The sequence below is a fragment of the Variovorax sp. OK212 genome (assembly GCF_900112425.1).
Lineage (GTDB): Bacteria > Pseudomonadota > Gammaproteobacteria > Burkholderiales > Burkholderiaceae_C > Variovorax.
On record NZ_FOLP01000002.1, the window covers coordinates 675,411 to 732,957 of the forward strand.

Below are 57,547 nucleotides of genomic sequence, written 5' to 3' on the forward strand. Positions count from 1 at the left end.
TGCTTGCCGCTGGCGCAGTTCTTCAGCACGGCAGGCGCGGCCTTGTCGATGCGCGCGAGCACCTGCAGGTCGTTGAAGCTGGCCTTGCCCACGCCGCCACCACCGCCGCTGACCATGTTGCCGGGCTGCGTGGCACCCCACGAGAACGACTTGATGTCGCTCCAGTCCTTGTGGTTCGCGTCCTTCGATTCGCCGTTTGCGCTTTCGACGCGCATGAACATGTCTACTGCCATTTGCTCTGCTCCCTTGGTTGCGTGTTGGATGACTCTTGCCGGAGAGCCCCGCGTGCCGGTGACACGGCGACATGGGACTTTCTTCTTGCGAAAGCCGTGGAGCCTTCGCCAGAGCTGAACATTAGGGGAAGTACGCAGGCCGTGCCAGTGCCCAAAGGCACGAGAAGAAAGAACTACAAGACCCGATAAGAAGGCCTGCCAGAGCGGAAGAAACGGCTACTCACGCACTTTCGTCGCGCCGCAGGTAGCCCGGCGCCAGCAGCGCGATGCACTCGACGCAGTTGCGCACGGTGTCGCAGTTCACGCGCACGTCCATCTGCGGGAAGGCCCACTTGGCGAAGTTCCACACGGCCATGCCGTCGTCCCACAGCAGGGGCGGCGCCGGTATCTTCTGCCTCAGCACCGCCGGCGTGTCGTCGAAGTGCAGTCCGAAAGGCAGCGTGCCCTTCCATTCGCGGGAGGGGCCGAGCCGGGCGCGCGTGAGGTTGGCGCCGGCGAAGGCAGGCGTGCCGTCGGCGGCGGGCCTGGCCGGGTCGAAGTACAGCTCGAAGCCGAAGGCGCGCCGGCGGTCGAGGTGACCGTCTTCGCTTTCGGCGCGCCAGTTCTCGGTGTCGAAGGACGCAAAGGCCTTCTGGAATTCCGGCGAGTTCATCGACTTGCCGAAGAGCGCGACCAATGCCTGGGAGTCCGGGTAGCTGGCCGGCTGCACCAGTTCGGTGGGCGGGTAGAACAGGCCGAAGCTCAGGTCGAACACGCCCGGGCGCTCGGGCTGCGTGAGCTCGCCGGGCTGGTAGGTCAGGCTCATGTGGCGCTCGCCGAACCACCAGCAGTCGCGCAGGTAGGCATGCAGCTTGCCGTGGTGCTGCGCCATGCGCTCGCGCACCTGCTGGCGCGTGTCGCTCCACGCGATGCCGTAAGGCATCTCACCCGTATAGGGCAGGTATTGGCCCTCGACGCCCGCAGTGACCGTGACGGCGCGCAACTGCAGCGTGCCGTTGCCCCACTGCCGCGGCGGCCGGTTCTCCACATAGGCCAGGTCCTGGAAGGACAGGCAGATACCGTGCTTGCTCAGGCGAAAGAGCAGCTCGTACGGGCTGTTGAAGGGCACGGGCTTTTCAGGCCGCCGGCGCACGCCGAGCTCACCCAGCAGCGCAACGAGCCCTTCGTCGGCGGCATCCGCGCCCAGCAGCGAGACAAAGGCGAACAGGCTCACGGCGTGCCTTGGGGCTTCAGTCCTGCTTCATCCAGTACGAGACCACGCGAATCTGCTGCGCGCTCTTCCACTGGATGGTCAACCTGAAGTCGGGCAGTTCCCAGAAGTGGATGTCGAGGCGGCCGACGCGGGTGGGCGAGCCCAGCTTGGCGACGGCGTCGGCCACCGTGTCGGAAAAGCGCAGGTCCTTCCACAGCGGGCCCTTGTACATCTCGTACTCGTCCTCGTGGCCCCAGAAGCCGCAGTGGGTCATGAGGAAGGGGCCTTCGCCGAGGTCGTGGTGCTCGCGCTCGAACACCAGGCCTTCGTCCTTGAAGGTGTAGCCGATGCCGAGCGGCTGCGCGCTGACGGTGTAGATCTCCAGGCCGCTGTCGAGCTTGGTGGCATCCGACCAGGCGATGCCGAACGGGGCCACGACCTTGCGCCCCGCGTCGCTGTCGAAGGGCTTGGCGATGGCCGAGACGAAGTCCTGGGCCTGCGGGTATTGGCTGGGCGCTTTCATAAGATTCCTTTCCATGGATTTGTGGTTCGCGAGCCCTTGAGTGCATCGTCGATCAGGCCGTTCAGAAACTTCTCGTACTGTTCGTTGGAGATCTTGTCGATGACCTCCGAAGCTTCTTCCAGGGCCTTGGCACAGTCTTTGTGATTGTCACTTTTCTTGATCGCGTCCCTGTGGTTCCTGGTATCGCGACGGGCGGCCTCCGCAAGGTTCTTCGAGTCCTTGTGGTTGTCGCGGTTGCCGGTGGTGGGGCTCGCCCGGTGGACGTCCTTGGGCACGGCGATGGTCTGCGCGTGGGTGTAGATCTTTCCGCCTTCGCGCTGGCCGTTCTTTGCGACCTTGCCGAACAGCGCGTCGCGCTGCGAGGGCGCGAGGTCGATGCCGTCGTCGAGCAGCATTTTCTCGGCCTTGGCCTTGAGCGACGCCACATTGGGAATGTGGTCGCGCTCCATCTCGTTCTCGAGAAAGTCGCCGGCCTGCTTGCCGTAGGTTGCGCGGCCGCCGCACTTGGGCTTCTTGCCCTTGTTCTTGACCTCGGTGTCTTTCTTCTTCGACCCGCCACCGCCCGCCTCGGTCTCCGCGCCCGCCTTTTTTTCGGCAGCCTTCTTGGCGGCGGCTTCCTCGGTCTTCTTGGCGGCCGCCTCCGCAGCCTCCTTCTCGAGCTTTTCTTTCAGCAGCCGCTCGGCAAGCAGTTTTTCGGCCTGCTTGATCCCCACCCGCTCGCCGCCCTTCAACGCCCCCTTGATGGCGATCTTGCCGGCCTTGGCCGCGATGCCGCCGCCGGGCACCAGGTTGGCCGCGGCCGACGCGCCGGAGATGGCGGCGTTGACGTAGTCGCCCTCGGCCGCGTAGATGGCTGCGTTGGCGCCGTCCGAAAAGATGCCCACCACCGGAATGACGCCGCCGACGTCGAGCACGGTGTGCGTGATGGAGCTGCCCCAGCTGCCCCACCAGCTCTCTTCCTTCGGCGTCTCGGGCTGGGCCTCGGGGTTGGCCTGCTTGGCGGAGCCCTGCGTGGAGGGCGTCTCGCCGACGACGGGGCCCACGGTGTTGCCGTTGGCGTTGGTGCCGCCCGCGCGCGGATCGAGAGAGGGCTTGGGCTTCTTGTCGGTCTCGGGGTTGTCCCACCAGTCTCCCGAGTCCGCCTTCTGCAGCGGCTTCAGGTCCGGCGTCCAGTGGCCGGGCTGGCCCTGCGGAAACTGCTCGCTGCCCCACTGAAGGATCTGGTCGTTGCCCGAGAAGTACCCCTGCGCGGTGACGAGCTCGGGCGTCTTGAAATACTGGAACGACCGCGCCCCCTGGGACGGCGTGGCGTACCAGCCTTCACTGAAGGCCATGGCGCCTCCCGCGGACCGGGGCGCCATGCCGGCGGTCGAGCCCCTGCGCCGGCCCGCTCATTGGCCGTTCATCCAGAACAGGTCGTCGTGCCGCACGAAGAGCTTGCCCTCCGCGCGCACGGTGCCGCTGTGTTCCTTGGGGTAGCACTTGCCCTGCACGGTGCCGCTTTTCACGCCCTTGGCGGCGCCGGCCGCGTCGCCGATGGTGGTGGGCACCACGCTCATGTCGTACACGACCACCGGGTGCCCGTTGGCGCGCACGCTGCGCGCCACGGCGGTGGTGCTGTCGAGCTGCGCCGTGACCGGGTAAGGCACGGGCGGAATGGAGCTGCCCATGGGCGTCTTGCAGACATCGGGGGCGAGGCTCACGACCTTCCAGCCTCCTTGCTTGCGCGCAGCGACGTTGGCGCTCATGGCGTGGGCTCCATGGCGGCGGTGCGCCCTTGCCGGGCGCCGCGCACCAGCGGCGCGGCGGGGTCGGTCTCGAAGCGCGCCTCGATGACGCGCACGGGCGCATCGGACGGCACCCACACGCGGTGCACGAGCGACAGCGTCATGCCCTCGCCGTCCACCACCACGGTGTCGGTCACCATGGGCAGCGGCAGCAACGCGCCGTTGTCCAGCCGCAGCAGCACCAGCGCGCGATGCCCCGGCAGCGTGACGCACAGGTGGCCGTCCGGCGTCGAGGCCGGGTCGCTCAGGTTCCACAGCTCGATGCGCGCATCGGGCGGCAGGTACGGAATCTGCTGGTCCGCGGGCGCCGCATTCCAGTAGCCGAAGTCGAAGTCGCGCGGCGGCCAGGGGTGGCGCTGCGCGAGCCAGGTGTCGTCGTAGGTGCCGGCCAATGCCAGCCGCGGCGCCCAGGCGCGGCCCACCACGCCCAGGCCCGCGGGCTCGCGCCCGTAGCCCTTGGCAACCTCGGCCATGGCGCGCGCGTCGAGGTCGACGCCGGCATGCTTCGCGAGCACCGGCTGCTGCATGCGCTCCTGCGCGGGCTCGATCTGCGGCGCGGGCATGCGCTCGATGTCGGGCAGCCCCGCATGGCGCGCCTGCTCGATGGCGCGCCTGTCGACCCAGCCCTGGCCCAGCGGATTGGAGAAACACACTTCGTTCAGCAGCGGCGGCTCGTCGTCGCGCGCATCGGGCCGGCGCAGCAGGCTGCGGCCACCGAACGCGTGCTCCCAGCGCATGGGCAGGCTCGCCACGGGCTCGGACGGCGTGCGCGCCCATTCGCGCCCGTTGCGCAGGTACAGCAGCGACGGCCCGCCGACGCGCAGCCGCTTGTCGAGCACCGTGCGCGGCGCGGCCAGCGCCTCTGCATGGCGCCTGTCTTCGTCCCATGCGGCCTGCTGCTGCAACGTCAGCCGCGCGCCCGGGTGCAAGGGCTTGGGCGGCTCGGGCGACTGCGCCCATTGGCGGCCGGCCGTCACCTTCACGCGCACCTCCCATTCGGGCGAGGGAATGCCGCGCGGCGCATGGGCGGTGGCATTCACGATCAGGTCGCAGCGCGGCTTGTAGGGGGCCAGGTCGCTCTCTTCGCGCGGGCTCGATGCGCCCTCCTCGCCCCAGTAACCGTCGGCCAGCGCCAGGGGCACGGGGTCGTCGTCGTTCACCTCGGCGTGCCACTGCACCGCGTGCGACCCCCGCCGCGCGCGCACGAGCCTGTAGCCCACCTTCATGGCGACGACCCGGTACTCGCGGTCGCCGGGCGTGGCCGCGCGAAAGCACAGGGCGTCGAAGGGCGTGAGATTGCGGAACTCCACGGCGCGGTCTTTCGTGTCCTCAGTTGAGGTCGATGTCCTTGCCGGTCACCTGCACCGGCCCGCTCGCGGAGAAGTCGAACGACGAGCCGTTGATGGTGACCACGCCCTCGGACGTCATGACCAGCGAGCTCTTGCCGCACACCAGCTCGATGCGTTCGCCGGCCTGCAGGGTCAGCGTCTTGCCCACGTTCACGCGCTTGGACTGCCCCACCTGCTCGGTCTGCATCAGCGCCACGGTGGTGTTCATCGCCGCGCCCACGGTGACCTGGTAGCCCAGCCCGATGGTCAGCGCCTTGGCCAGGCCGATGGTCTCGGCCTTGGCCAGCGCGACGGTCTCCATCTTCGCGCCGCCGACGGTCACGCTGCGGTGCTCGCCGATGTGGATGGTCTCGTTCAGCCCCACCCGCTCGGTGCGGTTCATGCCGATGCCGATGGTCTCGTCGAGGTCGACGGTCTCGGTGCGGTTCTTGTGCACCGTGATGGTCTCGTTCAGGTCGACCGTCTCCGTGCGGTTCTTGTGGATGGTGATGGTCTCGTTGCCGTCGACGGTCTCGGTGCGGTCGTTGTGCACCGTGATGGTCTCGTCGTGGTCCACCGTCTCGGTGCGGTCGTGCTTCACGTGCACGGTCTCGTCGTGGTCGACGGTCTTGGTGCGGTCGTGGCCGACCCAATGGGTCTCGTCGTTCTCGACCTCGATGTCCTGGTTACGCTCGGCGTGCAGCCACAGCTGCTCGGCGCCCTTCTTGTCCTCGAAGCGCAGCGCGTTGGCGTTGGCGTCGGTGGCGCCTTCGGAGCTGCGCGTGAGCAGGCCGCTTTGCGTGGCGTTGGCCGGCAGGTCCCACGGCGGCATGTTGTCGGCGTTGTAGACGCGGCCGGTGACGATCGGGCGGTCGGGGTCGCCGTGCTCGAAGTCGACGATCACCTCCTGCCCGATGCGCGGGATCTGGATGCCGCCGAAGTTGGTGCCGGCCCAGGGCGAGGACACGCGCACCCAGCAGGAGCTGCTCTCGTCCTTGCTGCAATAGCGGTTCCAGTGAAAGCTGAGCTTCACGCGGCCGTATTCGTCGGTCCAGATCTCGCGGCCCGCGGGCCCGGTGACGATGGCCGTCTGCGGGCCGGTGGTGCGCGGGCGCGGCACGTCGGGCGCGGGCGCGCGGTAGGTCTTGGCGGTGGGGATCACCTCGAAGTCGACTCGGCATTCGAAGGGCTGCTGTTCGCTGGCGTCGCCGATGTCCTGCAGCCACAGGCGCGCACCGGTCACCAGGTACTGCCGGTTCGACTCGTTCTGCGGATGCCGCTCCAGCGCGAGCAGGCAGCCCGGCACCACCGCGCGCAGGTTGCCCGAGCCGTTGGCGCGCTCGCCCTCGCTGCCGCTTTCTTCCATGCGGGTGCGCGCGAGCTGCTCGCCCTCGGACTCCACCACGTAGTCGCCCGGCCAGCCGTAGCGCTCCAGGCCGCTTTGCGAGGTCTTGCGCGGCATGGCGCTCACCTGCTGCAGGCGCGCCTTGGGGCGCTTGAAGTCGAAGTCGTCGGTCACCCAGCGCCCGCTTTGCAAGGTCTCGCAGGCGTTGAAGCGGTCGCAGTGTTCCTCGCGCACGGTGTCGTCGGCGCCGTGGAACGGCACCTTCTGGTACGCCGCATTGGCAAAGGGCTGGTGCGAGGCCATGTCGTCGACGATCACCAGCTTGTGGCTGCTCTCGGCATGCTCGAAGTGGTAGTACAGGCCCCACTCGTGCAGCAGCCGCGAGACGAAGTCGTAGTCGGACTCGCCGTACTGCACCTGGAACTCGCGCGCGGGGTAGCCGCGGGTGGTCCTGATCTCGTGCGCGAAGTCGTAGTCGGCCAGCACCTCAGCCACGATGTCGGTCACGCTCTTGTTCTGGAAGATCCTGTAGTCGCTGGTGCGCGTGGCCAGCGTGAGCCACGGCTCGATGACGGCCTCGTACAGCGCGCGGCGGTTCTCCAGCCGCAGGAAGCGCACGCGCGTGACCAGCCCGCCGATGTGGCGCCTGTCGCCGTCGGCGCCGAGGCGGCCGTCGAGCAGCACGTGCACGGTGAGCGTCTCGCCCACCAGCTGCTTGATGTTCACGTTGGCGGCCTGGCGCTCGTTGTAGCCGGCCTGCTCGGGCGTGGCGAGTGTGACCGTGTAGCGGTACAGCCGGCCGAGTTGCTCTTCACCCTCGATGCGCACCGGCTCCAGCGCCGGCTGGCCGCCCAGCACGGGCATGGCGGCACAAGACACGCTCAGTACGCGGACGGACCGCGCCGGGCCTGATGGCATGACACTCTCCCTGCATTCGAATTGTTCGATGGAACTGCGGCGCTGCGAGCGGCCGCCTCTTCATCGGTGCTCGCGCGTTTGCGTCGTCATGTTCCGCATCAACCGTGACAGATCGATTGCATTCGGACGTTCGAAGGGTGCTATTGCGTCATTCGCCGCAAATTCGGGCGGTTCGCCGACACGCGGGCCGGGCGAACAAAACCATAAGTTTTAAGTTGCGCCGATCTCGGCGAGCCATCGCGCCGCGAGTGCGGGCACGACTTCGGTCGCGTGGCCCTGCAGGAAGGTGAAACCGCGCGGCACCTCTTGCATGTCGAGCGCCACCAGCACCTTCTGCGCGGCGCGGTCGGCGTACTGCACCAGCGACGCCGCCGGGTAGACGGTGAGCGAGGTGCCCACCACCAGCACGTGCGATGCGGTGGCGACGTGCCGCTCGGCCTCGTCGAAGTGCTGCACCGCTTCGCCGAACCACACGATGTCGGGGCGCAGCTGCGTGCCGTCTTCGCACAACTGGCCCATGGCGATCGGGTCGCCGTCGATGCGGTAGCGCTTCGGGTTCGACTGCGCCGTGCCGCGCGCGTAAGCGAGCTGCCCGTGCAGGTGCACGACCTGGCGCGAGCCGGCGCGCTCGTGCAGCGCGTCGACGTTCTGCGTGACGATGACCACCTCGCAGGCCGGCTCCAGCGATGCGATGGCAAGGTGCGCGGCGTTCGGCTGCGCCTGCCACGCCTTCTGCCGGCGCTCGTTGTAGAAGGCCTGCACCGCCTCGGGATGCCGCTGCCAGCCGTCGGGGCTCGCAAGCTCCTGCCAGGAGTAGGTGTTCCACAGCCCCTTGGCGTCGCGGAACGTGGGCAGGCCGCTCTCGGCGCTGACTCCGGAGCCGGAGAGGACGACGATCTTGCGCGGCTGCGCCTGCGCTTTGCCGGAAAGGCGATCCTGGTTCAGGCTGGAGACGGAGGACATGGCGGGCGACTGTAGGCCAAGCGGTCGGGCTCGGCGGTTGCATGGTCTCTCCAGTCCGACTCGAACGGACACTGCCCGAAGGCTCCAGGGTTTGAGGCTGGCGCGTCTGCCGATTCCGCCATGGAGAGAGAAGAAACTGATGGAGGCGCGGCCCGGAGTCGAACCGGGATGGGCGGATTTGCAATCCGCTGCATGGCCGCTTTGCTACCGCGCCGGAAGTGGGTTGAAGAAATGGTGGATCGTCTTCGAGTCGAACGAAGTATTCCGAAGAGGCGGGGTTACAGCCCGCTGCAGTCGCCAATGCTGCTCACGATCCATGATTGAAAAAAACTGGCAGACCCTCAAGGATTCGAACCTTGGATGCCGGGATCAAAACCCGGTGCCTTGGACCACTAGGCGAAGGGCCGGTAAACACATGAAGAATGGCGCGCGCGGAAGGATTCGAACCTTCAACCGTTGGGTTTGGAGTCCAGTGCTCTGCCAGTTGAGCTACACACGCTTGAATAAAAAAACAATGGTCTGGGTGGCAGGATTTGAACCTGCAGCCTCCTGCTTCCAAGGCAGGCCGTCTACCAGATTGACAGTACACCCAGAGAATAAAAAGTCGCTTGTTGTTTGGTGCCCCAGGGGAGACTCGAACTCCCAGAATTCCGCTTCTAAGGCGGACACGTCTACCAATTGCGTCACCGGGGCTGGATATGAATGAATGGTGTGAAATGAAAAACAAGAAAGGCCCGGAACCTTGCGGTGTCCGGGCCTCTGCTTGAGAGAGCTTGGGAGCTGTGCGCCTACGCGCTTGCTCCACCCGGTTGCACCTGATCCTGAACGTCGCATGCCCACAGGTTGGCCTGCAGTTCGGGCATCGGGCACGGATACTGATCGAGCGGCCACGCCGGCAAGGCGCACGCGAGCACCCGGCCCGATGCGGGGCGGAGGGTGTGGGTGCGGATGACGGCGGTGTTCACTGGATGTCCTGTTGCGTTGCTTGGTTTGCTTGCTTGCTTTGAATCGGGTTGCGGCCTGAACCGCGAATGAGGCGTACTGTAAATAGTCTTTACGCCATCGTCAACAACTTCGGCGAACTTTTTTTCAGCGTGTTTTTTGCCGCAACGAGAATGCGCACATCCGCAGCATCGAACACGTTCACACCATGCCCATGCCGAAGACACGCATCCATTGCATCGCATTCGCCGCGCTTGCCTTCTCGTTGAGCGCGGCCGCCATCGCCGCGACACCGACTGCGCAGCAACAACAACAGCAGGCCACCACGCAAGGCGCGAGCAAGGCCGTGCCCGGTGCGCCCGTGCCTGCAGGCTCGCCGCAGGTCGGCCCGGTCCATTTCCAGTTCGCCATCTACTACGCCAAGCCGCCGGCGACCGACCCGCTGGCCGCGCTGCGCGGCGCGCTGTCGAAACCTGGCGCCGGCCCCAGGCTGCTCACCGCGATGCCGACGCCTGCCATGGCCACCGAGCCCGTGGTCTACGCGAACTGGAACACCACCACCGTGCTGCAGGACTACCGCGCGCCGAGCATGGAGCTGCTGCAGCGCTTCGGCCGCGGCCTCTCGCGCGAGCAGGCGGAAGCATTGCAGAAGGCCGACCGCGCGCTGATCCTCGACTTCGCGCATCCGGCGCAGCAATCGACCGCCGCGATGCTGAAGGCGCTGCGGCTCACGCTGCAGGTGGCGCGCGACACCGGCGGCCTGCTGTGGGACGAGGAAACGCGCGAGGTCTTCACGCCCGACGAATGGCAGAAGCGCCGCATCGATTCATGGGCCGGCAACGTGCCCGACATGTCGCAGCAGACGATCATCCACGCCTACCGCAGCGACAGCCTCGTGCGCGCGATCACGCTGGGCATGTCGAAGTTCGGCCTGCCCGACGTGGTGGTGAGCGACTTCTCGTGGTCGAGCAACCGGCCGATGGGCCACCTGGTGAACATGTTCGCGCAGGCCATGGCCGAAGGCGCCACGCTGGCGCGCGCCGGCCAGTACGACCTGGACCTGCGCGCGCTCAGGCACGCGGCCGCGCGAGATCCGATGCTCGCGAGCCTCAAGCCCAACGCCGCGGCGGTGGCCAGGCTGTCGCTGGTCAACGGCAAGTGGGAAAACGGCGACCCGCGCAACCGGCTGTACGAGATCCGCTTCGATCGCTACGCCGGCCCCGACCGCTATGCGCAGCAGACCGCCATGCTCACCGCGGCCTTCGGCGCCGACGAGGACTCGGTCACGCGGCTCAAGCACAACGACGAGTTGCTGACGGCCAGCAAGGCCGCCAATGCGCAGTTGCCCAGGCTGCGCGACGTCTTCGCCAAGGGGTTGCAGCCTGGCGAGTACATCCTGGTGAAGGCGCCGTTCACCACGCGCGACGGCGGCAACGAATGGATGTGGGTCGAGGTGGCGAAGTGGGACGGCGACACCATCGAAGGCCTGCTGAAGAACGAGCCGGTCGATATGCCCAACCTGCGCGGCGGGCAGATGGTGAAGGTGTCGCAGGCCAAGGTGTTCGACTACATGCGCCGCCACCCCGACGGTCGCGAGGAAGGCAACGAGACCACGAAGATCATCATGCGCATGCAGGGAGGCGCCAAGAAATGAGCACGCCACCGAAGAATCCGTCGCTGCAGCGCGCCTACCTGCTGCTGGTTGCGGTGTTGGTGCTGGTCGGCTGCTGGGTCGCGCCCATCGACGCACCGGCGCGCGAGCAGGTCAACGACGGACTGAAGCGCGCGTTGACCACCTTCGCAGCGGCGCGCGCGCTCGGCGCGGTGGTGTCGGTGGCGCAAGGCACGCAGGTCGATGCCACGCCGGGCGGCGTGGGCGTGAGCTTTGCGCCAGGGCAGGCACTGAAGCCGCTGAACGAACTCATCGAGCAGTTCGCGGCCATCATGCTGGCGGCGAGCGTGTCGTTCGGCATCCAGCTGATGCTGCTGAACATCGGCGCGCACCACCTCATGTCGTACCTGGTGAGCGGCGTGGCGCTGGTGTGGATCGTGTGGCGCTGGCAGCGCGGCCGATCGCCGCGCTGGCTGCAGTCGCTGCTGATCGGGCTGCTGCTGGTGCGCTTCGCGGTGCCGCTCGGCGCGGTGGCGAACGAGGGCCTCTACCGCGCGTTCATGGCCAACGACTACCAGGCGGCGCTGTCAGGCATCGAGAAGTCGCCCACCGCGGTGGTCGATGCCACGCAGGAAGCCCCCGTGGCGCAGGAAGGCTGGCGCGACCGCATCGAACGATGGCTGCCGAAGCTGCCGAACCTGAAGGCGACCTACGACCAGATCCTGAAGTCGGCCTCCGACTGGGCCGAGCGCATCGTGAAGCTCATCGCGCTCTTCGTGCTGCAGACCATCGTGCTGCCGCTGGTGTTCCTGTTCGTCGCGTGGCGGCTGGCGCGCGCGGCGATCCGCGAGCCCGCGGTGCGGCCGGCTGCGGCATAGCGGCCGCACGCCGGCTTCATTCGCAAGCGTTTCTTCCGGCCGGCGACGCGCGCAGCCGGTTCAGGAAGGTCAGCTGCACCTTGGCGGTTTCGCTGCCCTGCGCCGCCGCGCGATGCATCCACTGGCGCGCCTCGCAGCGGTCGGCCTTCACGGCCATGCCGTAGAGCGTGGGCCCGGTCAGCAGCACCATGCCGAGCATCTCCTGTGCCTCGGCGTGGCCTTCGGTGGCGGCCTGCCTGAGCAGCTCGAGCATGGTGCGGTAGTCGCGATCGGCCTGCGCCTCGAGCGCCATCTGGTAGCGCTGCTCGGCCTGCACCTCGGCATCGGCGGGGTGCGCCGCGCACAGCGCGGCCACCAGGCACAGCGTGCCCGACAGGACGATGCGCCAGCGCAGCGACCAACTGGCGATCTGGTTGAGTTCGGATGACATCGGCGTTCTCCACGAGTGACGTGGAAGCGATGGTCCCCCGGCCGCGCGATCGAAGGAAGCTGGAATTGGCGCAGGCCGCCTCAGTTGCCGCCTGAGGCTCGCACAGCAGTGGTCAGTACTTCAGCACTTCAGAACAGCGCCAGCACCGCCGCATTCACCAGGTAGCCGCCCACCGTGAGGAACACGAACAGCAGCGCCCCCAGCTTCAGCGGCTGCACACCGGCGCGGCGCAGGCTGGCGGCGCTGGTGCGCAGCCCCATCGCGGCCATGGCGGTGGCCAGCAGCAGCGTGTCGAACTGCACCAGCCCGGCCACCAGCGAAGCCGGCAGCACGCCCGTCGAATGCACCGCGCTCACCACGATGAACAGCACCGCGAACCATGGCACGCGCACCTGCTTGCAGCAGGCCTTGAAGCTGGTCGCGCCCTTCATCGACGCGGCCGTCTGGAACGACAGCCACATGAGGAACGGCGCGAGCATCATCACGCGCAGCATCTTCTCGACCACGGCCGCATTGGCTGCCGCGGGGCCGACCGCGTCGCCCACCGCCACCACCTGCGCCACCTCGTGGATGGTCGAGCCCGCGAACAGGCCGAAGGCATGTTCCGACAGGCCCAGGTACGGGAACACCAGCGGGTACAGCACCATCGACAGCGTGCCGAACACCACCACCGTGGCCACGGCGATCGACACCTTGTGCTCTTCGCCGCGCACCACGGGTTGCGTGGCCATCACCGCGGCGGCGCCGCAGATGGCGCTGCCGGCACCGATCAGCGCGGCGGTCTGCTTGTCGAGACCCAGCCAGCGCGTGCCCACGTACACGGCGACGCTGAAGGTCAGCGCCAGCATGGCCGCGGCGATCAGCAGCCCGGGCCAGCCGACGGCGCCGATGTCGTGCAGCGAGATGCGAAAGCCGTACAGCACGATGCCCGCGCGCAGCAGCGTGCTGCGCGCGAAGTCGACACCCGCACCGGCGCGCGATGCCACCGAGGCGAACACGGTGTTGCCCGCGACCATGCCGAGCGCGATGGCCAGCGTGAGCGCGCTCAGGCCGAGCTGCGCCATCAGGCTCCACTGCGAGAGCAGCGCGGCCATGCCCGCGAGCAAGGCGGCCAGCAGCACGCCGGGGCCGCGGGTGCGAACGAAGGAGAAGCCGGGGAACGAAACGGAAGCGACTGGAGACTGCATGGGCCCAAGGTTAGAAACTGGCACCACATGAGTCAAAGACATAAACTTCACCGATGCATGAATTGAAGTTATGGCAATGAACCTGCACCTGCTGCGCCTCTTCGTCGCCGTGGCGGAAGCAGGCAGCTTTTCACGCGCGGCCGAGGGGCTGTGGATCAGCCAGCCGGCGGTGTCCAAGGGCATTCGCGAGCTGGAGCACCAGCTCGACCTGACGCTGATCGAGCGCGGCACCGGCAAGGGCTTCAGGCTGACCGAGGCCGGCGCGTCGCTGCTCACGCATGCGCGCGGCATCTTCGCGATGGAGCGCACCGCGCTGGACGACGTGCGTGCGCGCGTGGGCGTGCAGCGCGGCAGCCTCACCGTCGGCGCGAGCACGACGGTGGCGAGCTACTGGCTGCCGCCGTACGTGGCGGGCTTCTGCGCGGCCTACCCGGCGGTGGTGCCGCGCGTGACGGTGGGCAACACGCAGTGGGTGTGCGAACAGCTGCTGGAGTGCCGCATCGACCTGGCGCTGGTGGAAGGCCGCGTCGACGAAGAGCGCATCGAGGTCAGCGAGTGGAAGGCCGACCCGCTCGCCATCGTGGTGGCGGCGAACTCGGCGCTGCCGCGCCGCGCGGTCACGGCGAAGGTGCTGGGCGGGCAGAACTGGATATTGCGCGAGCCCGGCTCCGGCACGCGGCAGGCCACCGAAGCGCTGTGCGAGGCCAACGACATCGCCGCCCTGCCCTGGATGGAGATGGCGAGCAACGAGGCCATTGCGCGCACCGTGGCGAGCGGCGTCGGCCTGTCGATGCTGCCGCGCGTGGTGGTGGCCGACATGCTGGCGCTGGGCACGCTGCGCGAGCTGAAGCTGCCCGGCGCGGTGCTGTCGCGCCCGCTCTACCGGCTGGCGCTGAAGAACCGGCCGCTCGCGCCCGCGGCGCTCAAGATGGTCGAGCTGCTGGAGCGCAAGGGCGCGGCCTCGGCGCGCGCGCCCCGCGCGCCGGGCTGAACCGCCGTTCGGCGTTCAGAACTTGGCGGTGAGCGCCACCTGCAGCTCGCGCCCGGGGCCCGGCATGATCAGGTTGTCCACGCTGCCGTGCGCCGACACGTAGTACTTCCTGTTGGAGATGTTCTTCAGGTTCACCGACACCTCGTAGCGCCCGGTCTTGTAGCTCGCGGCCAGGTCGGCCATGACGTACGAAGGCAGCGTCACCAGGTTGCTCAGCGAGGCGTAGCGCGCGGCCACGTAGTTGACGCCGCCGCCCGCGCTCAGGCCGTTGCCCAGGTCTTTCATGAGCCACACGAAGGCCGAGTGGCGCGGCGTGAGCGGCGCGATCTTGCCCTGCACGGGAAGCGGCGCGCCCACCGGCAGCTGCAGCGAGCTCACGGTGGCCAGCGACTTGACCATGCGCCCGTCGAGGTACGCATAGCCCGCGCTGACGTCCCAGCGGCCCGGCAGCTTGCCGGCCAACGCCAGCTCCATGCCGTTGGTGCGCTGCGTGCCGACGTTGATCTGCCGCGCCGGGTTGGCCGGGTCGGAGTTCTTGATGCCCGAGCGTTCCAGGTTGAACACCGCGGCCGTGAGGTTGAGCGCGCCGTCCAGGAAGTCGAGCTTGGCGCCGATTTCCTTGTTCACGGTGATCTCGGGGTCGTTGGCGGTGTTGCCGGTGGACAGCGCGAAGGTCTCGGCCGACGGCTGGAACGAGCGGCTGTACGACACGTAGTACGACTGCGTGTCGCTCGGCTGCCAGACCACGCCCGCGCGCGGGCTGAACTTGCGGTCGGTGCGCGACAGCGGCGCCAGCGAGCGCTCGAACGAAGTGTCCTGCCCGAACACGTCGTAGCGCCCGCCGATCAGCGCCTTCCACTGCGGTGCCAGCGTGATCTGGTCCTGCGCGTAGAGCGCGGCGGTCTGGAAGCGGGAGTTGCTCGGGATCGCGCTGCTGGCCGTGTAGCTCGCAAGCGGAATCTGCCCCGGCGCGGCCATCGGGTTCAGGATACTCACGCGCTCGAAGCCGGTGGCCGACGACACGGAATACGCCCGCTTGTCCTGCTGGCCGAACTCCGCGCCCACCAGCCACTCCTGCTTGAAGCCGCCGAGCTCGTTGCGCCAGGTGAGGTCGGTCTGGTTGAACCAGCTGCTCTCGTCGCGCAGGATGAAGCCGCGCGTGCGGCCCACGGTCAGGCGCACGGGGTCGGTGGTGCCGCTGGACAGCGTGTTGTAGCGGTCGAGCTTGTAGCTCGCGTAGCGCGTGGTGTTGCGCAGGCTCAGCGTGTCGCTGAAGCGGTGGTTCAGCGTGGCGGTGAACGACTGCACCTTGGTGGTGGTGGTGTCGTCGCGCTTGCCGAAGGCCGAGCCGTAGTAGGTGCCGATGGGCACGTTCACCGGGCGGCCGTTGAGCGCGGGAATGCCGAAGTCGGTGAGCCGCTGGTCGTAGGCGTTGGTGTACTGCAGCAGCAGGTCGGTCTGCGGGCTGAACTTGATGGCCAGCGACGGCGCGATGTTGTAGCGGTCGATGAACTGCTGGTCGCGGTAGCTGCCCGACTTCTCGCGCGCCACGTTGAGGCGCAACGCCATGTTCTCGCCGATGGGGGTGTTCAGGTCGGTGGTGAGCCGCTTGAAGTCGTGCGTGCCCAGGCCGAGCGTGACGTCGCCGAAGGCGCGGTCGAAGACCGGCTTCTTGGTCACGCGGTTGACCAGGCCGCCCGAGGAGCCGCGCCCGTACAGCACGGCGGCCGGGCCCTTCAGCACCTCGATGCGTTCGGTGTCCGAGAGGTCGCGGAAGTACAGCGCGTCGTCGCGCACGCCGTCGACGAACCAGTCGGCGATGGCGGTGAAGCCGCGAATGACCACCTGGTCGCGCTGGCCGTCGCCCGCGTTGAACGACACGCCGGGCGCGTTGCGCAGCGCGTCCTGCATGGAGGTCGCGCCCTGGTCGCGCAGCAGTTGCGCCGGCAGCACGTTGACCGCCTGCGGAATGTCGCGCAGCGGCGCGGAGCCCTTGGTGGCGGTGCTGCCGACGGACGGCGCGTAGCCGATGTCCTGCTCGGAGCTGACGGTGACTTCCTTGAGCGTGCTGGCCTCATTGGGTGCGGCAGCGCCACTTTGCGCTTGCGCCGCGCAATGCAGCACGGCCAGCGTGGCGACGAACAGGGGCTTGTGGCGCAGGCGAAGACGCTGCGCGCGCGAACGGACGGACATGGCTGATTACCCTCCAGGGCGATTTTTTTGGATTTGAAATCGCGAAGCGACACACGGCTCTCCACCGCTCGGATGGAGAAACCGGATGTGCCCTGCCTGGAATTTTCTGGGTTGGGTACCTTCACCGGCCCGCTCCGGCGCATGAGGCCGGGGCGTGTGGTGGCGAAGGGATCGCGTCGCGCGACCGGCGGATTCTAAGTGCGGCGGCCCGCGAAGCGCCTGCTGCAGCGGCTGCGGCGTGGACGCACCGCAACACTCACCACAACACTCACCGCGCCACGGCGCGCGTCAGCAGGTAGTTCTGGTGCATCACGTTGTCGATGTAGTACGGCGCGGCCATGGCGTCGAACTCGGCCCGAAGCGCCGCCAGCTTCGGTGCGTCGGCGGCCAGGCTCTCGACGAGCTTCTGCATCGGGCCGATCGAGCGCTCCATGAACATGCGAAAGTGCTCGATGCTCAGCGCGGGGTAGCGCATGATGCCGCGGTCGAAGAACGGCGCCTCGAAATGCGGCTCCAGGCGATGGGTGACGGTGGCCGGGTTACCCCATTGCGGCGGCGGCGACGCACCGGCGGGCGGCGGCGGCACGTTGCGCCCGACGAAGGCGAACATGCGCCCCACGAAATGCTCGGGCGGCCAGGTGGCGAAGGCCACGCGCCCGCCGGGCTTGAGCACGCGGCGCATCTCGGCAATGGCCACTTCCGCGCGCGGCGCGAACATGTGGCCGAACTGGCTCAGCACCACGTCGAACGAGGCGTCGGGGTACGGCAGCTTCTCGGCGTCGCCTTCGGTCCAGACGATGTCTTCCTGTTTCGAGATGCGGGCGTTGTCGCGCGCCAGTTCGAGCAGCTCGGGCGTGAGGTCGAGCCCCGTCACCCGCGCACCGCTTCGCGCCGCGGTGATGGCCACCACGCCGGTGCCCGTGCCGACGTCGAGCACCACCTCGCCCCTGGCGATCCGAGCGAACCTGACGAGGTGGCCGGCCACGGGCGGCGTGAACATGGCGGTGGGCGCAAAGCTCGCCCACGCCTCGCGCTGGCGCTTCTTGAACTCCGCGAACGGGTCCTGGGTCGTGTCGCGTTCCATGTCGCCCTCCATGCCGACCGCAATGCCGCGGAAGTGAGCGGAACTCTAGACCCGGCGGCCTCGCCGGAACAGCCTCGATCGGAAAGACGTGTAACGCGGCAATGCCGCGCTCAGCAGCAGCGCCCCTTCCCTGCCCCGTAGCGCGCCTCCAGGCGCTCGCGGAAGAAGGCTTCGTAGCTCATGGGCGCCCGGTCGGGGTGCGTGGCCGCCATGTGCGTCAGGTAGACGTCGTAGTCGGGCAGCCCGACCATGAGCCGCAGCGACTGCTTGAGCGAGCGCGCGATGTAGCGCCCGGCTTCCGGCAATGCGAGGGCCATGGCGTCAGTGCGCCGCGTGGGCCGCGCGCGCGGTGCCCACGGGTTCGAACGGCGTCTCGTGCGTGGTCGGGCGGTTGGCGGCGCGCGCGGCCAGGCAGGCCTTGATGCTGTACACCAGCACGCTCAGCACCACGAACATGAAGAGCGCGCACAGCGCCGCGTCGAGGCGGTCGTTGAACACGATGCGCGACATGGCCTCGGGCGTCCTGGCCGGCGCCACCAGCACGCCGTTGGCAATGCCGTCGGTGTACCTGGCCGCGTGCGAGAGGAAGCCGATCTTCGGGTCGGCCGAGAAGATCTTCTGCCAGCCCGCCGTGAGCGTGCAGGCCAGCAGCCAGGCCGCCGGCGCGGCGGCCACCCAGGCATAGCGCTCGCGCTTCATGCGGAACAGCACCACCACGCCCAGCAGCAGCGCCACCGCGGCCAGCATCTGGTTGGAAATGCCGAACAGCGGCCACAGCGTGTTGATGCCGCCCAGCGGATCGACCACGCCCTGGTACAGGAAGTAGCCCCAGGCCGCCACGCACAGCGCCGTGGCCACGAGGTTGGCGGGCAGCGAGTCGGTGCGCTTGAGCGCGGGCACGAAGCTGCCCAGCAGGTCCTGCAGCATGAAGCGGCCCGCGCGGGTGCCGGCGTCGACCGCCGTGAGGATGAACAGCGCCTCGAACAGGATCGCGAAGTGGTACCAGAAGGCCATCATGGCCTGCCCGCCGATCACCTGGTGGAGGATGTGGGCCATGCCCACCGCCAGCGTGGGCGCGCCGCCCGCGCGGCCGAGGATGGTGGTCTCGCCCACGTCCTTGGCGGTCTGCAGCAGCATCTCGGGCGTGATGACGAAGCCCCAGCCCGACACGGTGGCCGCCACCTGCTGCGCGGTGGTGCCGACCAGCGCGCCGGGGCTGTTCATGGCGAAGTACACGCCCGGCTCGATGCACGAGGCCGCCACCAGCGCCATGACCGCGACGAACGACTCGGCCAGCATGCCGCCGTAGCCGATGAAGCGCGCATGGCGTTCGTTGTCGAGCATCTTGGGCGTGGTGCCCGAGGAGATCAGCGCATGGAAGCCGGAGACGGCGCCGCAGGCGATGGTGATGAACAGGAACGGGAACAGGCTGCCCGACCACACCGGGCCGTTGCCCTGCGCGAACTGCGTGACGGCCGGCATCTGCAAGGTGGGCATGACGAACACGATGCCGATGGCCAGCGCGATGATGGTGCCGATCTTCAGGAAGGTCGACAGGTAGTCGCGCGGCGCCAGCAGCAGCCACACCGGCAGGCTCGCGGCCACGAAGCCGTAGCCCACCAGCATCCAGGTGAGCGCCTTGCCGTCGAAGGTGAAGAGCGGCGCCCACTCGGCGCTCTGGCTCACGGCCTGGCCGCCGAAGATGGCCAGCATGAGCAGCACGAAGCCGATCAAAGACACCTCGCCGATGCGCCCCTGACGGATGTAGCGCAGGTACACGCCCATGAAGAGCGCCACCGGAATCGTCGCGGCCACCGTGAAGGTGCCCCACGGCGATTCGGCCAGCGCCTTCACCACGATCAGCGCCAGCACCGCGAGGATGATGATCATGATCATGAAGGTGCCGAACAGCGCGATCATGCCGGGCACCGCGCCCATCTCCTGCTTGACGAGGTCGCCGAGCGAGCGGCCGTCGCGCCGCGTGGAGATGAACAGGATGATGAAGTCCTGCACCGCGCCGGCGAACACCACGCCGGCCAGCACCCACAAGAGCCCGGGCAGGTAGCCCATCTGCGCGGCGAGCACTGGGCCCACCAGCGGGCCCGCGCCCGCGATGGCCGCGAAGTGGTGGCCGAACAGCACGTTCTTGTCGGTCGGCACGTAGTCCAGCCCGTCGTTGTGGCGGTGCGCGGGCGTCTTGCGGTTGCCGTCGAGCCCCAGCACCTTGTCGGCGATGAACAGGCTGTAGTAGCGGTAGGCGATGAGGTAGGTGCAGATCGCGGCGGCCACCACCCAGAGGGCGTTGACGCTTTCACCACGGGTCAGGGCGACGGTGCCGAGCGCGAATGCGCCGACCACGGCCACGACTAGCCACACCAGATGGCGGCGGATGCTGTGCATGCGGTTGTCTCCAATATTGAACCCGCCGAGTTTTCCCGGGCGCGCGCCGGGGCGCATCCGTCGGACCGCGCGGGACGGGTGCGTGGCTTTTCGTAATGGAAAACCCGGGCGGGCGCCTGGAGATGCCTGCGCGCGGGCAGCTTTCCGGGCGACGTTGCTTCGTCGCAACAGATGCTGCGATCACCGCGCACCCACCTCACGCCGCGTGCCGTTGTCTTATCTCCACAACAAAGTTCGATGCACTTTTGCAAACCAAAGGTAAAGCTCAATCTAAATCGAATTGCGAGTAATTATTATTCCCGTTGCCGCGCAAGACCACAAAACGCCATTGCACCACCGCGATCTTCCTGCCGTCAGAGGGCGGGAGCGCTTCGCAGGTACGCGGCTTACGCAACCTGGAGGAATCCGAATGAGCTACATCCGAAGTCGCAAGCACTCGCCTGCGCGTTACATTTCCGGCCGCACGGCCACCACCGCCACCCTCGTGGCCATCGGCTCGGTGGGCGCAGTCCACGCACAGACGCTCAACGAAGTCCGCGTCGAAGCGGCGGGCGACTACAAGGTCGAGCAGTCGTCGTCTTCCAAGATGACGGCCCCGCTGCTGGACACGCCCAAGTCGGTGACCGTGATCCCGCAGGAAGTGATGACGCAGATCAACGCCACCACGCTGACCGAGGCACTGCGCACCACGCCGGGCATCACCTTCGGCGCCGGCGAAGGCGGCAACCCGGTGGGCGACCGCCCGTTCCTGCGCGGCTACGACAGCCAGGCCAGCACCTACGTCGACGGCCTGCGCGACATCGCGCCCAGCACGCGCGAAGTGTTCAACCTGGAATCGGTGGAAGTCATCAAGGGCCCGGACTCCAGCTCCGGCGGCCGCGGCGGTGCCGGCGGCACCATCAACCTGTACAGCAAGACGCCGAAGAACGAGAACTTCTTCACCGGCACCGTGGGCCTGGGCAGCGACAAGTACCGCCGCGAGACCATCGACCTGAACCGCACCTTCGGCGAGAGCGGCGCGTTCCGCCTCAACGTGATGGACTTCAGCGCCGATGTGGCTGGCCGCAACGGCCCGAACAACAAGCGCTGGGGCATCGCGCCTTCGGTGACCTGGGGCCTGAACACGCCCACGCGCGTGACCCTCTCGTACTTCCACATGCAGACGGACGACGTGCCCGACGGCGGCGTGCCCTACAGCCTGCCCTCGTCGTTCCCCTCGGCCGGCGTGGTGAAGCTCCAGCCGACCTACGGCGGCAACCGCGACAACTGGTACGGCGTGACGGGCCGCGACTTCCGCCAGGACAAGTCCGACGCGCTGACCCTGCAGGTCGAGCACGACATCTCGCCCGAGATGAAGTTCCGCAACATCACGCGGCTGACCAAGTCGAGCATGAACTACATCTGGACCCAGCCCGATGACAGCCAGGGCAACGTGGCGCGCGGACTGGTGTGGCGCCGCTTCAACGGCAGCATCCGCGACATCGACACCTTCGCCAATGCGTCGGAGCTCACCGGCAAGGTCCAGACCGGCAGCGTGAAGCACAGCTACACGCTCGGCCTGGAACTGTCGCGCGAGAAGGCCGACAACGACAGCTACACGCAGCTCAACAGCGCCTACACGGCCCAGCAGAAGTGCCCCGGCGGCGCGGGCGTTCGCTCGAGCTATGTGTGCACCAGCCTGTTCTATCCCACGCCGGACGATCCGTGGACGGGCACCTTCGTGCCGAACAACAACCCGACCAGCTACCGCACCGACACCGCGTCGCTGTACAGCTTCGACACGATCGAGCTGACGCCGCAGTGGCTCATCAACGGCGGCCTGCGCCTGGACAGCTACAAGACCGAGCAGACCAACCCCTATGCCACCACCACGGCAGCCGGCGGCCTGAGCCTTCCGGTCATCACGAGCCCGTTGCGCCAGGAGCTCAAGCGCAACGACACGCTGCTGAACTACCAGCTCGGCGTGGTCTACAAGCCGGCAACCAACGGCAGTATCTACGCGTCGATCGGCACGTCGTCCACCCCGGCCGGCAACTCGCTGGGCCAGGGCTCGGAGTCGCAGACGCTCAGCGCCACCGTGGGCGGCGTGGCCAACACCGCGCTCGACCTGAAGCCCGAGAAGAACCGCAGCATCGAGGTCGGCACCAAGTGGGACTTGCTCGACCGCAAGCTGTCGCTGACCGGCGCGCTGTTCCAGATCGAGACCACCAACGCCCGCATCACCAACCCGACCGACGGCAGCGTCACGCAGGCGGGCGACAAGCAGGTGCGCGGTCTCGAGCTCGGCTTCTCGGGCAACGTCACGCGCCAGCTGCAGATCTTCGGCGGCTACACGCTGATGAACAGCAAGGGCAAGAACCTGGGCCTGTCGAGCACGACCGATGCGCGCAACCGCACCGTCTACGTGCAGAACGCCGCCACGGACCAGCCGTTCCCGAACACGCCGAAGCACAGCGCCAGCATCTGGGCGACCTACAAGCCGACGCAGGACTGGACCATCGGCCTGGGCGCCTACTACCAGAGCGAGGTCTACGGCGGCTATGCCTACGCGGCCGGCACCGGCGGCGCGACGCTGATCAAGCGCGGCGTGCCGGGCTACACCCGCGTGGACGCCATGGTCGGCTACAAGGTCAACAAGAACTTCAACCTGCAACTCAACGTGCAGAACCTGACGGACAAGACCTACTACGCCACGGCCTACTCGACCCACTACGCGAACCTGGCGCCCGGCCGCTCGGTGACGCTGATGGGCAGCTTCTCGTTCTGAAGCTGAGCAGCCAGAACCCCAGGAATCCGTCTCGCTGGCCTTCGCCTTCGAGGCGGATTTTTCACGAATTCATCGCGACCTCCATGACAAGCACAGAGCATCGCGTCTTCCCCAATGCGGCCGACCTTGCCGCCATCGGCAGTGCCCAGTGGGAGACGATCCTGAAAGGGCCGCCGGCCCAGGCCGCGACATGGATCGCGGCCGCGGCGCGTGCGAACAACGCGGACGCACAAGCCGTGCTGGGCCAATGGCTGCTCGACGGCCGGGGCATGGCACGCAACGAAGCGGCCGCATACGGCTGGTTTCAGCGCGCGGCCGCGCAGGGCCATGCAATGGCCAGCAACATGGCGGGCCGTTGCCTGGAGCACGGCTGGGGCATCGCACAGAACGACCAGGCGGCGCTCGCGCACTACCGCCAGGCCGCGCAAGCCCGGTTGGACTGGGGCATGTACAACCTGGCGAACATGCTGGCGACGGGCCGCGGCGCGGCCATGGACCAGCGCGAAGCGTTCGAGTGGTACCAGCGCGCGGCGGACCTGGGCCACGCGCGGTCCATGAACATGGTGGGACGCTACCTGGAAGAAGGCCTGGTGGTCGCGCAGGATTCCGCGCGCGCCTTCGCGTGCTATCACAAGGCCGCCGAGGGCGGAGATTTCCGGGGCCAGTTCAGCTACGCGAGCATGCTGGTCGAGCAGGGGCGCGTCGACGAAGCGGTCGGCTGGTTCGAACGCATTGCCGACTCCGCGCCTGCGGTGCACAGAGAGCGCATCGCCCTGCTTCTGTCGGGATCGCCTGTCGCGGAGATACAGGCTGTCGGTGCGCGGCTGGCGTCGGACGACAAGACCGGTTAGCCCGGCGGCATTGCGAATCCGGCCGATTCACGCGGCTGCTTGGCGCACGGAGCCTCGTCTTGCTCCGGCGCATCCGCGCTTGCTGTTCGCTATTGGCTGATGGTGTCGCAAACCGCCAGCATCACCCCGCCGATGAGCATCCCATCGCCCTGACAGAGCACGCGCAGCTTCTGTCCCTTCGTGAGCGCCCCCGCGGCATCTGCGGCGGACACGGTCTTCATCGAGACGAGCTTGGCGTTGTTTTCCATGCCGGTGATCACGGCCACCGTCTTGTCCAGACGCACGCTGTTGGGCATGAACTGGTTGTCGGAACGCACCATCACCACGATGTTGCCGAACGCATCCTTGCGCACGGATTCGACCGTCGCCTTCACGAAGAGGTATTTGCCCTTGTACTTGCTGTCCGCCGCGACTTCGTTCGCGCGGTATTCACGTCCGAGCGAAACGCTGTCGACCTGCGCCAACCTCTTTGCGTCGAGATCCGCGGTCAGGCGGCGGACAAATTTTTCCGTCTCCGGCGAGTCGAACGCAGCCTTGTCAGCAGCGATGGCCGGGGCGGCAATGCAGAGTGCCGCGAGGACGGCGAGGAGCGGACGGAATCTAACGGTCGTCATGAATCAGGAAGAAAGGCCTCAAGGGCGCGGGTGGCGAAGCAGAGTTCGGAGGGACCGTTGCGAGGCGGGTCTCATCGTGCACCCAAGGGCTTCTGATGCCGTGCGAAGACAACAGGAACGCCTGGCTTGTTGGCTGGTGTTGCCTGGTGTTGCCTGGGCAGATGCGACTTCGGTGGTGGCCGATGGACCCGACGCCGACCACCCAAAGGGCCGACGCCTGACCTCACCCGGATATCGACACGAACAGGCAAAAAAATAGCCCCTTTCGGGGCCATTCTTGGAGGAGAGGGAGGCCGCCAAATTATAAAACCAACGCCGCCCAATAGCAACCAGCAAAGTACAAAAATCCTTTGGCTGCAAGCACTTACAAAAAAGCCGAAAGCCAATAAGGCGCAACCAGGTTCTTTGGCGTCCAGTTCAAATAATGGGCAAAAACATAGGCATGTTTCTAGGGCCACATTTGGTAAAATTGGTCTACCAAATTGCACCGTAAAGGGCACCCGACCAACAAGGTGCAGCCACGTCCAAAAAACATGACCCGCCATAACCTTTTAACCATTACCAACCTTCGAACCAAAGCAAAAACTCCCGGCTACCACCTCGACGGACGGGGCCTGTACCTCAGGGTGGCCCCTGGGGGTAGCCAAGCCTGGATCTTGCGCTACACCTACCTTGGCCGCACCCGCGACATGGGGTTAGGCTCTCTGGCAGATGTGAGCCTGGCACGCGCCCGTGAACGCGCCCAAGAACATCGCATCCAAATTGCCGATGGTATTGACCCTATCCAGCACCGCGAGAAAAAGAAAATCGAAATCAAGGCGGCCGCCATCCAATTAGAACAAACCAGCGTGACGTTCAAATCGTGCGCAGAAGAGTACTACAAGGAGCACTCTGGCGACTGGAAGAATGAAAAGCATAAGGCTCAGTGGATCAATTCTTTGACCACCTACGCGTTCCCACACTTCGGAAATCTTCCCATCCGAGAAATTGGAAAACACGAAATCCTCAAAGCATTGGCACCAATTTGGAGGAAAAAAGCAGAAACAGCTGACCGCCTTTTGCAAAGAATTCGAAAGGTGATCAATTACGGTGCCGCCAAGGACTATTGCCGTGGCGTGGACAGCGAATTTTGGGAACAGGTCCGAATCGCGCTTGGTGCCAACGCGAAAGAGCGGGAAGTGGAGCACCACCCGTCCTGCCCGCACCCTCAGATCGGCGCGCTGCTGGCCCAGGTGCATGCCAGCACAGCCACCGCCACGGTGCAGTTGGCCTTCGAGTTCGGCGTGCTCACGGCCGCCCGTTCGGGCGAGATTCGCGGTGCCCGCTGGTCAGAGTTCGATGGCGCGCTCAGCAACTGGACGCTCCCGGCGGAGCGCATGAAGGCGGGTCGCGAGCACCGCGTGCCGTTGTCAAGCAGGGCTACTGAAGTGCTGCGGGCGGCGCGCACCTTGCAGGCCGAGCAGGCTGCGGCGGCCGATGCACCCGCTGACGGCACCGAGGCCATCGATCTGGTGTTCCCCTCGCCCCGCCGCAAGACGTACAGCGACATGGTGTTCACGCAACTGCTGCGCCGCGTCGAACAGCCGTACACGATGCACGGCTTTCGGGCCACCTTCCGCACGTGGGGCATGGACCATACCGAGTACCCCGCCGAGATGCTTGAATTCGCGTTGGCGCACTTGGTGGGCGACCAAACGGTGCGCGCCTACGCCCGCAGCGACATGGTGGAGAAGCGCCGGCAGCTAATGGAAGACTGGGCAGCGTACATCGCGGAGCAGGCCAGCGAGCAGCCCTCCGAGTAGCCCTCATGGCCCGCTCGAACTGTCGGTGGTCATCTTGCCTCCGCGCGCTCATCGGCCTCTTGTGCCTTTCGACAAGCATTTACCGCGCGCGGGGAGGCAAGCTCAAAGCACTGTGCCACTGCGGCACGGGCGACTGCCTCTTGAGCACGCCGCTGCGCAGCAGCCTCGACCTGATGCTCCATGAGCCACTTCATGAGCAGCACCATCACGATCAGAAGTCCCACCAGCGCGCCGACCAACATTGCTCGCCAGTTGCCGCGACGGATGCGCGGCACGGTCGAGCTTGCGTCATCCGTTTTGAGAGCTTCAATGGAATGCCGCATCGGTGCATCGCTGCTGCCTCCGTGAATGCGGCGGCGCGGCGAAGTCCGTTTCTCGGGCGCTTGCGATACCGAGCGAGAAATCGCAGGCAGTTGGCGCGCTACGCGTTAGCTATCGGCTTGAGCTGGCATCTGTCGCTTCGAGTTCGGTGTTCAACTGGACCAACCTCTCCAACTGCCTTTGCCGCTCGGCGATCGCCAATTCCTTGGCCTTGGCATCACCATATTTAGCAATCGGAAATAGCTTGGACTGTGTGATGTGGCCACCACGGGTACGAGCGGCCCATGCGCGAGGCTTACCGTTTCGACCCCTTTGGAGGTGCACGCCAGCAAAGCCCGACGTGTTGCCTTGATTGAGCAGTCCGGTGCTCGGCACGGGCCACGGTATCGATTCAATCACGGCGGGCTCAGGCTCTACAACGTGCTGCTCCAACAGCTGGCGGCCCTTGGCATCTAACAGTCCGAAGACAACGCCGCGCATCTGCGTCAGTTGCCGCTCGCGCTCTCGGACAGCCATGTCCTTTGCAAGATCGCCGTAGCGGCCAATGCTGAAGGATTTTTGCATCATCTTGCTCGGGCCGCACTTCGTATGAGCGGTCCACAGGACTGGCCGGCCATCAGCGTCACGGCGACAGAAGATGCCGGGAAGCTCCTCTTTGGTATCGGGCCGCACACGCTGGACCTTCTGGCGCAAACTCATGGCTGGATAGGTTGCCACGATGTGGTCTCGCCATGCTTGAGCGGCCACGAGCCCGAGTTCTTCGCCATGCTTGCTGAACGTGAAGACCTTTCGGTGGCGTTGCCCGTCGCGCATGATGCAAACTTCCCAGCGATCTTTGGCGCGCCGGATGCCATACATCGCCAATGGATTCGGTACACCAAGGGGCATGAAAAATCAGAAGCTTGCGTTGAGATTGAAGCCCAGCGTGACCTTGGCCGTGCGATAGCCCTCCGGCTTGCTGATTGGCGCGCCGACGAAGAAGTCGTAGCTCAGCTTGGTCCACTGCCCACGCACGCCGATGACAGCGCCCGCCAGGCTGCGGCCGAGAAGGTCGACCGTGGAACGGCCGCCGACGTGGCCGTAGTCCATGCCCGCATAAAGCTCCGCGCCGCTCTGCCCCATCGCCCAGCCGATGTCATTGCGCAGCAGCCAGCCGCGCTCGCCCATCAGGCTCGTCTCGCCATCAAAGCCGCGCACCGTGTAGCGACCACCGATGGAGAAACGGTCTTGCGGCGTCAGCGGCGTGCGGTTCCATTGCGCGCGGATCAGGCCCGAGTAACGCAGCTTCTGCTCGCCGAGCTTGAACGGGGCGTTGAGGCTGATGTCGGCGGTGTAGAGCTTCAGGCGCGATGTGCCCTCGCCGAACTCTTCTTCCGGCGCGGTGCGGGAGCCGAAGCCTCCGGTGCCTCGCTTGTAGGCCAGCGTGCCCTCAAGCGTCGCTTCGCCGATGTATTCCTTGTGATTCAGGCTGAACTCCACGCCGCCGACCACGCGGTGCTGTACCTCGACCTCGGTGTCGTCGACGAAGTTGCGCGATTCGCGGCGCCAGCCCTTGATGGCCACTGTCGTCTTGCGCTGCTGGTCGCGGTAGATCAGGCGCGAGAGTTTGATCTCGGCGTTGTTGCTCTTGCCGGCGTAGACGTAGTCCTGGTTCAGGCCTGCAACGCTCTGGTGGTATTGGCTGTTGGAGGCGGTGAAGCCGAGGAGCCAGTAGCCATAGGGCAGCGAGTAGTGGACTGTCTGGCCTTCGGTTCCCTTGGCCGGATCGCCGAAGACGTGGTTGTTGATGCTGTGGTTGGCGCTGACGTAGAACAGGTCGTTCAGGCCGAAGGGGTTGTCCAGCGAGACGGTGGCGCCGGATTGGTAGCGGCCTGTGGCTTCGGTGCCGCTGTCATCCAGGCTCAGGGTGACGCGCCACTTCTTGGACTGGACGTACTTGACGACCAAGTCGCTGTCGCCGGGGCGGGCGTTGGGGGCTGTCGAGGGTTCGATCTGGATGTCGGCTTCTGCGGTGGGGGTGCGTTTGAGGTTTTCCAGGCCTTGTTCGATGTCGCGCAGGTTCAGTAGATCGCCGGGGCGGGCGGGGATGGCTGTGGCGAGCAAGGCGGAGTTGCCGAGCAAGGTGGATGAGGAGTCGGCGGTCGTGCGAATGGCTGCGATGCGGCCAGGCACGAGCGACAGCGTCAAGGTGCCGGTTGAAAGATCCTGTGGGGTGGCGAGAACACGGGTCGTGACGTAGCCGTGCGCGATAGCGACTTGCTGGGCGCGTGCGAGGACGACGTTGACGCCAGTAGTGCCAATGCAGCGGCCGATGGGGGAGTCGTTGCCATCGGGGCCCGACAGATCGGCGATGGCCCATTGGAAGGACTCGGATTGTTCGCCCACGAGCAGCACACGGTCGATGCGAAAGCATGGCGACTCAGCCCCGGGGATGCGCTGGATCGGAGCTGGCGGCGCGGCCTGGGGGCGCTGGTCGACGGTGCGCTCGTTCTGCTCGCGCAGGGCACGCTCGCGTTCTTGCTGGCGTTGTTGTTCGATGATGGGCTGCGGAGTCGTGGGAGTCTGCTGGGCGACAACAGCCAACGGGATAGCTGTCAGCGCGGCTACCGTCCAATTACGTTTCATTAAAGACCTCTCCCTTTTTCTTTTTAAACCTGCCGCTGGTCATCCCCCGGATTGACGCTATGCCTAGTGCATATGGCCTCCGTGCACTGACGGCCAGTAGCCTCCAAAATTTCACAATCGATCTAGTCTCGCAAATCCCTTCGAATTTTATAGCGCACAATGAATTCTCCATCGAGCAGCACATCGACTTCGGCAGGCTTCTCTCAATTCGATTAAATTATATTTACCTCATTCACATCGCCCAAGAGTCTTCAAGAGTGCTGCGCCTACAGCTTCGTTCGAGCTTTCCGAAGAAATATGGATTTTTTCTTCTGCCCCCAACCCTTGCCACCCGTCGAGCCGATCTTGCCGGGTCGGTGTAAATTCAATCCCCTCATCAGATTCTTTAACCAAGCAGTTTTTCATATTTTTAAATAATGCTTTTCTTGTTTTGTATCCAAATTTCTTGCTCAACTCATCTTCCCATCTGCTCACTGCCTTTTGAACATCTCCGGAATTAAATATAACTTGAAATTCCTCCCAAGGTATCGCCGTACTTTGATTCAGTGCCAATCGAACATGAGTGCCTAGGCTTTCTGGAGAAGAATCGGGGGGCAGCAGCACATAGTCAAGACGCGGATCATTGCAGAGCAAACGATGCCCTGTTTGTGGCCACATGCAGTAAAAATCTCTGCTGCAAAAAACACTCAAATTCAAACCTTGGATCTTTGAAATATCAACCATGATTTAAAATACCTTTGTAACAATGACCTTGACACCTAAAATTTGAGCTTCGGCAGCCTCTCGCACAATTGCAGCCCATTGCGCCGCAGATGTTTCCCCTGGAATTCCAAGTTGAATGGTTCGAGAATTTATCATGTCTTTGCGTAAGACAAAACCGGCCCCGCTGTCGATTTCAAAATTCAACGTGTCATTAACATATTTTCGTAGCTGGCCTGCAATTTTTGATGGATTTTGATAACTAGACGCTGTGGTGTCCAGAGTCTTGACGCTAATAGCCTCACCCGTAGCGCCATTAAAGTTATCAAACACATTGAAGCTTGGCTTGATTTTATTCAGGTCGATTGTTTCTTTTGGCAATTGCGAGGTCACATACCCTTCAAAGGGTTTGCCCTGGGCCTCGATCCCGCCGCCAAAAGTCATGCCTGTGAGCTCTCGATTAACCAGCCCACCCAGGCCTTGAGTCGGTCCGGCATACGGGGTCAATTGCCCTGTCGGACTCAGAACTTTGATTTCCCCACTTATCGCATTGACGACGCCCTGGGAGCCAAGCGGCAATCCTTCAAGGCTGTAGGCCTGATACCCCTTCGGTATTATGTTGGTTACAGTGTTTCCTGAGCCCGCCAGCAGTTGCTTTACGGCCCCACCCACCTGCTCAGTCAATTCGGAAATTGTCCGCCAGGCAGTAGCTGATCCCGAACCAATCACTTCGCCAATCGCCCGAATGGTGCGTAGATCGCTCGCAGCGACGTTGCCTTCGGCGGCAAGCCCGAACTCGATGAACGCATTCGCGACCGCACTGCGTTCCTCAGGCGTCAGCACTATCGTGCCGCAACCACCACCGCCTTGCAGCGCTGCGCAGCTCTGCGCTCTGGACAGGACACCGGACACCAGCGCTGCACTGATCGTGCGAGATCCACGCGTATCACCCGCCGCCTGGAATTCCCCATACAAGCTGACCATGTCAGTGATCGCGTTGTTGAGCGCGATCACGTTGGCGGAGGTTGGCGTGAGCAACGCCCTCTCTTTGGCAGCCGACAAGGCGTCGTAAACAACCTGCTGCTTGTAGTCAACCATGCTCCAGCGTTCGGAGACTTTGAACTCGCAACTAGTGGGGTTCGCATCCTTGGTACAGGCTGAAAGCTCTGCATCCCGTTGCCTTCGTTGGGCGCCGCTCAGCAGGTTGTTTTCCACCGCGTTGCCCCCGGCACTGGACGCAATGTTCACGCTGGCGGCATCGCCGCCCACGAGCAAGCCCGCAAGTGCGCCCACCATCTGTCCCAACGCAATGCTCTGGACGCTCAACGCAGGATCGCCAGTGGGATTGAAGTACTTCCCGGCGAGGTGACCGACGACGGCGCCCACAGCGCCTGCACTGCATCCAGTGCCTGCACTGGTACCGCCGTTGACCGCTGCACTGCCTGCGCCGGCCAAGCAACCGGCCAGCGCATGCGCCAATCCGTTTACAAACCCTTCGGTGTTCCCTCCAATCCAGTTGGCGCTTCCAGCCGCAGCCGAATTGAGCAGGCCATTGAGCATCCCGTTCGCCAACTCGGTCTCAAGACTCGTGCCGTTGATGGCCGAGCGAATCAGGCCTGCGGCCGCGCCATCAAGAAGGCCTCGCCCGATGAGTTGCGGAGTCGTCAGAGTGGAAGCGGCGCCACTCAAACCGAGATTGACGTTCAGCCCTTGCACGGCTCCTGCGGTCAACATCGCTGTGGCGATGCTCTTGATCCCTTGGCTTGAGGCCAGGTCCTGGAGCACTTCGCCAATGTTGCCGTTGTGGTTGATCAGTCCGACGGCGGCTTGCGCGGCAATGCTCGACACGCCAGCGGAAACCGCCGCGCCGACAATGCTCCCCGTCGTGCCACCACCGACGGCGCTGCCGGCCACCGTCCCGATGCTGCTGGCCGCTCCCCAGGTCATAACGGTAGCCACAATCGCGACCACGGCGCCGCCCGCCTGAGTAAGGCTGCCTTGTTTCTCCGCCCACCGCCGCTGTTCCAGCGGCACGCCCTCCCAGTTGATCTGGACCTTGTTGAGGGCCGGGTCGTTCTGGATTTGGTTCAGCCACCCCATGCCGGGCTGGTTACGCTGTCCTTGCAGAACCTGCTCGATGGTCTGTTGCGCGACGTAGATGTCGCCAGGCCCCTTGGTCGCGTTTTGCCCCACCTGTACATTGACTTTTGGGGTATCCAGCTTCAGCGTCTTGCTGTCGATTTGGGTATAGTTCGCGCTTTCCAAATGCAAGCCGGTGTCCCGCGTGCGCTGGTACATGGGGTCGCTTTCCCCACGGCTTTGGCCCACTTCAGTGCCCGTTTTGACGACATCGAAGTTCACTGCACCCTTCGGAGCGTTCAACGCAACGGCATCGTCTGCCTTGATCCGCACCGCGCCCAGCGTCAGATCGCCACCGGTGGCTGTAACCGTGACGTTCTTGCCGTTCAGGGTGGCTGCTGCTAGCGTGGTTTGGTTCAGCGCATTGGTCACACTCTCCTTGCCGTTCATGCCCTTGCCAACGCGCTTGAAGTTGCCCATCGTACCGATGGACTTCTTGGAGTCCTTGCTGCCGATCTCTTGGCGGACTTCGTTGGCACCGCTCAGGATGGTCACTTCCCTGCCGGTGATCTTCAGGTCTTCGCCAGCGCTGAGGTTGCTGGCGTAGACATTGACCTGTTGGCCTGCCGTGACGCCCAGGTTGCCACCTGCGGTGACATTCGATGCCCGTTCGAACTGGCTGGAAACCTCGGCGTGCTGCTCATTGCGAATCGCGCGGTCGATGCTGGAGCCGCCCAGCTTCGGAACGATGAACCCTTTGGTCTCGCGTGAACGGTCCAAGCTGGCCGACACGCTGTCCACGGCGGACACGATATTCACGTTGCGTCCAGCTGTGAGCGAGGCATTTCCTTGTGCCTCGATGTCGCTGCCCACAACGTTAATGTCGCGGCCAGCCGACAGGCCGATAGCCTGACCTGACAGGTGACTGCCAATGCTGGTGGTGGACTGGGACTCGCCCGAGACGCTGCTGGTGGTGGATTTGAGAAATCCTTTTTTTGTCGATTGGCTGGCGCCCATGGTCGCACTCGTTTCGACCCCGGACGTGATGTTGATGTCTCCCGCTGCCGTGAGGCTCAACAATCCCTTACCTGCATCCAGCGTCGCCGCCCGCGCATTGATGTCGCCGCCCTTGGCGTTGAGCAACACGGTACCGTCGCCCACGATAGTGCTGCCGATCTCCTTGCTGGAAGCGTCACCGTGATAGGTTGTGGGCGTGAAGATCGACAATCGGCTGCTAGATTCGGTGACAGTGCCCAGGTTGATGTTCTTGCCGGCCGTGACGCCCGTGAAGCTGTCTTTTCCCTTGTTGGACAGAATGCCGCCGATTACGTTGACGTCATTGCCTGCGCTGGCGATCAGCGTTCCGCCTGGGTTGGTCACATAGACGCTCGCCACGCGGTCGATGTTGGTCTTGCTGGCTAGCCAGCCGACCTGCGGGTTGGTGGTGGTCTCGATGTTGATGTCGTGACCAGCCTTCAACGACACCGAGTTGGCTCCGGTAATCTGACCACCGATGTTGTTAATGTCGTTCTTGGCATCCAGCCTGATGCTGCCACCCGCGATCCGGCCGCCCAGATTGTTGATATTGTCGGCATTGATCTCGACCAGCGTGCGTCCGGCGATGGTGCCGCTGTTGGTCAGGTCACCCTTGCCTTTGATGATCATCCGCTCGGCGGACAGCAGCGAACCGCCGCCGGAGATGTCGCCTGGCTGCACACGCACGTAGACCTGGGGCGCGAGCACCTGCTGCGTGGTTCCGTCAGGCAGGGTCACAGTCTGCTCAACCAGCCAAACGATGTCGCTGGTGAGTTGGGCCATCTGTGCTGGCGTCAACGCAATGCCGGGGCGCAGGCCGTACTCCTTCGCAAAGGTGGCCCCGGCAGTCATCAGCGCGGCGTACTGGTCCTCGTCGCTGTAGTAGCCATCCAGATATCGATAGCCAGTGAGTTGGGCTACCTGCTCGCGAATAAGTTTCTGCTCGTAGAAACCGTCGCCCAGGCGCTTGAGGATATTGTTGGGGTCCAACCCGAGATTCGTCAGCAGGTAGTCGCTGCTGAGCCAGTTGCGGTAGTTGGCAAAGCGAGGATCGGTCTCGATCAGATATCCGCCCGGACCGGCATGAATACCGAACAGGCTGGCGTTAGGGATAGTCGTGTTGGGCAGGCTGGTGCGCACCACGAGTGGGATGATGCTTGTGCTGCCCGCACCCGAGGCTCCATCGGCTGCGCCCGCGCCATTGGCAGTATTGCCACTGGTCTTGATAACGCCCCCGACCGCCGACGGCACTTCCACGATGGCGCGTGCACGCGTTCCCGCCGTCACCGCACCAGCAGCGCCAGCTCGGTCACCGACAGCGACACCCTGCGCAGCGTCAACCTTCTTGCCCGAGTGGGCCACGTCGGCACAGGTGTTGATGCAACTCGCGCCCACGTCGATGGTGTAGATCGATTTTTGTTCTGGAATGAATCCAGGCACGACGTTGTTGCCCTTCTCGGGCGGTGCGTAGATCTGCAAACCACCGACCGTGACGACCCGCTGCCCCTGCGTCGGGGTGTTGTCGATATTGGCCGGGTCGATGCTGAACTGACCACCTGCCATCACCTGGCTGTCACGGTTGCGCAACTTGCCGTCAATGGTCATGTTGCCGCCCGAATAGATACGTCCCGGGTCGGGTGGATTTGCGGGCTGGTCTACTTCCGTGGTGGTCGTGTACTGGCGCTCAATCCAGCCCTTGCCGCTGACAACCTGACCATTGATGATGGTTGACCACACCCGCCCGCCACGATCTAGCACGAACTTGTCGATAGGCATCTCAATGCCTCCCAACGGGGTAATGGTGTGGTCGCCATTGACCGGACCGCTGCTGGTACGAACCACCGCAAAGTGGTTGTCGAAGTTATTGATCTGGCCCATTGCGATGGACATGTCACCCAACGATTCGACGGTGGCGCTCAGATTGTTGAGCGTGCCTCCTTTGCCGATGGCCTGGCGCTTGGCGTCGAGGCCACCGCCGATGAACATTTCACCGACGCTGAAGAGCAGTGCGTGCTCTCGGTTGTTGATGGTCTGGGCGCCAATGTCCAAGGTATCACGCGAAGCGATAGTTCCCGCCTTGGTCACGCCGCCAACGGTCTCACTGTCGTTGTTCAGGGTGCCTACCGCGACCGAGACGATGTCGCCATAGATGCGGCCTGTACCCACATTGTTGACCGTGCCACCATTGATTTGCGTACTGTAGCCATCGATCAATCCGCGGTTGGTCAGCGTACTAGCGGCGCTGACAATCGTGGTGTTGCCCGTCATTTCTCCATTGACTGTGTTCTCGACATCGTTGCCACTGGCCGTGACCGTGCCGCCCGCGAGCAGCTTGCCGTTATTGGTCAGCTTGCCGGTGGTCGCATAGGTCAGATTGCCGCCAGCCTTGACATCGACGTTGTTGGTCACGTCCTGCGCCAAGGCGATGCGCAGGTCATTGACGCCCACGGTCGTTCCGTCGCCGCTGAAGCCCTTGGCGTCGATCTCCAGCTTGCCGAATGCGGCGGTCTGAACCTTGCCGTCCGCGCCGAGCACGGCGGCCGTACCTGCAACCATGGTGCCGCCGGTGTTCACGACGTTGAGCGTCTTGGCGCCCGGATTGGCGGCATTCGGGTCGACGAGCTTGAGCGTGTCGCCGGCTGACATGAAGCCGCCCGAGGAATTGTCCACAGTGCCACCACTGGTCACCGTGAGGTTCTGCGCGGCACGAACGGCCCCGCCCTGGTTCCCGAGGCTGGCGGTGTTGATCGCGACGTTCGTGCCCTCGATGCCCTGGTTCGTGCCGCTGGCGCTGGCGCTGGCGTTGTTGATGCTGGCGGCGTTCAGCGTGACAGTGTCACTGGAGCGCAGCAGACCGCCGACGTTCTGGACAGCGCCGGCACTGATCGTCAGGGCGCCGACCGCCTGGGTCTGGCCGCCGCTGTTGTCGTAGGTGAGGCCGTTGGTGTTGACCGTGACGGTGGACTGGCCGATGACCTGGCCGCCAGCGGTGTTGCTGAAACCCTGCGCCCCCTTTGTGTTGGCGGTCAGCGCGTTCTTCGCGCCGATGAAGCCGGCTGCATTGTTCACCGTGCCCGCATACAGGCTCAAGGTGTCAGCGCTCGTGATACCGCCCTGGCCGTTGGTGTAGCCCGAGGCGTTGGTGTTGGTGAGCGCCTGGGCGTTGGTGTCGATGGCCATGGCGCCACCGGACTGGATAAGGCCGGTGTCGTTGTTCAGCGCGCCGGACTTCACGTCAACAGTGGTGGTTGCGGCCAAAGTGCCCTTGGCGCTGTTGTCCAGGGTATTGCCGTGTGTCTCGGTACTCAGGCTGTTGCCGAAGACCTTGCCGCCCTGGTTGCCCAGGCCGCCGTTGTCCAGTTTCGTGACGCCGCCAGCCTGCAGCGTGCCACCGGTGTTGGTGGTTGCGCCCGTGGTTGTGACCGTCAGGTTGCCATTGACGGCGGCAGTTGTGCCCGCGCTGTTGTCCAGGCTGGCGGCGGTGACCGTGGTGTTGCCATTGGCGGCCAGCGTACCGCCCACGTTCGTTGCGGCGCCACTGGCGGTGGCATTCAGGTCACCAACCGCCGTGACACTGCCAGTGTTGTTGTTGAAACTGCCGGCCGCAATGGTGGTGTTTGCACCGGCGCCGATGACGCCCTTGCTGCTGTTGTCGAGGAGACCACCAACCGTCAGATCGAGACTGGAGGTTTCTGCTGCGCGGATGGTGCCGGCCTCGCTCGTCAAGCTGCCGGCCGCTATGGTCGTGTTGCCATTGCTGGCGATGGTGCCAGAGGTGTTGTCGACCGCGCCCACGACAGTGATGCGGGTCGCATCGGACCCGGTCTGAACAATCTGGCCTCCCCGGTTGCTCAACGAGCCTGCGTCGACGGTGACGTGTTTAGCGCTGGTCGTTGCCTTGCTTCCATCCTGGTTGAAGGCGCCCGACATGGCGACCACCAGCGCGTTGTTCGCCGTGATCTGGCCGTCAGTGCCGCTGAAGCTACCGCCCGCAAGGGTCAGCGTGCCGGTCCCGGCATGCTCGATCCTCCCGGAGGCGTTCGTGATGGATGCGCTCTGGAGCGTCAGGTCCTGGCCGTTGCTGGCAATGCGGCTGCCGTCGTTGTTCAGGGTGCCGCTGATGGCGATGGTCGTCGCACCTGTGCCGGTCTGCACGATCTCGCCGCCGTTCGTATTGGCCAGGTTCGAGACCTTGATCTGCAACTGGCCGGCATTGAGCTGACCGGCATCGTTGACGAGGGTTTGCGCGGCGTTGCTGTTGGCGGTGATGGTCAGCGTGCCGGGCGTGACCACCGTGGCCTTGCTGGTGGTGGCGTTGCCTTGCGTGGCCGTGATCGCGATGCTGGCCGCGCTGGTCTGGCTCGCCGAGAGATCGACGCTCTGGCCTTGCAGCGCTGCGTTGCCGGCCGCGAGATTGGTGCCGTTGGCGCTCAGAGCGCCCGAGGAGGCCACGCTCAGATCGCCCGCGCTCCCGAGCTTGCCATCGTTCTGGATACCCGCGCCCAGCACGCCCGAGCTGCTGCTCTGCACGCTGCTGGCTGTGATCGTGGTGTTGTGCCCCGCAGTGATGCTGCCGTCGTTGGTCAGCGCACCGCCGACCGCAATGGTGGCATCGTTGCCACCGCGCAGACTGCCGCCATTGGCGAGCACACCGGCGTGGACGCCCAGATCGGTGGCTGCGTTGATGCTGCCACCGCTGCCGTTGGTCAAGGCCTTGGTTACGCCGAGCTGCATGCCGGCCTGTGCGGACTGGATGCTGCCTTGGGTATTTTGCAGCGAGTCGGTCTTCAACGTCAGCGCCTGGTTGGAAGCCAGGGTGCCGCTGATGTTGATGGTGGCTCCAGCCACGTTCGCGGTCAGTGCGCCCGCTGCCGATATCGATCCGCGCGTGTTCTCGACCTTGCCGCCGACCGTCAGGCTGGCATCGGTGGCGCTGGTCAACGTGCCATCCGTGTTGATCAGATCGATGCTGGTGGCGATGTTCACCGAGCCGGCGTTCAGCTTGCCGCCGGTGTTGTCCAGTTGGCCCACATTGGCACTGAAGCTGTTGCTGACGTTGAGAGTTCCGCCTGCGTTGCTGAAGTTCGGACCGGTGACCGCCATGGTGGCCACCGACAACGTTCCGCCCGCATTGTTGATCTGTGGTGTTTGCAGCGCGATGGGACCGCCAGCGAAGATCTTCCCGCCGTCGTTCAAGATGGCGCCCGTCGCCGTGACGGTGCCAGGTGATGTAGGAATGAATGGAGCCGGCGCCGGTGCGGCGGTGGAACCGCTGGAGCCGGAACCAGTTCCTGCGGCGGGCGTGCTCGGACTGGTCGTGGTGCCGTTGCTTGCGCCGCCTCCAGTTCCGGTGCCTGCACCGCCACCCGTGCCAGCCGTCGGCGTTGGCACTGGTTCGACACCGATGATTCCACCGTTCGTGTTGGACAGAACCGGTGCTGTGATCATGAGGCCGACGCTGCTGGTCTGGCGGATCGTTCCGCCACGGTTGTCGATGTCGCCTGCACTGGCGAGTTCCACGCGCGTGCCTTCAAGGGTGCCGGTGTTCTCAAGCCTACCCGCCGAAGTCACGATGAGATTGCCATTGCTCGCGCCCACATTGCCAGCGTTGCGCACGCCCAGGCCGGCTTCCGTGCCCACCAGAAAAATGTGGTTTGCAAACATGCCGCCGAGGGCAGCCACATCGAGAGCGAAGGTTGGTGCAGCGCCAGTGCCTGTCGTGGGCGTGATCTGCGTATGGTCAGCACTGATCTGGTTCGCGCCCGTGACCACCTTGAGGTCCGTCGCGTAGATGGCTGCATTGACCTGCACGGCGCGTGCAAGAATGGCTGCGTAGTCGGTTTTGCTCAGATCGAGGCCTGCACCGTTGATGCTCACGGAGCCACCACGGACGACATAGGAATCCAAGCCACCGAACGCATTGAATTGCGGCGTTCCCGTCGTGAGCGTCACGCGATTCGCGTTGATGAAGGTGCCCCCGCTCACGGAGATACCTGCCGGGTTTGCGAGGATGAACTCGGCACGTTGGCCCGCGATCTCGACCGGGCCGTTGATGTACGACGGGTTGCTGGAGTTGACCTCGTTGAGGATCACCCTCGCAGGGCCTGTGGCCAGGTAGGGGTTCCCATTGATCCAGCCACCGATTCCCGACTGCACATTGGTGCGCGAGTTATTGACGACCACGCCCCGACCGGAGACGTCGAACTGGATGTACTGGTTGCGGGAGACACCGGCCGCGCTCGGCGTCGTGGGGTTAATGACGGGGACTCCGTTGGGAGCCACCAAGATGGTCGGACGCCATCCGCCAGGGGCCATTGGGTTCGCGACGATCTGCGCGTGGGCACTTGGCACCGTGAGCATGCCTGCGAGCGCAGCACCGATCAGCAAGGGAGCGAAAGCCGCTGCGCCAGCCAGTGTGCCGCCAACCACCGTCGTGGCCTTGTTGGACCCCTTCGTGGTACTCGCGGCCGTCTCCGCTACAACCATGCGCATGCCTCTAGCGGCATTGAAGACGATGCGATAGAGATTGCGGTTCATGCTCTGACCTCCCTGAGATTTTTTTTGACTATCGACGGCTTGTATCAAAACGCGTCAATTCGAATTATCAGGGGCCGAAAGGCCTAACCGAAGGGCTGCCGCATGTCAGCCTGCGCACAAGGTCACGAAAGAAGCGCCCGCAAATCTCAACAATTCTTTCGACTAATGCTTAAGAATTAATTCAATCGACTTTTGGCCTCTGCCGCGTTGAAGGCAGCGAGGTCGACGGCGACGAAACCGCGCCTCCAGCGTCTCAACAAACGCGAGCTGATGCTTCGGCGGCAATATGTCGATAAGCACGTGTTCGTGCTAAGAGGGTGTAGACAAAATCAACTGGTCTAAAGATTGCAAGCCATGTTGCCATTCGCGAGGAGATGGTGATGGCAAAGCGAGAGCCAATTGGTGTAGCGCCGAAGACTGTGGACCGTGGAGGTCGACCACCGGCGTTGAAGCCGGAGCATCTGATCTTGTTGCGCGGGATCGTCGCACAGGAGCCGCACTCGACGCTGGATATGAGCTCGCAGCCGAACTTGAGCACCAGGGGGCAGTTCGGGTCTGCACGGCGACGATCCGCAGAACCCTGCGCTCCCGGGCATCGTTCGCCTGATCCCCGAGCGCAAGGCCTTCGAGGCGCCCGAGGTGGCGCAAGCCGCGCACAAGCGCTATGGCTACACCGAAGCCCATCGGCGCGAGTCTGGCCTTGCCTACAGCACCGATCTGACGAATGCCGAATGGGATCTGGTGGCCGATCTCTTCGAACGTCCCGCGGGAAGCCGCGGTACACCGGCACGCTACGGGCGTCGGCATCTGGTCGATGCCTGCTGCTATGTGCTTCGCACCGGTTGCGCCTGGCGACTGCTGCCGTCGAGCTTCGCGCCATGGCAGGCTATCCCCTTGAGGGATTGACACCCAAGATCCAAGCGCTGGCGAGGTATATCAAGTTGGCGAATCAATCGCCGCTGCCTATGTGTGCAATTTCGGCGCTCGCTGGTTGCACGCTGGCTGCCCAAGGCCTGATCAAGGTCAAGTGGCGCAATGCGCCCGCCTCGCCCGTGGGCATGATTTTTGTCGTGGAGGCCCTTAGTGGGGAGCGCAAGACATCTAACGACACGATCGCCTTGCAAGAGCACCGAGAATTTGATAAGGATCAAGCACTAAAAGCAATAAGAGACTCTAGAGCGCATGCATTGGCAGAGGCCGTGTGGACTAAGAAGCATAGGAAATTGCTTCGCGACGCAGCTCAAAGCGTGGACGAAAAGGAAGACGCGGAGTACATAAAATTACTTAAACTCCATGAGGACAATTACCGGCCTCCCCCCAAACATCCTCGGATGCTGATCTCGGACATCACGGCACCGGCGATTGCATTGCACCTAAGCGAAAAATATCGATACGCAGGCCTGGTCTCCGATGAAGGTGGCGTGATACTCAATTCGGGCGCTTTAAGCAACCCCGCAATGATCAACTCCATTTGGGATTATGGCAACGGAGTGACCGATCGAATGGGCCGCGGCCGTACCGAAGTCTATGACGCAAGTTTGACGATTTATCTTCAGGTCCAGCCAGGTATCTTTGAGCATTTTCTTGCGCGCCAAGGCAATCTTGCACATGCCGGTGGCAATTCCAGCCGATGGCTCTATGCAAATCCCCGCTCCACACAAGGAACAAGGAAGAGTGAGGACGACGATCTTCCTGTTAAAGACAAAGACGCCTATAACTCGCGTATTCGAGAAATGCTCTCGAACTACGAGCACTCCTTGCCTGAACAAAAAATCAAAACCCTCACAGGCGCGGGACAAAGACGTCTCAACTGGTTTTTCCAGGTAATTGAAAAGGAGCTTGCCGAAGGAGGATATTTCGCCTTGATGCGCGGGGCTGCGGCCAAAGCGCCGGAAAATTGTGCGCGTCTTGCCGCGGTTATGCACGAATTCGAAGGCGGCATATCAGATGAAATCGATGGCCAGACCATCAAAGGGGCAATAAAGATTGTCTCGTGGCACCTGAACCAATATCGCCTGCGCTTCGTTCCTCTGACTCAAATGGAGCGTGACGTTCAGGAGGTAGAGGACAGAATCTCCAGCATTTACCCACGCTGGGAAAAGACAAATGGCTATGTAGAAGGTCCCGATCTGGCCAGACAGCTACCTAAACGCCTTCGACAGATTGACAAGCTCTTCGCCATCCTCATGGAACTAGAGGCACAGAGCAAAGTCGTGGTGACTGAGCGACGACCCCGTGGGTGGAGCGTCGTCCTGAGCCATTGGTTCTTACCGGTCAACCGTCCAGCCGAGGGGCAAAAAGACGAACGGTGGGCAAGGCTTCCCGACCATCAGGAGCGACACCTCGAGCGCGAGCGCAGAGCTGAAGCGGCCAGAGCCAAGGAAGAAGTATCGCGTGCTCAATCCGAGGATGGGTACAAGCTTTGGCCAGGATGCTATTTGCGTGAGACCTAAGAATCGTTCTATTTTTCTACGGAATAGACGAATAGATCGACATGCAGGGCTGCATGCATGCTGCGACCACATCGGCCTTGACTTCGTCGCTATGGCGCCGACGACGACTGCGGCCGCTGCCCTGATCTTCCGAGATAGTGTTCACGTATCAACCAAGAGTGAACTGGACATGAGGCTCCTATACGCCTTGGGAGAACTCAAAATGGAATGGCTGGACGCTCACGTTGCACCGTCATTGGGCCGGGAGTGTCGCGGCTTGCCTTCACAGACCAGCAAGCCCTTCTACTACGGGCGATCGGCCTTGGTGGCCTCCAGGCGCCTGCGTGAGCAAGCCGAAGATCGGAGGCTCGTCCAAGCGAGCCGCTCTCACGCTGTCGATTCTGGTCTGCTAGACTGCGCGCCTGGGTCGCGATCCGCGCGGAACCCTTAGAGAGGTCGTAGCGTCGAAAAATCGGTGTTGCCGACCCCGCTTAAAACAGCCATTCGTCTTGCCAGCTTTATCAAATACGCCGTTTGGGCGCATTTGAGAGCGGGCGCCTATGTGTCAGTTTTAACCGAGGTCCCATATGCCAACAATTCTCTTTAAGTCCGATCGTTCTAACATTGCGCAGCTGTGCCTAACCGCAATCACGCTTCAAAGCGTCCCTGTGCGCCGTGGTCAGGCTGCTTCCGAGGTCAAGCTGGGGCATGTCTTCCACCTGATTTCCAAGCTGCTGCGGTTCCCCGACCAGGCCGCCATGGCACAGGGATTCGAGGCGGGTTTTGTCCCTGGACCCATCGGGTGGGATCAGCATGCGGCAACCGAAGCCGCGCGTGCAGGATTTGACATCCGCGCCATCCAAATCTGCCAAAAGGCTTTCCGCGGCGAAATCCCTGCCCAGATCTCGTACGCGCCGGAGTTGGACGATTCGATCCCCTTCGTGGGGCACTGGCCCGACGATGCGGTGATTAGTGCGCAGGCGTTGCGCGTAGCTCCCTTGTTGCACGAAGAGCCTGAAATCTTCAACAACCAGCCAGATTTCGGCCACTGCGACGTCTTCGCAATGGGAGATCTGGAGGCGGATGATGATGTCGAAAAGGACGGCATCCGCTGCATGAGTGCGGTCATGATGGGGCAGTTCTACCAACCCCTTCCCGAGGGGACCGCCGATCAAATGAAACCCTTCATCGCCTTCCATTTCAAGCTCGAATTCGAGATGGGGCGCACCAAAAGCCGGGGCATCGCGGAGTACATCAACCTGCGTGGCTGCTCGGTGTGGGGCGGCGTGCTCATCGACCCGAGCAAAGCGAACGGCTAAGTCTCTACAAAGGGTGTCCGCGCCGAAGTAGAACGGAGCCACCGCGCCGACTGAATCGTGACGCTGTGATGGTCGGCTGTGAATGAGTGTATGTCCTGCCTTGGTCGTTGACCTCTTGATCGTGGTGATGGATTCGCGTGGCAAGGCGCGGCGGCCGTCGATCGGTGGCGCCTGTTGGATCGGCCTTGGTGCCTGCCACGGGTCTGCTCCCTGACCTTGACGTGTTTCTTCGCCGTGGCGCTGCTGTGCAGGAACCGGTGGCTCTCGTTACCCGTCTCCACGATGTGGTAGTGGAGCGTGAGGCGGTCGAGCAAGGCGGTCGCCATCTTCGCGTCCCCGAACACCGTCGACCATGCGGCGAAGTCCAGGTTGGCGGTGATCTCCACGCTGGTGTGCTCGTACATTTTTGGACAGCAGGTGGAACAACCGGGCGCCGCTGGCCTGACTGAACGGCAGGCAGCCCAGCTCGTCCAGGATCACCAGATCCATTCGCTGCAGGCTCTGCGCGATACGACCGCTTCGCAATAGGCCAGACCGCCCCGTCGGGCGTAGAAAGCGATGCGTTTCATGCTCAAACCAACCGTGATTCGAATTGGTAGGAACGATGGTGTAAGAAATAAAAAAGCGCCCCTAAAGGCGCTTGTTTATTGACTTCTTGGAGGAGAGGGAGGGATTCGAACCCTCGGTACTATCGCTAGTACGCCTGATTTCGAGTCAGGTACATTCGACCACTCTGCCACCTCTCCGGTGTCTGTCGAGCCCTCGATTATACGGGTAATTTCGGGCGCTTCGACAAAAAGTATCAGGCGCGCAAAGTTTCGACGCCACCGATGTACGGACGCAACGCCGCCGGCACATTGATCGAGCCGTCTTCGTTCTGGTGGTTCTCCAGCACGGCCACCAGCGCGCGGCCCACCGCCAGGCCGGAACCGTTGAGCGTGTGCACCAGTTCGTTCTTGCCGTTGGCGTTCTTGAAGCGGGCCTGCAGGCGGCGCGCCTGGAAGGCTTCGCAGTTCGACACCGAGCTGATCTCGCGGTACGTGTCCTGCGCCGGCAGCCAGACTTCGAGGTCGTAGGTCTTGGCGGCGGTGAAGCCCATGTCGCCCGAGCACAGCAGCACCACGCGGTACGGCAGCTCCAGCGCCTGCAGCACGGCCTCGGCGTGGCCGGTCATCTGCTCGAGCGCGTCGTGGCTCTGCTCGGGGTGCACGATCTGCACCATCTCGACCTTGTCGAACTGGTGCTGGCGGATCATGCCGCGCGTGTCGCGGCCGGCGCTGCCGGCTTCCGAGCGGAAGCACGGCGTGTGGGCCGTGAGCTTGATCGGCAGTTGCGACTCGGCCACCACCTCGTCGCGCACGAAGTTGGTCAGCGGCACTTCGCTGGTCGGAATGAGGTAAAGCGCCGAATGGTCGGGCGCGGGCTCGCCGTCCTGGCCACCCTTCTTCGCGGCGAACAGGTCGCCTTCGAACTTGGGCAGCTGGCCGGTGCCGCTGAGCGTGGCGGCATTGACGATGTACGGCACGTAGCACTCGGTGTAGCCGTGCTTCTCGGTCTGCGTGTCGATCATGAACTGCGCAAGCGCGCGGTGCAGGCGGGCGATCGGGCCCTTCATGGCGGTGAAGCGCGAACCGGTGAGCTTGGCGCCCATCTCGAAGTCGAGGCCCAGCGGCGCGCCCAGGTCGACGTGATCTTTCGCTGCGAAGGCCAGCGGCACGGCATTGGCGCCAGCGCCGCCTTGCGGAGCCCACCGGCGCATTTCGACGTTGCCGGTTTCGTCTTCGCCGACCGGCACGCTGGCGTGCGGCAGGTTGGGCACGGCGAGCAGCAGCGCATGAAGCTCAGGCTGGATTTCCTCGAGGCGCCTGGACTGCGACTCCTGCTCGGCCTTCAGCGCATTGACCTCGGTCATCAGCGCGTCGACCGACTCGCCCTTGGCCTTGAGCGGGCCGATCTGCTTGTTCAGCGTGTTGCGGCGCGCCTGGATTTCCTCGGTGCGGGTTTGCAGCGTCTTGCGCTCGGCCTCGAGCGCGGTGAACGCCGACACGTCGAGGTAGGGCTGGTTCTTCTTGCGTTTTTCGAGGCCGGCCACGGCGGAGGCCAGGTCTTTGCGGAGCAGGGTGATGTCGAGCATGGAGCGATTTTAGGTGGGCGTAGCATGGCGGTCCCGCCCACCCACCTCGAAGGGAAAAAACGATGGAAGCCTATCTGACATTCAACGGCAATGCCGCCGAGGCGCTCGCCTTCTATGCCAGGGCGCTGGATGGAAAGGTCGCCTTCAGCATGACCTTCGGCGAAAGCCCGATGGGCGCGCAGATGCCGGCGGCCCACAAGGACAAGATCATGCACGCCACGCTCGAGGCGCGCGGCCACAAGCTGATGGCCTCGGACGCTCCGCCCGAGTGGCCTTTCGAGGGCTACAAGGGCTTCTCGCTGTCGGTGCAGGCCGACAGCGTGGACGAGGGCAGGAAGCTCTTCGACGCGCTGGCCGAAGGCGGCAAGGTCACGATGCCCTACGGCCCGCAGTTCTGGGCCACGGGCTTCGGCATGCTCACCGACAAGTTCGGCGTGGCGTGGATGGTGAACTGCGAGAAATAGCGCCCGAAACGCCGATCAGGCGACGGTGGCGGGGTCGACGTTCGCCCCGCAGATGATCAGGCACACCTTCTCGCCCTCGCGCGGCACATAGGCACCGGTCTGCAGCGCCGCCAGCGGCAGCGCGGCGGCCGGCTCCACGGCCAGCTTGAGTTCCTTCCACAGCCACTGCTGAGCGGCGCGGATGGCTTCATCGCTCAGCAGCAGCGCATGCTCGACCTGCTGCTGCGTGATTTCCCAGGAAATCGCACCGATGCGCCGCGCGCCGAGCGAGTCGGCCGCGATGCCGCTCACGTCCACGTCGACCGGCTCTCCGGCTTCGCGGGCGCGGTACAGCGTAGGCGCCTTCTCGGGCTCGAGCGCCACCACGCGGGCGCGCTTCTCGAACCAGCCGGCCAGCCCGCCGATCAGGCCGCCGCCGCCGACGCTCACCAGCACCGAGTCGGGCAGACCGCCCTGCTCCTCGATCTCGCGGCCCAGCGTGCCGGCACCGGCCACCACTTCGGGCTGGTCGTAGGCATGCGTGAGCAAGGCGCCCGACTCCTTCTGGCGCGTCAGGCAGGCGGCCAGCGCGTCGGGGTACAGCTGGCCGACCACGACCACTTCCGCGCCCAGCGCACGCAGCCGCGTACGCTTGGCTTCGGGCGACACGCCCGGCAGGAACACCTGGCAGGGCACGCCCAGCGCCTGCGCGGCAGCCGCCGTGGCAATGCCGGCATTGCCACCCGAGGCCACGACCACGCCGCTTTCGGGAATGTCGTTGGCCAGCAGCCGGTTCATCATGCCGCGCGCCTTGAAGCTGCCGCTGACCTGCATGTGCTCCAGCTTGAGCCAGACCTCGGCGCCGGGCGCCTGCACGCCGAAGGCGGCGGCCGGCAGCTTCCACAGCGGGGTTTCGCGCAGGAAGTGGGCGGCACGCGCGCCCAGTCTCGCGGAGGCGCTATCGATTTCAGAGCGCCACTTGTTGGTTTGCTTGTCGTTCAAGAGATGTGTCCTGGAGGCGGAATGTCGTCGAGCTTCAAGCCCTTGGGAAGCGGAAACTTGATGGTTTCCTCGATGCCGTCCATCTTGCGGACCGACACCGCGCCCAGCGCGCGCACGCGGTCGATCACCTCGCGCACCAGCACCTCGGGCGCCGAGGCACCTGCGGTGAGGCCGATGCGCGTCTTGCCCTCGAACCACTCGGGCTTCAGCTCGGCGGCCGAATCGACCATGTAGCTCTCGGTGCCCAGTCGCTGCGCCAGTTCGCGCAGGCGGTTGCTGTTGGAGCTGGTGGGGCTGCCGACCACGATCACCAGGTCGACCTGCGGGCTCATGATCTTCACCGCGTCCTGGCGGTTCTGGGTTGCGTAGCAGATGTCCTGCTGCTTGGGCTCGCGCACGGCCGGAAAGCGCGCGCGCACGGCGGCCGCGATCTCGGCCGCGTCGTCCACGCTCAGCGTGGTCTGCGTGACCACGGCGAGCTTCTCGGTCTGCAACGGTGCCACGCGGGCCACGTCTTTCACGTCTTCCACCAGGTGGATGCCGCTGGAGAGCTGGCCCATCGTGCCTTCGACCTCGGGGTGCCCCTTGTGGCCGATCATGATGAACTCGTAGCCCTCCTTGGCGAGCTTGGCCACCTCGACGTGCACCTTGGTCACCAGCGGGCAGGTGGCATCGAAGATCTCGAAGCCGCGGTCGCGCGCCTCCTGCTCCACGGCCTTGCTCACGCCGTGCGCGCTGAACACCAGCGTGGCGCCGGGCGGCACGTCGGACAGTTCCTCGATGAAGACCGCGCCCTTGGCCTTGAGCTCGTTCACCACGTAGGTGTTGTGCACGATCTCGTGGCGCACGTAGATCGGCGCGCCGAACTTGGCGATGGCGCGCTCCACGATCTCGATGGCACGGTCGACGCCCGCGCAGAAACCGCGCGGCTCGGCCAGCAGGACTTCCGAGATGTCGGAATTCATAGCACTCCGATCAGCTTCACTTCGAAGGTGACCGGCTGGCCCGCCAGCGGGTGGTTGAAGTCGAAGCGCACCGCGGTCTCGCTCGACTCGACGACCGCGCCGGCGTAGCTGCCGGTGCCGTCGGGCGTGGGGAACTGCACCACGTCGCCCACGGCGTATTTCTCGTCGGGGTCGCCCATCCTGGCGAGCAGCTTCCTGGCCACCCACTGCTGCATGTCGGGGTTGCGCTCGCCGAAGGCCTCGCCGGCGGGCAGCTCGAAGGTGGCGTGGGTGCCCTCCTCGAGGCCCATCAGGCGCTGCTCCATGGCCGGAGAAAGCTCGCCGGTGCCGAGCGACAACGTCGCGGGCTTGTCGGCGAAAGTGTTGATGATGTCGCCCGCCGGACCGGCCAGCCGGTAGTGCAGGGTCAGGAAGGAGCCGGAAGTCACGACTTGGGACATGGGGGCATCAGAGGTGGGCAAAGACAAGGTGGGTGTCCCGATAAACTGGACCTCATTTTAGGGATCGGGGCTTCCACCCGGCTCCGCCAAGGTTTCACCCAGGGTTTCATGGCATTCAAGGATCTCCCTCTAGACGCCCGCCCGCGCGAAAAACTCATTGCCCGCGGCGCCTCCGCGCTGGCGGACGCCGAGCTGCTGGCCCTGCTGCTGCGCACCGGCGTGGCGGGCAAGAACGTGCTGCAGCTGGCGCAGCAACTGCTCGAACGCTTCGGCGGCCTGTCGGGCCTGCTGCACACCGGCCCCGACGACCTCAAGGCCGTCAAGGGCATGGGCGGCAGCGCCAAGCGCTCCGAACTCATCGCCGTGCTCGAGCTCGCGCGCCGCGCCATGGGCGAGAAGCTCAAGGCGCGCACGGTGTTCGACTCGCCCGACGCCGTCAAGCAATACCTGCAGATGCACATCGGCTCGCGCCCCTACGAGGTGTTCGCGGTGGTGTTCCTCGACGTGCAGCACCGCCTGATCGCCCTGGAAGAGATGTTCCGCGGCACGCTCACGCAGACCAGCGTCTACCCGCGCGAAGTGGTCACGCGCGCCATCCAGCACCAGGCCGCGGCCGTGGTGCTGTCGCACAACCACCCCAGCGGCAACACCGAGCCCTCGCGCGCCGACGAGGCGCTCACGCAGACGCTGCGCGCCGCGCTGGCGCTGGTGGACGTGCGCGTGATCGACCACGTGATCGTGGGCCCGGGGCGCAGTTTCTCGATGGCCGAGGGAGGGCTGCTCTGATGGCATCGCGTCCCCCTGCACGCCCCCCCGCACCGCCCCCTGCCCGTGCCTCCGCCCGCGCTCCTGCGCTGAAGAACCTCGCCGACCTCAAGCAGGTGCAGCGCGCGCTCGCCGAGACCCGCGAGCGCGAAGCCGCCGAGGCGCAAGCCAGGGCCGCGGCCGAGCGCCAGCGCGCCGCCGAGAAAGACCTCTTCGCCCGCGCCATCGGCGCCACCGAGCCGCTGCGCCGCAAGGTCAGCGTGCCGCTCGCGCCCGATCCGCCCGCGCCGATCCCGGTGCAGCACCAGCTCGACGAGCAGCGCGTGCTGCGCGAGTCGCTGTCCGACGAGTTCGACGTGACCACGCTGCTCGACGTGGACGACGCCATGAGCTTTCGCCGCCCCGGCATCGGCACCGACGTGACGGCGCGGCTGCGCAAGGGCGAATGGTCGATCCAGGCGCAGGTCGACCTGCACGGCCTGCGCAGCGACGAGGCGCGCGAGGCGCTGGGCGGTTTCATCCGCACCGCGCACAAGAAGGGCCTGCGCTGCGTGCGCGTGGTGCATGGCAAGGGCCTGGGCTCGCCGGGCAAGCAGCCCGTGCTCAAGACCAAGACGCAGCGCTGGCTGATCCAGAAGAACGAGGTGATCGCCTTCGTGCAGGCCAAGCCGGCCGAAGGCGGGGCCGGGGCGCTGGTGGTGCTGCTGGCGCCCGTGCGGCGCTGAGGCTTTTTTCTCCTTCCCCCGCTGGGGGAAGGCCGGGATGGGGGCTCGCGCCCTTGGCACGGCACCGCACCGAACAGGCCGCGACATATCGACCGCCGTCGTGCCCCCACCCCAACCCTCCCCCAGCGGGGGAGGGAGCAAGACGGGTCAGTGGCCCAGGTCCAGCTTGTAGACCGAACGCCCCTTGCCGCTGCCGTCGTCCGCCGTCAGCAGCGAGATGTTCGCCAGCCCCGCATCGGTGGCCGCGCCCAGTTGCCCCTGCCCCGACGTGAACACCACGTTGCCCGCCGTCGTCACCTGCGTGAAGCGCCAGCTGCGCGCCGCGCCGTTGGCCGTGCGGGTGATGGTCTTGTGGGTCTTGATGTAGTCGATCAGCACGTCGCGGTTGGCATCGGGCGACGCGTAGATCGTCGCGCGGCCGTCCAGCGCCGCAATGAAGCTCGCGCCGCTGGTCGCGCGGTAGTTGTTGGTCGCAATGACGAACTCCTTCGCCAGGTCGATCGGCGCGCCCATGTAGCTCAGGTTCCTGATGCGGCTGCCCACGGCCTGCGTCACGTCGATCTCGTACTGCACGTCGGGCGTGGTGAACATGTCGAAGTTGTAGCCGGGGAAGGTGCTGATCAGCTGCTGGTCGGCCGTGGCGGCCGGGTCGATCCTGTTGAAGCGCTTCGCCGCGGCCTCGAGCCAGGCCTTCACCTCGGCGCCCGTCACCTTCACCGCATACACCGTGTTCGGGTACAGGTACAGGTCGGCCGCGTTGAAGATCGCCAGGTTGCCCACGGCCACGTCGGTGTAGTCGCGCCCGCCCTCGTAGCCGGACTTGAACGGCGCGCTCACCGACAGCACCGGCAGGCTCGCGTACTGCGGCAGGTTGGCCTGGATGTAGGCCGTCACGTAGCCGGCCTGCGCCTGGTTCACGATCTGGATCGCGCCCGGGTCGCCCACGTCCGCGAAGTAGGTGTTCATGCGGAAGTCGGTGCTGCCGATCGGCGTCTTCACGTAGGTGATGGCGGCCTGGTGCTGCGTTTCGATCAGCGGCGCGACGCTCGGGTCGGCATCGACGTAGATCGCCTTGCCCGCGCCGTCCTTGCCGGTCTGCGTGGAGCGCGCATCGACGAAGGTCTTGCTCTTGTCCACGCTCCAGGCCTTGCCGTCGTACACCAGCTCGAGCTTGATGAGCCCCAGCGCCTTGCCCCACGAGCTGGCCATGACGGCAGGCACGCCGTTCACGGTGCCGGCCGCGTTGTCCACGCCGGCCTGCTTGTAGCCCGGGCTCGTGCCGCGGTCGGGGAACACGCCGTGCTGGTGGCCCATCATCAGCGCGTCGATGCCCGGCACCTTCGACAGGTAGAGGCCGGGGCTTTCCATGGTCGGCGAGTACGGCGAGGCGTCGAGCCCGCCGTGCTGCAGCGCGACCACGATGTCGGCGCCCTGCGCGCGCAGCTCGGGGATGTACCTGGTGGCCGATTCGACCGCGCCTTCGGTGCGCACCTTGCCTTCGAGAAAGCGCTTGTCCCAGCTCAGGATGCCGGGCGTGGTGAAGCCGATCACGCCGACCTTCACCGGCACCGTCACGGTCTTGCCGTCGGGCCCGGTGGCGCTGAACTGCTTGGTGACGATGGTGTACGGCGCCAGCAGCGGCTTGCCGCTCTTCACGCTCTGCACGTTGGCCAGCACCATCGGGAAGTTGGGGCCGGCGCATTTCTTCGTGCCGTCGACGCCGTCGACGTCGAGGCCGCCGCCGATCACCTGGTTGAGAAAGTCCAGCCCGTAGTTGAACTCGTGGTTGCCCAGCGTGCCGGCGTCGTAGCCGGTGGCGTTCATGGCCTTGTAGACCGACAGCGGCTGGGTGCACGGAATCCGGCTCACCAGTGCTTCGTAGTCGGCCAGCGCGGTGCCCTGGATGGTGTCGCCGTTGTCGAACAGCATCGTGTTCGCGAATTCCTTGCGCGCCGCGTTGATCAGCGTGGCGGTGCGCTCATAGCCGTACGACTTGTCCTCGGCGAGCTTGAAGTAGTCGTAGCTGCGCACGTTGAAGTGCAGGTCGGTGGTTTCCAGCAGCGCGACCGTGGTGCGCGTGCCGGCCGCCACCGGCGCCGGCGTGGTGGGCGGTGCCGGCGAGACCGGCGGCAACACCACGCTGCCACCGCCGCTGCCGCCACCGCAAGCGGTGAGCACGGCAACCAGCACGGCAGCGCAGGTGGTCATGGGGGCAACACGCCGCAGAGGCGAGAAATTAGAGAACGTCGAGGACGTTGAAAAAGTCGAAGGCACCGCAGCCGCTGCGTTCTTCATCGAGAGATCTCCCTGCAATTTCGAGGAAGACCAGTCTCTGAAAGCAGAGTGACAGACTGGTGAACCCAGCCTGACCTGCGGCAGCTTTACGACAGGTGATTCTTTAGTGGTATTGACGCATCCGCCACCGCCGCCGCATCGGGGTTGCGGCCTGCCTCGAGCAGCTTGCGGCTCATCATGTGATCGACCGGCGCGTTCACCGACTCCACGCACACGAGCTGTCCGTCGACGTAGTGGAACAGCGAGAACGCCTCGGGCTTGGGCCCCGCGCGGCGCACGCTGGCGAGGCCCGGCGTGCCCTCGGCCGGCATCAGGCCGGCCATCTGCAGCCGCATGCTGCCCTGGTCGGACCAGAACCACGCCACCGCGTCGTGGTCGCGCGCGGTGCCCGTCAGCGTGGCCACGGCCGTGCGGGCCTGGTCGTTGGCGTTCTGCACCGACTCGAGCCGCAGCGCGCGACCCGCGCGGCGGTCGGGGAAGCGCGTGCAGTCGCCCACCGCGAGCACGTCGGCCGCGCTGGTCTGCATCCGAGCGTCGACCACGATGCCGTCGGCGCACTCGATGCCGGCCGCTTGCGCGAGCGCGGTCTCGGGCACTGCGCCGATGCCCAGCAGCAGCAGGTCGACCGGTTGCTTCACGCCGTCGACCTGCACCGACACCAGCCGGTCGCCTTCCACCTCGAACGCGCCGGTCTGCGCGCCCAGCACGATGTCGATGCCGGCCGCGCGGTGCGTGGCGAGCACGTGCGCCGACAGCTCGGGCGACACGGCGCGGCCCAGCAGGCGCGGCGCGCTCTCGATCACCTGCACCGACTTGCCGAGCGCCTTGGCGGTGGCCGCCACTTCGAGCCCGATGAAGCCGCCGCCGAGCACCGTGACCTGTTCGGCCGCGGCCAGCCGCGTGCGCAGGCGGTGCGCCTCGTCGGCCGCACGAAGGCTGGCGACGTTCTCCAGGCCGGCCTTCAGCTCGGGCATCTGGCGTGCGCGCGTGCCGGTGGCCAGCACCAGCTGTTGCCACGGCAGCACCGCGCCGGAGCGCAGCGTGACGGTGTGCGCCGCGCGGTCGATGGCCACGGCGGCGTCGCCCAAGTGCAGCGTGATGGCCGCTTCGCGGTACCAGTCGGCGGCCTTGTGCGGCTGCGTGGTTTCCTCGGCGCTCTTCAGGAAGGCCTTGGACAGCGGCGGGCGGTGGTAGGGCTCGCAGGCCTCCTCGCAGACCAGGTGCACGCGCGCGCCCTGCCCGGCTTCAGCAAGGCCGGCGCAGAGCTGGGCCGCGGCGTGGCCGCCGCCGATGATGACGATGGAATTCATGATGAGAGAAGCGTCTTTCGAAATCGTTGTGGAGTCGGTCGGTCGATCACTCGCCGCGGTTGCGCATCCAGTCGGCGGTCTTGAAGAAGGAGTCGCGCAGGCGCGCGCGCAGGTCGTCCGGCACGCCGGTCTCGCCCATGGCCTGGTCCATGCAGGCCAGCCACTGGTCGCGTTCCTTGATGCCGATGCTGTGGCCGCCGATGCTCTGCGGCAGGTGGCGTTCGCGCAGCATCGGATGGCCGAAGCGGTCGGTGTAGTGCTGCGGGCCGCCGAGCCAGCCGCACAGGAACCATAACAGGCGCTGGCGCGCGTTGTCGAGGCTGCTGCCGTGCACGGCGCGCAGTTGCGCATAGGCCGGCTCGAGTTCCATCAGGTCGTAGAAGCGCGCGACCAGCGCCTCTACCCTGGGTTCGCCGCCGATCCAGTCGAACGGCGTGCCGGCGGGCGGCTTTTCTTGAATCTGCATGGCAGGAGTATCGATGCGGGTTGGCTCAGACCTGCACGAGGCCGGGAATGCCCACGTCGGGGTTCACGTCGGCCTCGTAGTTCACGCCCTCCACCGCGAAGCCGAACAGGCGCAGGAACTCGGTCTTGTAGCCGGCGAAATCGGTGAGCTCGTAGAGGTTGTCGTTGCTCACCTGCGGCCAGAGCTCCTGCACGCGCGACTGCACCGGCGCGGCCAGTTCCTTGTAGTCCGCGCGCAGGCGGCCTTCGCCGTCGATGTGCGGCGCGGCGCCGTAGAGGCTGTCGGCATAGAGCCCGTGCACCTGCTCGATGCAGCCTTCGTGCGTGCCCTGCGCCTTCATCACCTTGAACAGCAGCGACAGGTACAGCGGCATCATCGGAATCGCCGAGCTCGCCTGCGTGACCACCGCCTTCAGCACCGACACGCGCGCGTCGCCGCCCGTGGCCGCCAGCTGCGCGCGAATGCCCAGCACCTTGTGGTCGAGGTCCTTCTTCGCGGCGCCGATGGAGCCGTTCCAGTAGATGTCGTGCGTGATCTGCTCGCCCAGGTAGGTGAAGGCCGTGGTCTTCGCGCCGTCGGCCAGCACGCCGGCCTGCTGCAGCGCGTCGATCCACATCTGCCAGTCTTCACCGCCCATCACGGCCACGGTGTTGTCGATCTCTTCCTGCGTGGCGGCTTCGAGCACCGTCTCCTTCACGGTCTCGTTGTCGGTGTCGAGGCCGCGCAGGTTCACCGGCTTGCCGATGGGCTTGAGCACCGAGTTGAAGACCTGCCCCGTCTTCGGGTGCGTGCGGCGCGGCGCGGCCAGGCTGTAGACCACCAGGTCGACCTGGCCGAGGTCGGCGCGGATGGTGTCGATCACCTGCTGCTTCACCGCGTCGGAAAAGCCGTCGCCATTGATGCTCTTCGCATAGCGGCCGTCGGCGGCCGCGGCGCGGTGGAAGGCGGCGGTGTTGTACCAGCCGGGCGAGGCGGGCCGGGTCTCGCTGCCGGCGCGCTCGAAGAACACGCCCAGCGTGTCGGCGCCGCAGCCGAACGTGGCGGTGATGCGCGCGGCCAGGCCGTAGCCGGTCGATGCGCCGATCACCAGCACCTTCTTCGGGCCGCCGGCGATGGGCGCCTGCGCCTTCACATAGGCGATCTGCTGGTTGACGTTGGCTTCGCAGCCGGTGGGATGGGTCGTGACGCAGATGAAGCCGCGCACGCGGGGTTTGATGATCATGGGGGGTCTCGCTGGATGAGGCGCGCAACGGAAGCCGAAGCCGCGGGGGAACGGCCGGAGCGCGTTTTTGCGCCGCGAATTTAACTCAGGGCCCGATGCCCATCATCGGGGGGGCTCCCCGAAGTCACCGGCCACCCATCCATGGAAACCCATGCAAAGGCCATCGCCGCCGGGTGCCAACTCGATGGTGTCGGCCGTGTCGGCTGCATCGGCACGCTGGACTTCGGCACGCAGCACGTAGCGGATGTCGTCGCTGTCGGCCACGCCGTCCAGCAGCATCAGCACGCCGTAGATCGCGTCCAGCGCCGCCTGGCGCGCGGTCTCGCGGCACTCGGGCGTCGCGGACGCGGGAATGCGCGCGAAGGCGCGGTCGCGCGCGGCCTGCATCAGGTGATGGCCGAAGGTGTTGGCCGCGTCGATCCAGCGGCCATCGGGATCGGTGCGCCAGGATTCGGGCGGCGGAGGTGGGGTCATCGGTGTTCCATGAAGCTGTCGTCGCCTGTATCTTGACCGCGGCGCGGCCTCATAGCCACGCACACATGTCGATATATGAATTGACCATTTAATGATCTGAAGTTTTATTGATATGGTCTCGCCCTGCTTTCCATGAAGGAGAAGAACATGCGCCTGAACCTCATCGCCGCGGCCCTCGCCGCTTCCACCCTGCTGCTCGGCACGGCCGCCCACGCGGACCAGCTGGCCGACATCAAGAAGAAGGGCGAGCTGGTCGTCGGCGTGCTCGGCACCGACGAACCCGCGACCTTCGTCGATCCGAAGACGCGCCAGATCGTCGGCTACGAAGTGGACCTGGTGAACGCCATCGCCAAAAAGATCGGCGTGAAGCCGGTGCTCAAGCAGATCGCGGTGGCCGCGCGCATTCCCGAGCTGCAGCAGGGCCACGTGGACCTGGTGGCCGCGGGCCTCACGCACAACAAGGAGCGCGAGGCGCAGATCGACTTCTCGCTCACCACCTTCGTGACTGGCCAGAAGGCCATCGTGAAGAAGGACAGCGGCATCTCCGAGGTGCCGCAGCTCGCGGGCAAGAAGGTGCTGACGATTCGCGGCGGTACGCAGGAGCCCAACATCCGCAAGGCCGTGCCCAACGTCGAGGTCGTGACCTTCGACACGAGCCAGCAGGCCTTCCAGGCGCTGCAGCAGGGCAAGGGCGTGGGCTACGTGGACGACGAGGCCGCGCTGCTGCGCAGCTACGCCAAGCTGGGCCCGCAGAAGGCGCAGTACGTGGTGCTCAAGCAGAACCTGAGCACCGAGGCGCTGGCCATCGGCATCAAGAAGGGCGAGAGCGGCCTGAAGGCGGTGGTGGACGACACGCTGCGCGAACTCGAGAAGTCGGGCGAGGCGCAGAAGATCTTCGTGAAGTGGTACGGCCCGACGACGGCCTCGGGCTTCGAGACGCGCGACTTCAAGCTGGACAGCGACAAGATCGACTGAGCCTCCGGTTCTGACTTTCTCCTTCCCCCTCTGGGGGAAGGCCGGGATGGGGGCAAGCGGCCTCTGAACACGCCGCGGCGCTTCGACCGTCGCCGTGCCCCCCCCCCCACCCTCCCCCAGCGGGGGAGGGAGCAAGTTCACCCGCGGCAGTGATACTGTCGCCCCCCATGCCCCTGTTCGACTATTCCTTGCTGCTCACCGGCAAGTACCACGACATGCTGGTCGCGGGCCTGCTGCTGTCGCTGCAGCTGCTCGTGGCCGCGCTGGTGCTCGCGCTGCCCATCGCGCTGGTGGTGGCCATGCTGCGGCTGTCGCCCATCGCACCGCTGCGCTGGCTGGGTTTTGCGTACGTGGAATCCATCCGCAACATCCCGCTGCTCGCGCACATGCTGTTCTGGTACTTCGGTGCGCCGGAGCTGCTGCCCGAAGGCATCAAGCAGTGGCTCTACGCGGGGCACATCGAGGCCTACAGCGCCATCATCGCGCTGGCGCTGTACACGGCGGCCTTCATGGCCGAAGACATCCGCAGCGGCATCCGCGCGATTCCCGCGGTGCAGTTCGAGGCCGGCCGCGCCATGGGCTTCAGCTACCTGGCCACCATGCGCCGCGTGGTGCTGCCGCAGGCGCTGCGCGTGACGGTGCCGCCGCTCATCTCGCAGACGCTGAGCCTGTGGAAGAACACCTCGATCGCCACGGTGATCGGCGTGGCCGAGCTGATGTACCAGGCCGGCCAGGTCGAGAGCGCGACCTTCCGCAGCTTCGAGTCGTTCGCGTTCGCCAGCGCGGCGTACCTCACGGTGTCGCTCGCCATCACGGGAATGGCAACCTGGTACCACCACCGCTTTCCGGTGCGGACGATCTGAGGACGCCGGGCGATGCTGCAGATCATCAACGACTACTGGGTCTACTTCCTCATCGGGCAGTACCCCAACGGCCCGCTCGGCGGGCTGGTGCTCACGCTGCTGCTGGCTTCCTGCGGGCTGGTGCTGGCGCTGCCGCTGGGCATCGTGCTCGGGCTGGCGCGCGTGAGCCCGTGGCGCTGGCTGCGCTGGCCGGTCACGGGCTTCGTGTTCGTGGTGCGCGGGCTGCCGCTCCTGATGGTGATCTTCTGGGCCTACTTCTTCCTGCCCAGCGTCACGGGCGTGAAGACCGACCAGTTCACCACCATGCTGATCGCGCTGGTGATCTTCGACGCCGCCTACCTGGCCGAGATCGTGCGCGCCGGCATCCAGGGCCTGCCGCGC

The 57,547-nt window shown here is 65.2% G+C and carries 45 protein-coding genes, 7 tRNA genes and 1 pseudogene (2 of these 53 only partly in view); 15 read left to right on the plus strand and 38 right to left on the minus strand.

The window, feature by feature from the left end; all coding sequences use genetic code 11:
* The 15 genes from BM004_RS09675 to BM004_RS41385 form a co-directional block, all read right to left on the minus strand.
* Positions 1-233: the 5' end (the start) of an Hcp family type VI secretion system effector gene (locus BM004_RS09675; RefSeq protein WP_093133462.1), read on the minus strand. The gene continues 250 nt to the left of window position 1, outside the view; the window shows 233 of its 483 coding nt (coding positions 1-233); it begins with the start codon at positions 231-233; the stop codon falls past the left edge of the window.
* A gap of 220 nt (positions 234-453) precedes the next feature.
* Entirely contained in the window at positions 454-1,446 is a 993-nt protein-coding gene (locus tag BM004_RS09680) for a hypothetical protein (protein ID WP_093212830.1), read from the minus strand.
* A gap of 16 nt (positions 1,447-1,462) precedes the next feature.
* Positions 1,463-1,948, minus strand: coding sequence for a hypothetical protein (locus BM004_RS09685; protein WP_093212832.1), 486 nt, complete (start codon positions 1,946-1,948; stop codon positions 1,463-1,465).
* Entirely contained in the window at positions 1,945-3,282 is a 1,338-nt protein-coding gene (locus BM004_RS09690) for a hypothetical protein (protein WP_093212834.1), read from the minus strand. Before BM004_RS09690 ends, BM004_RS09685 begins: the two co-directional genes overlap by 4 nt.
* A 57-nt stretch (positions 3,283-3,339) precedes the next feature.
* Entirely contained in the window at positions 3,340-3,696 is a 357-nt protein-coding gene (locus BM004_RS09695) for a DUF4150 domain-containing protein (RefSeq protein WP_093133451.1), read from the minus strand.
* Positions 3,693-5,045: a DUF2169 family type VI secretion system accessory protein gene (locus tag BM004_RS09700; protein WP_093212835.1), complete on the minus strand. Its 1,353-nt coding sequence runs from the start codon at positions 5,043-5,045 to the stop codon at positions 3,693-3,695. Before BM004_RS09700 ends, BM004_RS09695 begins: the two co-directional genes overlap by 4 nt.
* Positions 5,046-5,064: 19 nt before the next feature.
* Positions 5,065-7,326, minus strand: coding sequence for a type VI secretion system Vgr family protein (locus BM004_RS09705; RefSeq protein WP_093212837.1), 2,262 nt, complete (start codon positions 7,324-7,326; stop codon positions 5,065-5,067).
* 210 nt (positions 7,327-7,536) lie between these two features.
* On the minus strand, positions 7,537-8,289 hold the full coding sequence (locus BM004_RS09710) for an SIR2 family NAD-dependent protein deacylase (RefSeq protein WP_093133445.1): 753 nt from the start codon (positions 8,287-8,289) through the stop codon (positions 7,537-7,539).
* Between the two features lie 42 nt (positions 8,290-8,331).
* Positions 8,332-8,417, minus strand: a tRNA-Leu gene (locus BM004_RS09715).
* A 12-nt stretch (positions 8,418-8,429) separates the two neighbouring features.
* Positions 8,430-8,503, minus strand: a tRNA-Cys gene (locus BM004_RS09720).
* A gap of 117 nt (positions 8,504-8,620) precedes the next feature.
* Positions 8,621-8,696: transfer RNA gene (locus BM004_RS09725), tRNA-Gln, on the minus strand.
* A 16-nt stretch (positions 8,697-8,712) separates the two neighbouring features.
* Positions 8,713-8,788 (minus strand) — tRNA-Trp (locus tag BM004_RS09730).
* 16 nt (positions 8,789-8,804) lie between these two features.
* A tRNA-Pro gene (locus BM004_RS09735) sits at positions 8,805-8,882 on the minus strand.
* A 23-nt stretch (positions 8,883-8,905) separates the two neighbouring features.
* Positions 8,906-8,982: transfer RNA gene (locus BM004_RS09740), tRNA-Leu, on the minus strand.
* Positions 8,983-9,077: 95 nt separating this feature from the next.
* Positions 9,078-9,254, minus strand: a complete 177-nt coding sequence (locus tag BM004_RS41385) for a hypothetical protein (protein ID WP_177206456.1) — start codon at positions 9,252-9,254, stop codon at positions 9,078-9,080.
* A 191-nt stretch (positions 9,255-9,445) separates the two neighbouring features.
* Here BM004_RS41385 and BM004_RS09745 point away from each other — a divergent pair, with 191 nt between their 5' ends.
* Both BM004_RS09745 and BM004_RS09750 read left to right on the plus strand, forming a co-directional pair.
* Positions 9,446-10,885, plus strand: coding sequence for a DUF2314 domain-containing protein (locus BM004_RS09745; RefSeq protein WP_143072420.1), 1,440 nt, complete (start codon positions 9,446-9,448; stop codon positions 10,883-10,885).
* Positions 10,882-11,721 carry a hypothetical protein gene (locus tag BM004_RS09750; protein ID WP_093212840.1) on the plus strand — a complete coding sequence of 280 codons (840 nt, stop codon included), beginning with the start codon at positions 10,882-10,884 and terminating at the stop codon, positions 11,719-11,721. Before BM004_RS09745 ends, BM004_RS09750 begins: the two co-directional genes overlap by 4 nt.
* Before the next feature lie 16 nt (positions 11,722-11,737).
* On the opposite strand, the gene BM004_RS09755 is transcribed toward BM004_RS09750, so the two are convergent.
* The gene (locus BM004_RS09755) at positions 11,738-12,151 is read right to left on the minus strand and encodes an SEL1-like repeat protein (protein WP_093212842.1); all 414 of its coding nucleotides are present in this window, start codon (positions 12,149-12,151) and stop codon (positions 11,738-11,740) included.
* A gap of 128 nt (positions 12,152-12,279) precedes the next feature.
* Positions 12,280-13,338, minus strand: a complete 1,059-nt coding sequence (locus BM004_RS09760; protein ID WP_093133435.1) for a YeiH family protein — start codon at positions 13,336-13,338, stop codon at positions 12,280-12,282.
* Between the two features lie 76 nt (positions 13,339-13,414).
* Here BM004_RS09760 and BM004_RS09765 point away from each other — a divergent pair, with 76 nt between their 5' ends.
* Positions 13,415-14,329 (plus strand): LysR family transcriptional regulator, encoded by a 915-nt coding sequence (locus BM004_RS09765; RefSeq protein WP_093212844.1) that lies wholly within the window; start codon positions 13,415-13,417, stop codon positions 14,327-14,329.
* 15 nt (positions 14,330-14,344) lie between these two features.
* Here the strand turns inward: BM004_RS09765 and BM004_RS09770 are convergent, their stop codons facing one another.
* From BM004_RS09770 to BM004_RS09785, 4 genes are all read right to left on the minus strand, one after another.
* A complete protein-coding gene (locus BM004_RS09770) occupies positions 14,345-16,522 on the minus strand; it encodes a TonB-dependent receptor (protein WP_093212846.1) in 2,178 nt (725 codons plus the stop codon).
* A 268-nt stretch (positions 16,523-16,790) separates the two neighbouring features.
* Positions 16,791-17,606, minus strand: coding sequence for a class I SAM-dependent methyltransferase (locus BM004_RS09775; protein ID WP_093213087.1), 816 nt, complete (start codon positions 17,604-17,606; stop codon positions 16,791-16,793).
* Positions 17,607-17,716: 110 nt separating this feature from the next.
* Positions 17,717-17,923: a YbdD/YjiX family protein gene (locus BM004_RS09780; RefSeq protein WP_093133427.1), complete on the minus strand. Its 207-nt coding sequence runs from the start codon at positions 17,921-17,923 to the stop codon at positions 17,717-17,719.
* A 4-nt stretch (positions 17,924-17,927) separates the two neighbouring features.
* A complete protein-coding gene (locus tag BM004_RS09785) occupies positions 17,928-20,006 on the minus strand; it encodes a carbon starvation CstA family protein (RefSeq protein ID WP_093212848.1) in 2,079 nt (692 codons plus the stop codon).
* A 409-nt stretch (positions 20,007-20,415) separates the two neighbouring features.
* Here BM004_RS09785 and BM004_RS09790 point away from each other — a divergent pair, with 409 nt between their 5' ends.
* Together BM004_RS09790 and BM004_RS09795 are read left to right on the plus strand one after the other, a co-directional pair.
* On the plus strand, positions 20,416-22,773 hold the full coding sequence (locus tag BM004_RS09790; RefSeq protein WP_093212850.1) for a TonB-dependent receptor: 2,358 nt from the start codon (positions 20,416-20,418) through the stop codon (positions 22,771-22,773).
* 83 nt (positions 22,774-22,856) lie between these two features.
* A complete protein-coding gene (locus tag BM004_RS09795; protein ID WP_093212852.1) occupies positions 22,857-23,624 on the plus strand; it encodes a tetratricopeptide repeat protein in 768 nt (255 codons plus the stop codon).
* A gap of 89 nt (positions 23,625-23,713) precedes the next feature.
* Here the strand turns inward: BM004_RS09795 and BM004_RS09800 are convergent, their stop codons facing one another.
* Positions 23,714-24,238 (minus strand): OB-fold protein, encoded by a 525-nt coding sequence (locus BM004_RS09800; protein WP_093133417.1) that lies wholly within the window; start codon positions 24,236-24,238, stop codon positions 23,714-23,716.
* Positions 24,239-24,771: 533 nt separating this feature from the next.
* Between BM004_RS09800 and BM004_RS09805 the strand changes: the two genes are divergently transcribed.
* Positions 24,772-26,040 (plus strand): tyrosine-type recombinase/integrase, encoded by a 1,269-nt coding sequence (locus tag BM004_RS09805; protein ID WP_093212854.1) that lies wholly within the window; start codon positions 24,772-24,774, stop codon positions 26,038-26,040.
* Between the two features lie 29 nt (positions 26,041-26,069).
* Here the strand turns inward: BM004_RS09805 and BM004_RS09810 are convergent, their stop codons facing one another.
* From BM004_RS09810 to BM004_RS09830, 5 genes are all read right to left on the minus strand, one after another.
* Complete coding sequence (locus BM004_RS09810; protein ID WP_256219844.1) at positions 26,070-26,363, minus strand: general secretion pathway protein GspL; 294 nt, start codon at positions 26,361-26,363, stop codon at positions 26,070-26,072.
* A 109-nt stretch (positions 26,364-26,472) separates the two neighbouring features.
* Entirely contained in the window at positions 26,473-27,219 is a 747-nt protein-coding gene (locus BM004_RS09815; protein WP_093212856.1) for an AP2 domain-containing protein, read from the minus strand.
* A 36-nt stretch (positions 27,220-27,255) separates the two neighbouring features.
* Positions 27,256-28,986 carry a ShlB/FhaC/HecB family hemolysin secretion/activation protein gene (locus BM004_RS09820; protein ID WP_093212858.1) on the minus strand — a complete coding sequence of 577 codons (1,731 nt, stop codon included), beginning with the start codon at positions 28,984-28,986 and terminating at the stop codon, positions 27,256-27,258.
* Between the two features lie 228 nt (positions 28,987-29,214).
* Positions 29,215-29,709: a contact-dependent growth inhibition system immunity protein gene (locus tag BM004_RS09825; RefSeq protein WP_093212860.1), complete on the minus strand. Its 495-nt coding sequence runs from the start codon at positions 29,707-29,709 to the stop codon at positions 29,215-29,217.
* Positions 29,710-29,712: 3 nt separating this feature from the next.
* Entirely contained in the window at positions 29,713-39,336 is a 9,624-nt protein-coding gene (locus BM004_RS09830) for a two-partner secretion domain-containing protein (RefSeq protein WP_093212862.1), read from the minus strand.
* A gap of 639 nt (positions 39,337-39,975) precedes the next feature.
* Here BM004_RS09830 and BM004_RS41925 point away from each other — a divergent pair.
* The 3 genes from BM004_RS41925 to BM004_RS09845 all read left to right on the plus strand — a co-directional run bounded on the left by BM004_RS41925 (position 39,976) and on the right by BM004_RS09845 (position 43,087).
* Positions 39,976-40,242, plus strand: coding sequence for a transposase (locus BM004_RS41925; protein ID WP_256219845.1), 267 nt, complete (start codon positions 39,976-39,978; stop codon positions 40,240-40,242).
* Entirely contained in the window at positions 40,215-41,789 is a 1,575-nt protein-coding gene (locus BM004_RS09840; protein WP_093213091.1) for a YfjI family protein, read from the plus strand. Before BM004_RS41925 ends, BM004_RS09840 begins: the two co-directional genes overlap by 28 nt.
* A gap of 566 nt (positions 41,790-42,355) precedes the next feature.
* Entirely contained in the window at positions 42,356-43,087 is a 732-nt protein-coding gene (locus tag BM004_RS09845; protein WP_143072422.1) for a hypothetical protein, read from the plus strand.
* Positions 43,088-43,290: 203 nt separating this feature from the next.
* On the opposite strand, the pseudogene BM004_RS41930 reads toward BM004_RS09845, so the two are convergent.
* The 3 genes and pseudogenes from BM004_RS41930 to serS all read right to left on the minus strand — a co-directional run.
* A pseudogene (locus BM004_RS41930) lies at positions 43,291-43,609 on the minus strand (ATP-binding protein); the annotation flags it as partial.
* A 134-nt stretch (positions 43,610-43,743) separates the two neighbouring features.
* Positions 43,744-43,833 (minus strand) — tRNA-Ser (locus tag BM004_RS09855).
* 56 nt (positions 43,834-43,889) lie between these two features.
* Positions 43,890-45,221: a serine--tRNA ligase gene (serS, locus tag BM004_RS09860; RefSeq protein WP_093133414.1), complete on the minus strand. Its 1,332-nt coding sequence runs from the start codon at positions 45,219-45,221 to the stop codon at positions 43,890-43,892.
* 62 nt (positions 45,222-45,283) lie between these two features.
* Between serS and BM004_RS09865 the strand changes: the two genes are divergently transcribed.
* A complete protein-coding gene (locus BM004_RS09865) occupies positions 45,284-45,685 on the plus strand; it encodes a VOC family protein (protein ID WP_093133413.1) in 402 nt (133 codons plus the stop codon).
* A 15-nt stretch (positions 45,686-45,700) separates the two neighbouring features.
* Here BM004_RS09865 and BM004_RS09870 read toward each other — a convergent pair whose 3' ends face one another.
* Genes BM004_RS09870 through BM004_RS09880 form a run of 3 tightly spaced genes read right to left on the minus strand, consistent with a single transcriptional unit; the run spans position 45,701 to position 48,071 of the window.
* A complete protein-coding gene (locus tag BM004_RS09870) occupies positions 45,701-46,666 on the minus strand; it encodes a threonine/serine dehydratase (protein ID WP_093212866.1) in 966 nt (321 codons plus the stop codon).
* Positions 46,663-47,631 carry a 4-hydroxy-3-methylbut-2-enyl diphosphate reductase gene (gene ispH / locus BM004_RS09875; protein WP_093133408.1) on the minus strand — a complete coding sequence of 323 codons (969 nt, stop codon included), beginning with the start codon at positions 47,629-47,631 and terminating at the stop codon, positions 46,663-46,665. The genes BM004_RS09870 and ispH overlap by 4 nt, the downstream gene beginning before the upstream one ends.
* Entirely contained in the window at positions 47,628-48,071 is a 444-nt protein-coding gene (locus BM004_RS09880) for an FKBP-type peptidyl-prolyl cis-trans isomerase (RefSeq protein WP_093212868.1), read from the minus strand. The genes ispH and BM004_RS09880 overlap by 4 nt, the downstream gene beginning before the upstream one ends.
* A 108-nt stretch (positions 48,072-48,179) precedes the next feature.
* On the opposite strand from BM004_RS09880, the gene radC reads away from it, so the two are divergent.
* Both radC and BM004_RS09890 read left to right on the plus strand, forming a co-directional pair.
* Positions 48,180-48,857, plus strand: a complete 678-nt coding sequence (radC, locus tag BM004_RS09885) for a RadC family protein (protein WP_093133402.1) — start codon at positions 48,180-48,182, stop codon at positions 48,855-48,857.
* A complete protein-coding gene (locus BM004_RS09890; RefSeq protein WP_093212870.1) occupies positions 48,857-49,561 on the plus strand; it encodes a Smr/MutS family protein in 705 nt (234 codons plus the stop codon). The genes radC and BM004_RS09890 overlap by 1 nt, the downstream gene beginning before the upstream one ends.
* 147 nt (positions 49,562-49,708) lie before the next feature.
* Here the strand turns inward: BM004_RS09890 and BM004_RS09895 are convergent, their stop codons facing one another.
* The 5 genes from BM004_RS09895 to BM004_RS09915 form a co-directional block, all read right to left on the minus strand.
* Positions 49,709-51,769 carry a bifunctional 2',3'-cyclic-nucleotide 2'-phosphodiesterase/3'-nucleotidase gene (locus BM004_RS09895; protein ID WP_093212872.1) on the minus strand — a complete coding sequence of 687 codons (2,061 nt, stop codon included), beginning with the start codon at positions 51,767-51,769 and terminating at the stop codon, positions 49,709-49,711.
* A gap of 173 nt (positions 51,770-51,942) precedes the next feature.
* Positions 51,943-53,166 (minus strand): NAD(P)/FAD-dependent oxidoreductase, encoded by a 1,224-nt coding sequence (locus BM004_RS09900; RefSeq protein ID WP_093212874.1) that lies wholly within the window; start codon positions 53,164-53,166, stop codon positions 51,943-51,945.
* Positions 53,167-53,212: 46 nt separating this feature from the next.
* Complete coding sequence (locus tag BM004_RS09905) at positions 53,213-53,632, minus strand: group II truncated hemoglobin (RefSeq protein ID WP_093212876.1); 420 nt, start codon at positions 53,630-53,632, stop codon at positions 53,213-53,215.
* A 25-nt stretch (positions 53,633-53,657) separates the two neighbouring features.
* The gene (fabV, locus tag BM004_RS09910) at positions 53,658-54,854 is read right to left on the minus strand and encodes an enoyl-ACP reductase FabV (protein ID WP_093212878.1); all 1,197 of its coding nucleotides are present in this window, start codon (positions 54,852-54,854) and stop codon (positions 53,658-53,660) included.
* Positions 54,855-54,956: 102 nt separating this feature from the next.
* A complete protein-coding gene (locus tag BM004_RS09915) occupies positions 54,957-55,328 on the minus strand; it encodes a hypothetical protein (RefSeq protein WP_093133389.1) in 372 nt (123 codons plus the stop codon).
* A 147-nt stretch (positions 55,329-55,475) separates the two neighbouring features.
* Between BM004_RS09915 and BM004_RS09920 the strand changes: the two genes are divergently transcribed.
* From BM004_RS09920 to BM004_RS09930, 3 genes are all read left to right on the plus strand, one after another.
* Positions 55,476-56,303 (plus strand): ABC transporter substrate-binding protein, encoded by an 828-nt coding sequence (locus BM004_RS09920; protein WP_093133506.1) that lies wholly within the window; start codon positions 55,476-55,478, stop codon positions 56,301-56,303.
* 167 nt (positions 56,304-56,470) lie between these two features.
* Positions 56,471-57,166, plus strand: coding sequence for an amino acid ABC transporter permease (locus BM004_RS09925; protein ID WP_093133387.1), 696 nt, complete (start codon positions 56,471-56,473; stop codon positions 57,164-57,166).
* Between the two features lie 12 nt (positions 57,167-57,178).
* Positions 57,179-57,547, plus strand: partial view of an amino acid ABC transporter permease gene (locus BM004_RS09930; protein WP_093212880.1) — the 5' portion only. 363 nt of this gene lie beyond the right edge of the window; 369 of the gene's 732 nt are visible here — the first part of the coding sequence; the start codon lies at positions 57,179-57,181; the stop codon falls past the right edge of the window.

Coding starts and splice junctions, on each gene's coding strand:
- BM004_RS09865 (WP_093133413.1), top strand. CDS start 45,284: ATGGAAGCCTATCTGACATTCAACGGCAATGCCGCCGAGGCGCTCGCC.
- BM004_RS09705 (WP_093212837.1), bottom strand. CDS start 7,326: ATGCCATCAGGCCCGGCGCGGTCCGTCCGCGTACTGAGCGTGTCTTGT.
- BM004_RS09815 (WP_093212856.1), bottom strand. CDS start 27,219: ATGTATGGCATCCGGCGCGCCAAAGATCGCTGGGAAGTTTGCATCATG.
- BM004_RS09805 (WP_093212854.1), top strand. CDS start 24,772: ATGACCCGCCATAACCTTTTAACCATTACCAACCTTCGAACCAAAGCA.
- BM004_RS09915 (WP_093133389.1), bottom strand. CDS start 55,328: ATGACCCCACCTCCGCCGCCCGAATCCTGGCGCACCGATCCCGATGGC.
- BM004_RS09905 (WP_093212876.1), bottom strand. CDS start 53,632: ATGCAGATTCAAGAAAAGCCGCCCGCCGGCACGCCGTTCGACTGGATC.
- fabV (WP_093212878.1), bottom strand. CDS start 54,854: ATGATCATCAAACCCCGCGTGCGCGGCTTCATCTGCGTCACGACCCAT.
- BM004_RS09770 (WP_093212846.1), bottom strand. CDS start 16,522: ATGTCCGTCCGTTCGCGCGCGCAGCGTCTTCGCCTGCGCCACAAGCCC.
- BM004_RS09750 (WP_093212840.1), top strand. CDS start 10,882: ATGAGCACGCCACCGAAGAATCCGTCGCTGCAGCGCGCCTACCTGCTG.
- BM004_RS09690 (WP_093212834.1), bottom strand. CDS start 3,282: ATGGCCTTCAGTGAAGGCTGGTACGCCACGCCGTCCCAGGGGGCGCGG.
- BM004_RS09880 (WP_093212868.1), bottom strand. CDS start 48,071: ATGTCCCAAGTCGTGACTTCCGGCTCCTTCCTGACCCTGCACTACCGG.
- ispH (WP_093133408.1), bottom strand. CDS start 47,631: ATGAATTCCGACATCTCGGAAGTCCTGCTGGCCGAGCCGCGCGGTTTC.
- BM004_RS09780 (WP_093133427.1), bottom strand. CDS start 17,923: ATGGCCCTCGCATTGCCGGAAGCCGGGCGCTACATCGCGCGCTCGCTC.
- BM004_RS09825 (WP_093212860.1), bottom strand. CDS start 29,709: ATGGTTGATATTTCAAAGATCCAAGGTTTGAATTTGAGTGTTTTTTGC.
- BM004_RS09925 (WP_093133387.1), top strand. CDS start 56,471: ATGCCCCTGTTCGACTATTCCTTGCTGCTCACCGGCAAGTACCACGAC.
- BM004_RS09685 (WP_093212832.1), bottom strand. CDS start 1,948: ATGAAAGCGCCCAGCCAATACCCGCAGGCCCAGGACTTCGTCTCGGCC.
- BM004_RS09710 (WP_093133445.1), bottom strand. CDS start 8,289: ATGTCCTCCGTCTCCAGCCTGAACCAGGATCGCCTTTCCGGCAAAGCG.
- BM004_RS09830 (WP_093212862.1), bottom strand. CDS start 39,336: ATGAACCGCAATCTCTATCGCATCGTCTTCAATGCCGCTAGAGGCATG.
- BM004_RS09895 (WP_093212872.1), bottom strand. CDS start 51,769: ATGACCACCTGCGCTGCCGTGCTGGTTGCCGTGCTCACCGCTTGCGGT.
- BM004_RS09765 (WP_093212844.1), top strand. CDS start 13,415: ATGAACCTGCACCTGCTGCGCCTCTTCGTCGCCGTGGCGGAAGCAGGC.
- BM004_RS09890 (WP_093212870.1), top strand. CDS start 48,857: ATGGCATCGCGTCCCCCTGCACGCCCCCCCGCACCGCCCCCTGCCCGT.
- BM004_RS09785 (WP_093212848.1), bottom strand. CDS start 20,006: ATGCACAGCATCCGCCGCCATCTGGTGTGGCTAGTCGTGGCCGTGGTC.
- BM004_RS09745 (WP_143072420.1), top strand. CDS start 9,446: ATGCCGAAGACACGCATCCATTGCATCGCATTCGCCGCGCTTGCCTTC.
- BM004_RS09845 (WP_143072422.1), top strand. CDS start 42,356: ATGCCAACAATTCTCTTTAAGTCCGATCGTTCTAACATTGCGCAGCTG.
- radC (WP_093133402.1), top strand. CDS start 48,180: ATGGCATTCAAGGATCTCCCTCTAGACGCCCGCCCGCGCGAAAAACTC.
- BM004_RS09695 (WP_093133451.1), bottom strand. CDS start 3,696: ATGAGCGCCAACGTCGCTGCGCGCAAGCAAGGAGGCTGGAAGGTCGTG.
- BM004_RS09820 (WP_093212858.1), bottom strand. CDS start 28,986: ATGAAACGTAATTGGACGGTAGCCGCGCTGACAGCTATCCCGTTGGCT.
- BM004_RS09775 (WP_093213087.1), bottom strand. CDS start 17,606: ATGGAACGCGACACGACCCAGGACCCGTTCGCGGAGTTCAAGAAGCGC.
- BM004_RS09800 (WP_093133417.1), bottom strand. CDS start 24,238: ATGACGACCGTTAGATTCCGTCCGCTCCTCGCCGTCCTCGCGGCACTC.
- BM004_RS09795 (WP_093212852.1), top strand. CDS start 22,857: ATGACAAGCACAGAGCATCGCGTCTTCCCCAATGCGGCCGACCTTGCC.
- BM004_RS09840 (WP_093213091.1), top strand. CDS start 40,215: ATGGCAGGCTATCCCCTTGAGGGATTGACACCCAAGATCCAAGCGCTG.
- serS (WP_093133414.1), bottom strand. CDS start 45,221: ATGCTCGACATCACCCTGCTCCGCAAAGACCTGGCCTCCGCCGTGGCC.
- BM004_RS09920 (WP_093133506.1), top strand. CDS start 55,476: ATGCGCCTGAACCTCATCGCCGCGGCCCTCGCCGCTTCCACCCTGCTG.
- BM004_RS09900 (WP_093212874.1), bottom strand. CDS start 53,166: ATGAATTCCATCGTCATCATCGGCGGCGGCCACGCCGCGGCCCAGCTC.
- BM004_RS09760 (WP_093133435.1), bottom strand. CDS start 13,338: ATGCAGTCTCCAGTCGCTTCCGTTTCGTTCCCCGGCTTCTCCTTCGTT.
- BM004_RS09755 (WP_093212842.1), bottom strand. CDS start 12,151: ATGTCATCCGAACTCAACCAGATCGCCAGTTGGTCGCTGCGCTGGCGC.
- BM004_RS09790 (WP_093212850.1), top strand. CDS start 20,416: ATGAGCTACATCCGAAGTCGCAAGCACTCGCCTGCGCGTTACATTTCC.
- BM004_RS09810 (WP_256219844.1), bottom strand. CDS start 26,363: ATGCGGCATTCCATTGAAGCTCTCAAAACGGATGACGCAAGCTCGACC.